A 55,438-nucleotide genomic window follows, 5' to 3' on the forward strand; every position below is an offset into this window, starting at 1 on the left:
GCCTCAACGCCAAGGCCCGCGACGCTCGACGCGCCCTGGTCGCCGCTTGACAGACCAGACAGTCGCTCCGTCGGCTTCGCCGACACCTCCCCCACGGGGGGAGGATCTGGTCAGAATCCCTTGCCGGCCGCCTCGTTGATCCCCCGGATCCGCTCCAGCGCCCCTTGCAGGATCCAGGCGGCGGCCATCTTGTCGACGACCTCGGCGCGGCGCTTGCGGTTGACGTCATGCTCGTCGATCAGCACCCGGGTCACGGCCGCCGTCGATAGGCGCTCGTCCCAGAAGGTGATCGGCAGGTGGGGCTGCAGGCGCAGCAGGTTGCGGCCCAGCGCCCGGTTGGACTGGCAGCGCACGCCCTCGGTGCCGTCCATGTTCATCGGCAGCCCGATGACGATCCCCGCCGCCTTGCGGCTGCCCATCAGCTTGAACAACACCTCGGCGTCCTCGCTGAACTTGGTCTTCTTGATCAGGGCCAGGGGGCTGGCGACGGTCAGGGTGACGTCCGAAACGGCCACGCCGATGGTCTTCTCGCCAGGATCCAGGCCGACGATCGGCAGGAAATCGGGGAGGGCGGCGGCGAATTCGGCGATGTCGAGAACGGGCATTAGTCCTCATAACACGGGGAACAGCTTGTCAAAGCGCCCCTCGCACGGCTAACCCACACGCTCGAATTTCAGGAGGCCCCCATGGCCATTGACGCCGCCACCGTGCGGAAGGTCGCGCGGCTCGCGCGGATCGCCACGCCCGAAGATCGCCTGGAGCCCCTGGCCCAGGAGCTCAACGGCATCATGATGTGGATCGAGCAGCTGGCCGAGGTCGATACCGACGGCGTCGAGCCGCTGACCAGCGTCGTGCACGCCGGCCTGCCGCTGCGCGACGATGTGGTGACCATGGGCGGCGACGCCGAGGTGGTCACCGGCAACGCCCCCAAGTCGGTGGGCGGCTTCTTCGTGGTCCCCAAGGTGGTCGAATAATGAAGGCGCTGACCTCTCTCACCCTGAAGGGCGCGCTGGACGGGCTGGCCGCCGGGGACTTCACCTCGGTGGAGCTGACGAAGGCCCATATCGAGGCCGTCGAGGCCGCCCGCGGCCTGAACGCCTTCCTGGTCGAGACGCCCGAGCGGGCCTTGTCGATGGCCGCCGCCTCGGACGCCCGCAGGGCGCTTGGCGCTGCCCGTTCGCTGGACGGCATTCCCCTGGGCATCAAGGACCTGTTCTGCACCGAAGGCGTGCCGACCACGGCCGCCTCGAAGATCCTCGAGCCGTTCGTCCCGCACTACGAGTCGACCGTCACCAGCCAGCTGTGGCGCGACGGGGCGGTGATGTTGGGCAAGCTGAACCTGGACGAGTTCGCCATGGGCTCGTCGAACGAGACCAGCGCCTATGGACCGGTGATCAATCCCTGGCGCAAGGCCGGCTCGAACCAGGCCCTGACCCCCGGCGGCAGCTCGGGCGGCAGCGCCGCGGCCGTGGCCGCCGACCTGTGCCTGGGCGCCACCGCCACCGACACCGGCGGCTCGATCCGCCAGCCGGCCGCGTTCACCGGCACCGTGGGCATCAAGCCGACCTACGGCCGCTGCTCGCGCTGGGGCACGGTGGCCTTCGCCAGCTCGCTGGACCAGGCCGGGCCGATCGCCAAGACCGTCGAGGACGCCGCGATCCTGCTGACCTCGATGTCGGGCCACGACCCCAAGGACTCCACCAGCCTGGACGTGCCGGTTCCCGAGTTCGCCGCCTTCGTCGGCAAGTCGGTCAAGGGGCTGCGGATCGGCATTCCCAAGGAATACCGGGTCGACAACATGCCCGCCGAGATCGAGAAGCTGTGGGCCGACGGGATCGCCTGGCTGAAGGAGGCCGGCTGCGAGATCGTCGAGATCAGCCTGCCGCACACCAAGTACGCCCTGCCGGCCTATTACATCGTGGCCCCGGCCGAGGCCTCGTCGAACCTGGCCCGCTACGACGGCATGCGCTACGGCCTGCGGGCCGAGGGCGGCAACCTCACCGAGGTCTACGAGAACACCCGCGCTGAAGGCTTTGGCGACGAGGTCAAGCGCCGCATCCTGATCGGCACCTATGTGCTGTCGGCGGGCTATTACGACGCCTACTACCTGAAGGCCCTGAAGGTGCGCCGCCGCATCGCCGAGGACTTCGACAGCGCCTGGGAAAAGGTCGACGCCATCCTGACCCCGACCGCGCCGTCAGCGGCGTTCGGCCTGGGCGAGAACAGCAACGACCCGATCGCCATGTACCTGAATGACGTGTTCACGGTGACGACCAACCTGGCGGGCCTGCCGGGCCTGTCCCTGCCGGCCGGCCTGGACGCCAACGGCCTGCCGCTGGGTCTGCAGATCATCGGCAAGCCGCTGGACGAGGGAACGGTGTTCTCGGTGGCCGGGGCCATCGAAAAGGCCGCCGACTTCAAGGCCAAGGCCGACCGCTGGTGGTGATCGGCCGCTAACCGACCGGACAGGATAAAGGGCGGCCCCGCGAGGAGCCGCCCTTTTTTACGCTACGCTACTGACAACTACATCGGGGTGTCCGGCGAGGCCGGGACGGTCGCCGGAGCAGGCGTCGGGGCCGGCGCGGGCGTCGGGGCCGGGGCGGCCGGAGCGGCGATCACCGGCGCCGGGGCCGGGGCTGCGACCGGGGCCGGAACCGTGGCGCTGACGTTTTCGGAGGCCGAGCCGGCGTCGGGCGCGGTTTCCGGGGCCGCGCGGCGGGCCGGAGCGGCGCGACGGGCGGGCTGGGTCACCCGCGGCGGCGGAGCCGTCTCGGCGCGGGCCATCTGGGTCGGGGCTGGGGCCGGGGCCTGGGTCGCGGCGGGCGTGGTGGCGGGAACCGGGGTCGGCATCGGGGCCGGCGGTTGGGTCGTGGGCAGGGGTTGGGCCTCGGCCACCTTGGCGGGCGGCGCCTCGCCGGTGGTCGGGGTCTGGGCCGGACGGCTCATCAGGCCCCAGGCCAACCCGCCGACCGCGATGGCCAGCACCGGCAGGCCGATCATCAGCGGCAGGTTGGACGAAGACTTTTTGGTCGGCGTGCGAGCATAGACGGGCGCGCTCGGAAAGAGAGCCGAAGAATCCGCGTTAGTCGCGGGGGCGACATAAGGTTCTCCAGCATCGAGGTTCAGAACAGCCATGATTTCCTCCGGCGAGTTATTCGCGTTCGAGGAGTCAACGGGAGGTGACGCTAGCGGTTCCGGTTGGCCAGGAATGACCTCTAGTTTGACAAGAAGCGGTCATTTTTCAAGTTGAGCGAAATCTTGGTCTCAGCGACGCTCGATAACCTTTCCCTCCCCCTTGCGGGGAGGGTGGCCCGCGTAGCGGGTCGGGTGGGGGATCAAGTCATGAGCGTGAACCGCGCAAGGACATTGCGGAAGGCGATGAGCGGGCAGGAGGTTCGCTTGTGGGTGAGGCTCCGGTCGTTGCGAGCAGACGGCTTTCACTTTCGGCGACAGGCGCCGCTGCTGGGGTATTATCCAGACTTCATCTGCCTCGGCCGAAGACTGGTTATCGAGGTGGATGGCCCCCACCACGACGAAATCGAACAGCGCGCTCACGACGCTCGTCGCGACCAAGTTTTCCTCGGTTCGGGCTTCCAAACCTTGCGCTTCACGACCCGGGCGGTGCATGAGGACATCGATGCGGTGGTGGACGTGATTTGTCGCGCCCTCGACGCCGCGAGCCCCACCCGACCCGCTACGCGGGCCACCCTCCCCACAAGGGGGAGGGAAGAGACTCTTTCTAGGCGGCCATTCCCGTGGCCAGGAATTGAGACATGACCGAAACCGCCTCTTCCAAAGTGATCCAAGGCCGCACCGGCCCCTGGGAAATCGTGCTCGGCCTCGAGGTCCACGCCCAGGTCGCCAGTGTGTCCAAGCTGTTCTCCGGCGCCGCCGTCGGTTTCGGCGCGGGGCCGAACCAGCAGGTCAGCCTGGTGGACGCGGCCATGCCCGGCATGCTGCCCGTGCTGAACCGGTTCTGCGTCGAGCAGGCGGTGAAGACGGGCCTGGGCCTGAAGGCGCAGATCAATCTGAAGAGCCGGTTCGACCGCAAGAACTACTTCTATCCCGACCTGCCGCAGGGCTATCAGATCAGCCAGTTCGACCAGCCGATCGTCGGCGAGGGCGTGGTGACCGTCGAGCGTGACGACGGCACGACCTTCGACGTGCGCATCGAGCGCCTGCACCTGGAGCAGGACGCCGGCAAGTCGCTGCACGACCAGGACCCGAACGCCACCTATGTCGACCTGAACCGCGCGGGCACGGCGCTGATGGAGATCGTCTCCCGGCCCGACATGCGCAGCTCGGAAGAGGCCGCCGCCTACGTCAAGAAGCTGCGGACGATCCTGGTCTATCTGGGCACCTGCGACGGCGACATGGAGAAGGGCAACCTGCGCGCCGACGTCAACGTCTCGGTCTGCCGTCCGGGCGACTACGAGAAGTTCCGCGAGACGGGCAGCTTCAAACACCTGGGCACGCGCTGCGAGATCAAGAACGTCAACAGTTACCGCTACATCCAGCAGGCCATCGAGTACGAGGCCCGTCGCCAGATCGAGATCCTGGAGGACGGCGGCAAGATCGACCAGGAGACCCGGCTGTTCGACCCGAACAAGCTGGAGACCCGCTCGATGCGATCGAAGGAAGAGGCGCACGACTACCGCTACTTCCCCGACCCGGACCTGCTGCCGCTGGTGCTGGATCCCGCGTGGGTGAAGGCGATCGAGGACACCCTGCCGGAACTGCCCGACGCCAAGAAGCAGCGCCTGCAGAGCCAGTACGGCCTGTCGGCCTATGACGCCGGCGTGCTGATCATCGAGGCCGACCGCGCCGACTATTTCGAGGCCGCCGCGAAGGGCCGCGACGCCAAGCTGGTGTCCAACTGGGTGACCAACGAGCTGCTGTCGAAGCTGTCGGCCGGCGGCCACGAGATCGCCGGCTCGCCCTTGCCGCCGCAAGACATCGCCCAACTGGTCGAACTGATCGAGAACGGCACGATCAGCTCCAAGATCGCCAAGGAGGTCTTCGAGCACATGTGGGCCGGCGAGGGCCGTCCAGCGCAGATCGTCGAGGCGCGCGGCCTGGTGCAGATCAACGACACCGGCGCCATCGAGGCGGCGATCGACACGCTGATCGCGGCCAATCCCGACAAGGCCGAGGCCGTGAAGGAAAAGCCCCAGGCCATCGGCTGGTTCGTCGGCCAGGTGATGAAGGAGACCGGCGGCAAGGCCAATCCGGCCACCGTCAACGAGCTTCTGCGGAGCAAGCTGGGGCTGTAGCCCCTCTCCCGCGTTGGCGAGAGTCGCCATGACAAGGGCCCGTCGCGCGAGCGGCGGGCCCTTCTTCGTGCCGCTAGAGCAAGCCGCGCGATATAGAAATCGCGCGTCTTGCTCTAGGTTTCTGTCTTCGCATCGCTTTTGCGGAAAACCGGCGTCCACTTTTCCGAGTGATGCTCTAGGCCTGGGTCTTGGGCGGTCGCCGGGTCGGCGGTTTCGGCTTGGGCGCCGGCGTCTGGGGCGGCGGCCCGCCATGCAGCGTCAGGGGCTCGAACGGACGGCCCGGACGGGTCAGCTTGCGGACCCGCAGCCGCGCCTCGTGGATGAACCGCCGGGCGTCGGCCTCCGTGCGGACCGCGCGATATTGCGGGGTCAGCTCGCGCCTGGCCTTCAGCCGGCCGGGACCGTAGGAGGTGGCCTTGCGATAGGCCACGTGCATGAAGCCCCAGAACGAGGCCGGCACCGGCCGGCCTTCGCCGATCACCGGCGGCCGGGCGCCGCCGTGAGTGAGGGGCGGATCGCCGTGATGGGTCGAGGGCGGGGCGCCGGGCGCGCCGGTCAGGGGCGAGCTGCTTTCCCCGGTCTCTGGTTCGCGGGCCTCGGGCAGGCCGTTGTCCAGCGCCCAGGTCAGGGCCGCCCGAGTGCACTCGAATCCAGAGTCCGGAACTTCGGGCAGGGTGGTGGGTGCGTCGGTGCGCGGCGCGCTGCGATTGAACAGGTGCAGGAAGTCCTTGGCCATGCCGTCGCGGCGGGTCAGGGGCGAAAACTTGAACAACAGGCCCAGGGACCGGACCAGCGAGCTGTGGTCGTAGACCGTGTGGTCGATGACCCCGCGATTGACCCATGGCGAGACGATCACCGCCGGCACCCTGACGCCCAGCTGCTTGAAGTCGAAGTTGTGGTGGTTGTTGGACGCCGCCGCCAACTTGTCGCCGGGCGCGGGGGCCGTCGGCGGCTTGACGTGGTCGAAAAAGCCGCCGTGCTCGTCGTAGGTGATGATCAGCGCGCTGCGTTCCCAGTGCGGCGAGTTGCGGATGGTCTCGTAGACCGCCTTGATCAGCCGCTCGCCCCGGGTGACGTCGTCCAGCGGGTGCTGGGACGTGCCACAGGTATAGTCGCCCGCCGTGGTCGGCAGGATGTTGCCGTAGCTGGGTTCGATGAAGATGTAGGACGGCTCGAAGTCGGCCTTGTTCACCTCCTCGGCGAACTCGTCCATGTCGGTGAAGCAACCGCCCAGCGCCGCCAGGGTCATGCCCTTGAGGGCGAAGCATTGCGGCAGCTCGTCGCCTTCGAAGACCCGCCAGTCGACGCAGTTGCTGTCCAGGGCGTCGAACACCGTGCCGTGCTGGAAGCTGAAGCCGTCGATCAGCTCGGCCGCCGCGCTTTCCAGGCCGCTGGGGCTGTCGTCCAGCCCGCCGGAACTGGCGGCGTGGACGAAGAAGCGGTTGGGCCAGGTGGGGCCGGGCAGGGAGGCGAACCAGGCGTCGCAGACGGCGAACTCCCGGGCCAGGGTGGTGATGATCGGCACGCTGGCCGGGTCGAAACAGTTCATGACGTTGGCCGGATGCGCCGATCCCGCGTCCTCGTAGTTGAAGACGAAGCCGTTGTTCTGCGGAGCCGGATAGGGATGGACGGTGTTGTTGTCCCAGGCCGTCGATCCGGTCATCTGCAGCAGGATGTCGATGAACTCGTGCGGCGGGTCCTTGTCCTCGTCGACGATCTTGAAGACGGCGGTCGGCGTGGGGCTGACGGCGACGCCGCCCCGCGTCAGGTTGACGAAGGGCGGCTGGGTCAGGTCCTTGCCGGCGAAGTCGTCGGCCCGCGTGGGCTGGCCGGCGGGGTCGATCCCGGTCAGGGCGGCGAAGCCGAGCAGGTGGTCGTAGGAGCGGTTCTCGAGCATCAGCACGAAGACCTTCTCGACCTTGCGCGGCATGGACGACTTGCCGCCGGCCTTGAAGGTGCAGACGATCCCGTTCCAGGCCCTGCACACCGTCCGTAAGATCCAGCCGACGATCGTGCACACGGCCTTGAAGATCCACAGGAAGGTCTTGCAGACCCACTTGGCCACCCAGTACCAGGCCTTGCAGACCCACTTGGCTACCCAGTACCAGGCCTTGCAGACCCACTTGGCGACCCAGTACCAGGCTTTGCAGACCCACTTGGCGACCCAGTACCAAGCCTTGCAGAACCAGCTGCACGGCCACCATGTGCAACAGTGCTTGGAGCCTTCGTCAGCCCAGGTCCCGCATTCCTTCGAGCCTTCGTCGGCCCAGGTCCCGCATTTCTTCGAGCCTTCGTCAGCCCAGGTTCCGCATTTCTTCGAGCCTTCGTCGGCCCACGACACGCAACCTGACTTGGCCTCGTCCAGAACCTCGTGACAGTCCATCACGGCGCCGTCGACGACCTGGGTGCACTTCGACATCTAAAGTCTCCCGAAGAGTGACTTTTAGGGACGCGGGCTAGAGAAGGGCGGCCGTCGTACGGCCGAGTTCGGCGATGGCGCGGACCGTGGCGCGGCGGAAGCGGGCGGCGCCCAGCGCCAGGCCGGTCAGCTTGCCCGCCACGCCCGCGGCGAGTCCGGCGGCCAGGACCAGGGCCAGCGTGCGGAGCGCCAGGCCAAGGGGCTGCACGCCGTCGCCGTGGGTCAGGCTCCAGATCGCGGCCAGGCCCATGGCCGTCAGGGCGCTGACGGCGCTGGCCGCGCAGCCGCAGACACGCTGGAAGCGCTGTTGCTCCTCGCGCCAGGCGGAGGTCGCGTGATTTTCATAAGGAAAGCGGGCGATGGCCGGCAGTCGCCGAGCTTGGCTCGGGCGATCATGCATCAGCGCGAGCAGGTCCAGCGTGGCGCGAAAAGCCGCGTCGGCGTGTGCGTCGACGGGCTCCGCGGCGAGGGCGTCGTTGATCGTCCAGTTCTGCTGCGCCGCCTGCCCCATGTCCCGACCCTCGCGCTGGGCGACGGGCCGGGCCGACCCGCCGTGTCAGGCGCATCGCCAGCATGGCGCGAACTCCGAGTGGAGTGCAACAGAAAGTATCGTGATTTGCCCTCTGCTCGTTCAGCGTGCACGAAGAAAGGCCCGCCGCGCGAGCGCGACGGGCCTGATCTGGTCTCGGAACGGGTCTTAAGGCTTGGGCGTGTCCGTGGTCGAAGCGCCGGCCGGGTCGGAGCTTTCCGCCGGCTTGTGGTGCTTCTTGGCCTTCTTCTCGGCCTTGCTGTCGGCGGCGGGGGCCGAGGCGTCGGTCGAGGTGTCGGAGGCGGTCGCCGAGCTTGGCGTGCCGCTGGCGCCGGCGTCAGCCGCCGGATCCTGGGCCGGCGTGGCCGCCGGGTCGCTGCCGTAGGACGGCGAGGTCGTGGACGAGGAGGGCGCGCTTTGGGTGGTCTGCGGGGTCGGATCGGTGGGCGCGGTTTGCTGAGCCAGGGCCGACCCGGCATAGCCGGCGAGGGTCAGTGCAGCGACGGCGGCCGTGAGGCGGAGCTTGGTCATGGAAGCGTCTCGTTACTGTCGCGTCGGAAAGTGACACGGCCGCCACGCTGACCTGGGAATGCGGTGGGAATAACTCGCCAATCGGGCGATTTCGCCGCATACGCGGCCAGGATGTGGCGAATGGCGACGCTTACCAAGAGTTTTGGAAAGCGTCGCCAGACGCTTCAGGTCGACATCGCCTAGTTGTTGATGATGTCGAAGATCAGTCCGGTGGCGATCGCCGCCAGGACGTAGTCGTTGCCGGCCCGGTACCAGTAGTAACCGCGGGGCGGCGGGCGCAGGCGATAGTATCCGTAGTCGTGGACGATATAGCCGTTGCCGCGATAATAGGGCGGCAGATAACCGCCGCGGCGCCAGGCGTTGTAGCCAGGCCGATAGCCCGGATGGCCGTAGTAATGGGGGGGCGGCGCGCCATAGCTCCAGCGGTTGTTGTAATAGTAGCCGTTGTAGCGGCGGCCGTCCCAACGGTCGCCGCGATCCCAGCCGTTGTGGCGGCCGTTGTCGTGACGGCCATCCCAACGGCCATCGCCGCGGCCGTCCCAGCGACCATCGCCGCGGCCGTCGTGACGGTCGCCGTCCCAGCGACCGCCGTCATGGCGGCCGTAATCCCGGTCACCGTGGCGATCGCCATGGCCGCGGCCGCGATCCTGGGCCGAAGCGTCGCCGGCCATGGCCATGGGGCCGGCCACGGCGGCCGCGGCGGCGATGGTGAGCAACAAGCGCTTCATGTCCGACGTCTCCTTCTTCGGTCGGCGGCTCTCCGAACCGCCTGATCCCTCGACCTTGAAGACAGTTTCCGCCGCGCTGGCTGAACCTGATCTGAACGGCGCCGTCAGGCTGCAGCATGGGCGGCCTTGGCGCGGGCGTCCGGCGAGACCATGTTGGCGGTCAAACACAACGTCTTCAGACAAAACGCTTCAGGGAGCGCGTCGATGAGCCGCCCGATCGACCTGTACTACTGGCCCACGCCCAACGGCTGGAAGATCTCCATCGCCCTGGAGGAGATGGGCCTGCCCTACACGATGATCCCGGTGAACATCGGGGCGGGCGAACAGTTCAAGCCGGACTTCCTGGCCATCAGCCCCAACAACCGCATGCCGGCCATCGTCGATCCCGACGGTCCCGACGGCCAGCCGATCTCGGTGTTCGAGTCCGGGGCCATCCTGCAGTACCTGGGCCGGAAGACCGGCCGGTTCTACGGGGCCAGCGAGCGCCAGCGGGTCGAGATCGACCAGTGGCTGATGTGGCAGATGGGCGGGCTGGGGCCCATGGCCGGCCAGACCCACCATTTCCGCCAATACGCCGCCGCCATCGTCAGCGACCAGCGCCAGATCGCCTATGGCGCCATCCGCTACACCAACGAGACGCACCGGCTGTACGGCGTGCTGAACAAGCAGCTGGACGGGAAGGATTTCATCTGCGGCCAATTGTCCATCGCCGACTTCGCGTGCTGGGGATGGGTTGCGCCATGGAAAAACCAGGGCATCGTGCTTGACGAGTTTCCGCATCTGAAGGCCTGGTTCGAGCGCATGGGCGCCCGTGACGCCGTCGACCGGGGCTTCAAGCTGGGCGCGGAACTGCGCCGCCAGGGCCTGCAAGCGCCCGGAAAGGCGCAGGAAGAGGCCCGAAAGGTGCTGTTCGGCCAGCGCGCCCGTTAACGCCTTGTAGACGGGAGTTTACATTCAGTAACACCCGTGAATGCAGCGTAATACCTATGAATGGTTTCTGTATTCATGGGCAAGATTCATGATGTCGGCGCCCTTAACTATATGTTCAGTGGCGAGGGACTTTTCTGTTCTCGAGCCAAGCGGAGCCGGAATGGCGAAGTGGGCTGGGAAGGGGACTTGAAGCCATGATGATGAGTATCGAACCGCCGGCCGCCATCCACGGGATCCCGCTGCCGACCGCCGACGCCTCGGGCGATGAGCTGTTCCGCATGGGCATGCTCTATTCGACCGGCCAGGGCGGCGCGCCGCTGGACTACGTGTCGGCCCACATGCTGTTCAACCTGGCCGCCATGCGCGGTTCGGTCGAAGCCAAGGTCTATCGCAAGGAAATCTCGCAGGAGATGGCCAGCGAGGACGTCGCCGAAGCCCAGCGCCAGGCGCGCGAATGGCTGGCCCACGGCTGAAGCCGGCATCCCTGCCATCGTGATCGCGGTTGTGCTAGATTGATGGCATGAAGTTGGAACCCGCTATCTTTGACGACCTGGATGAAGCCAGCGACGTCGCAGCGATCGTCGAGGCCCGCGCCGAGATCGCGGCGGGCCAGTTCGTGAGCAACGAGGCTGTCGAGGCCTGGCTCTTGTCATGGGGAACGCCGAACAAGCTGCCTCCTCCCGGAGCTGGCGACTAACGCCCTACGCGCCGTGATTTAGCTCTGGGCGAGGCTGAACGGATGGCCGACACGTCTGCCCTTCGCGTGATCTGGTCGCCGAGAGCTGTTCGGGATCTCGCCGGTATCGACAGCTACATCAATCAGTTCGCGCCTCTCGCGGCCCGACGCTTTACGGCTCGGCTGGTCTCGACGGTTCGCAGCCTGGCCGACCATCCAAACCGAGGTCGGCCGATAGGCGATGGCGTTCGCGAGCTGGTCGTGGTGAGGCCCTACCTGGTGGTCTATGAGGTCAAGGGCGATCGTGTCGAGATCCTACACATCAAGCACGGCGCGCAGCGGCCGGCCTGAGCGTTGATCCGCTTCAGTTTCCGCTGAAGCCGTTGATCGCGTAGCTGAAGCTGATCGGCAGCAGGTCTCGGAAATACTGCTGCATGAACAGGCCCGCCTCGGACACCCCGCTGCGCGGCACGTAGACCACGTCGAAACGGCGTAGCGGCACCAGGTCCGCCCGGCCGTTGGTCATCCCCGACAGCAGGTTGGCCGTGCGCAGCATGGCCCGGCCGTTGGGCCCGCGGCGAATGATCACCACAGACGTGCGCTTGGCCGAGGTCTTGAACCCGCCGGCCTGGATGATCGCCCGCAGCGCGTCGCTGTCGCCGGCCATGTCGAAGGCGCCCGGATTGCCGACCTCGCCCCCCACGAACACCTTCAGCGGCGCCGTCGCCTTGATCGACACCTGCACCTGCGGCCGCAGCAGCTGGCTGGAATAGGCCTGGGTGATCGAGGCTTCCAGTTCGCCGATCGTGCGGTCGGCCGCCATGACCGGCGCGATCAGCGGCAAAGCGACGCGGCCGTCCGGCTGCACCACCACGGACTTGTTCAGCTCGACCGCCGACGGCACGCTGACTTCCAGCTCGTCGCCCGGATAGAACCGGTAGTCGGGCTCCTGGTCCGACCAGTCGGCATAGCCGATATCGGAAAAAGTCGCCGTCGGACGGGCCGTGGGCGTGATCGGTTCGCGGTCCACGTGGCCGCAGCCGGCCAAGCCGAGCGAGAGCCCGGTGGCCGCGAAGGGCAGGGCGAAAGCCGCCGAGAGGATGGTGCGCCTGTGCATGCGACAAGTCTTAACAGGAATGGGTAACGACTCCTTAAGCGCGCTCCGACCAGGGTGAGGCCGAGATTGAACCCATCGGATTCGCATGTCGACGACGAGCGCCTGGACGAGTGTGCCGCATGATCCGCCGTCGCGTAGCGACTGGGCGGCGCGCGCCCGCTATGCGCCGACCGACTTCGTCACCCTGCTGTGGCGCGAACGCTGGCTGATGCTCCTGGTCTTCGTGGTGATCTTCGCTCTGGGGGCCGGTTTCGCCTTCACCCAGAAGAAGACCTACACCGCCAGTTCCAGCCTCTTCGTCCGCCTGGGCCAGGAATATGTCTACGAGCCCCGGGCCGGCGACGCCGCCCGCGGCGCGGTGCCCGACGTCGACCAGGTGACCCAGTCGGAATCCGAGATCCTGGGCAGCGGCGAGCTGCGCGAGCGGGTGATCCGCAAGGTCGGCTTTGGCCGGGTCTTTCCCGGCGGCGCCGCCAAGTACGCGGTCGCCTCGCCCGAGGGAAAGCGCAAGCTGATGGCCGAGGGGCGCGAAAGCCTGGCCCGCAATCTGAAGATCGAGACCGCTCCCGACAACTCGATCATTCGCCTGTCCTATTCCAACCAGGATCCGGAAGTCGCCGAGAAGGTGCTCAACACCCTGCTCGAGGAATATCTGATCTATCGCCGCAGCCTGCTGATCGGCGGCGACGGCAATGGGCTGGAGCGCCAGCGCGAGCTGTTCACCGAGAAGCTGGCCCAGACCGACGCGGCCTACCAGGCCTTCCTGTCGGGCAACGACATCGGCGACTTCACCGCCCAGAAGACCGCCTTGACCCAACTTCAGGCCCAGGCCGAGTCGCAGAAATACGCCACCGAGGCCCAGCTGCAGGACCGCCGGGGCCGGCTGGCCGCCGTCCAGGCCGAGCTGGCCCGCACGCCGACCGACATGGTGCTGTACCGCGACAGCGACATGTCGGCGTCCGGCAAGCTGGCCCAGTTGAAGCTGGACCGCGAAGGCCTGCTGTCCCGCTATCGCCCCGACGCCCAGCCGGTCCGCGACATCGAGGCGCAGATCGCCCAGCTGGAGCAGGGCGTCTCGTCGGGCCGCACCAACGGCGAGGGCGCGCGCCGCAGCGGCCCCAACCCGATCTGGCAGACCCTGCAGTCCACCCGCAACGACCTGACCGCCGAGGTCGCCGCGCTGCAGCAGGCGCTGAACGCCTACACCCAGCAGGTCCAGGACGTGAACCAGCGCCTGCTGCGGCTCTCCGAGCTGGAGCCGACCTTCAACCAGCTGTCGCGCGACCGCGACGTGCTGTCGTCCAGCGTCAAGGATTTCACGGTCAAGGAGCAGCAGGACCAGGCCCAGCGGCAGATGTCGGCCGAGGGCAGCGACAACATTCGCATCGTCCAGCGCGCCGTGGCCCCGTCGACAGGCAAGAGCCTGCAGAAGCCGATCATCGTGCTGGCCTTCCTGTTCGCGGCCTTCACCGCCGCCTGCGCCGGCCTGGTGCGCATGCTGCTGCGCCCCGGCCTGCAGACCCCGGCGTCCGCCTCGCGCACCCTGGGCCTGCCAGTGCTGGCCACGGCCAGCTACAAGCGCTGAGGCCCTTCACCCTGAGCGCTTTCGTCGCCTTTCGCGCGAGCGCGTTTGGGCCTTAAGGTAAACGGACTTCAACGCGCGGCGATTCGGCGAATGGTGGATTTGAACGTCGAGATGGCGGAGCTGTGGGGGTCCTTGGGCGCCCCTGCGCCCGGCCGCGCGCACGTCGTCCAGTTCGTCGCCGCCCGGCGTGGGGAGGGGACCTCGACGGCCGCCCGCGAATTCGCCCGCTTCGCCGCCAAGCGGGCCGGCCGCAAGACCTGGCTGATCGACCTGGACCTGGTCACCTCGCCGCAATACCAGGCCATCGCCGCCGATCCCGAACGCTATGGCCAACTCGGGAGCGGGGCCCCGGCCTCGCCCGACGGCTCGGCCTTCTTCACCGTCCAGCCGCCGGCCCCCAAGCCCGGCGGCGGCGTGTGGCCCGACGCCAAGTACCTGACGGCCCACAGCGTGGGCGGGCCGCGCTTCTGGGTGACGCGCTTCAACCGCGAGGCCCTGCGCGGCCGCCAGAAGGTGCACATCCTGCCCGGGGTCGAATACTGGGCGGCCCTGCGCCGCCACGCCGAGATCGTCGTCGTCGACAGCCCGTCGGCCGAGGTCTCGCAGGCCGCCCTGACCCTGGCCCAGCACATGGACCAGACGGTGCTGGTGGTCAGCGCCCAGCAGCCGGACGTGCGGCCGCCGGGCCTGCTGCGCGACGCCCTGGCCTCGGCGGGCGGACGCACGGCGGGCGTGTTCTTCAACCAGGCCTCGGTCCAGCCGCCGAAGTTCCTGAAGGCCATCCTGCCGTGAGGACTTTGCTGTGAGGGTTGGGCTGTGACCGTCGTGCGTGGCGCGGCGCCCGCCGCGCCAGCCCGGCTGATGTTCTCGCAGATCGCGCTGTTTGGCCTGGCCGTCTTCGCCTTGCTGGTGTTCAGCGGCGGCTGGGAACTGCCGGCGGTCGGCGAGAACGCCACCGAGGCCGGCTCGGCCATCCTGCGCCTGGGCTATCTGCCCGCCTACGCCGCCGGTTTCGCCCTGATCGCCCTGCGGCCGGGCTCGACCCTGCGGGTGGTGATCCGTCAGCCGTTCCTGGTCGTCCTGATGGTGGTGGCCGTCGCCTCGATGTTCTGGTCGGTGAACCCCGACCAGACGGTGCGGCGCTGTTTCGCCCTGGTCTGCACCACCCTGGGCGGCGTGGCCCTGGCGGCGCGGTTCCGCTGGCCGCAGCTGGCCGAGGTGGTGGGCGCGGCCTTCGCGGTGTTGATCGTCGCCTGTTTCGTCGTCTGCCTGGCCGTGCCGCGCATCGGGGTGATGACCGAGCTGTTCCCCGGCGCCTGGCGCGGCCTGTGGCGCGAGAAGAACGGCCTGGGCGGCCTGATGGCCTTCGGTTTCTGCATCCTGTCGGCGGCGGCCCTGCTCAACCCCCGGCGCGCCCGGCTTTGGTGGGCCTTCGCGGGGCTGGCGGTGGTGCTGGTGCTGATGTCGACCTCCAAGACCTCCCTGGTCTCGCTGGTGTTGGGCGCGGGGGCGGTCGGCTTCGTGCTGGTGGCCCGCCGCGGCCCGGCCGTCGGCACGGCGGCCACCTGGGCGGGGGTGACCGGCGTCGTCTTGCTGGTCGCCTTCTCCCTGTTCGCCGCCGACGTGTTCTTCGCCATCCTCGGCAAGGACGCCACCCTGACCGGCCGCACCAAGATCTGGAGCGCGGTGATGCGCGAGATCCAGGACCGCCCCTGGCAGGGCTATGGCTACTCCGCCGTATGGGGCGACAAGAGCGGCTGGGGCCCGTTCGCCTGGATCAGCAAGAACGCCGGCTTCCAAGCCCAGCACGCCCACAACAGCTGGCTGGAGCAGTGGCTGGGCCTGGGCCTGGTGGGCCTGATCGCCTGGGGGCTGTTCTACCTGCAGACCATGACCCTGGCGGTGATCTCGGTCTTCCGCGACCGCGGCGGCGGTCTGCTGGCCTTCCCGTTCCTGGTCGTCTACAGCCTGGTTTCCCTGACCGAGAGCATCGCGGTGGTCTACAACGATTTCCGCTGGGTGCTGTTCGTCGCCTTCGCCGCCAAGCTGGCCTTCCCGGACCGCGAGGTCCAGGCCTAAGCGTTGCTTTGAGGGGCGAACCGGGTCTCACTCCCGCCTTTGGAGGGACAACCCCATGCTGCTGGCCGCCCAGATCGTCACCGGGATCGTCGCCCTGATCCACGTCTACATCGTCCTTCTGGAGACGGTGCTGTTCGACACCCGGGGCAAGAGGGTGTTCGGCCTGACCGACCAGGCGGCGGCGATCGTCAAGCCGGCCCTGTCGAACCAGGGCTGCTACAACGGCTTCCTGGTCGCGGCCCTGGCGCTGGGGCTGTTCTGGCCCGACGAGGTGACGGCCAAGGCCTTCGCCTTCTTCGGCCTGGCCTGCGTGGCCGTGGCCGGCGTCTGGGGCGGCCTGACCGTCAAGCGCTCGATCCTGCTGATCCAGACCCTGCCGGCGGCGATAGGGCTGGCGCTATGGTGGTTGCTCTAGGGAGCTCTCGTACCTGTCGGCCAGGATAGCTTGACGCGAAGAGCCATCTCGCTAGAGGCAGTGCCCAGCTTTGACCTGGCAGGGACACGATGATCACCTTCTCCGACGACATCTTCACCGAACCGGAGGACGTGGATCCGGACACCCTGGCCAATTTGGGTCCGCTGCGGCCGCTGGCCGGCGTGTGGGAGGGGCGCAAGGGCGTCGACCTGAACCCGAAGGCCGACGGGCCCGAGCGGCGCGACTATCTCGAACGCATCGAGATCCAGCCCATCGATCCCCAGGCGAACGGCCCGCAACTGCTCTACGGGCTGCGCTATCACGTCCATATCGTCGCGTCCGACGAGGACACCACCTTCCACGACCAGGTCGGCTACTGGCTCTGGGAGCCGGCCACCGGCCTGATCATGCAGACCCTGGCCATCCCGCGCGGACAGGTGGCCCTGGCCAGCGGCCGCGCCGCACCGGACGGTTCGGGCCTGACCGTCCGGGCGGAGCGCGGCGGTCCCGGCTACGGGATCTGTTCGACCGACTTCCTGGAATGGGCGTTCCGGACGGATTCCTACGAGCTGGAGGTGCGCTTCGACGCCGATGGCGGCTGGTCGTACGTGTCCACCACCATGCTCCAGGTGCGCGGCCGCACCGCGCCGTTCCGCCATGTCGATCGCAACACCCTGACCAAGGTCGCCGAGCCTCGCCCCAACCCTTCCGCGCGGATCGCGGCGGGCCAGGCCAGCCTGGCCGAGGCGCATGGCTTCGTGACGATGGGCGGAAAGCCGGACTGAGACCGGCCTACAGCCCGATCCGACGCGCGCCTTCGGCCACGGTCACCACGTCGAAGCCCGCCGTCAGGGCGCCGTCGACCAGCCGCTCCAGGGCCGAGGTCGTGCAGCCCCACTGCGACGGCTCGGGCGCGACGTCGTGGGTGTAGAGGATCAGCCAGGCCTTGCGCTGGTGGGCCTTGTCCAGCCAGTCCAGGGCGACCTGCTCGCCGTCCGCGCCCTCGATGCCGACGGCCGGCGCCTGGTTGAGGTCGGCGCCGTCGGCGACCAGGCCATGGTGCAGGGCGCGCAGGGTCTTGAAGCGGCCGGCCAGAGCGGTCTTGGCGGGCGCGGCGACGTCGCCGTAGGGGTAGGCGAAGCTGACCGGCTGGCCCACGCCCCAGTCGACCAGATGCCGGGCGTTGAGATCGATGTCGGCCAGAGTCTCGGCTCGCGAGGCCTGGCCGCAGTCCAGGTGCGAGAAGGTGTGGCAGGCGATCTCGTGGCCGGCGGCGTGCAGGCGGGCGGCGTCCTCGCCGGTGGCGAACCGGCCCATGGGGCCGTCGCGTCCGGTCAGGCCCGCCGCGAAATAGTAGGTGCCGCGCAGGCCGCGGGCCTCCAGCACCTGGGCTCCGGCCTCGCAGGCGGTGGCCGGGGCGTCGTCGAAGCTGAACGACACCATCGGCCGCTCCAGCTTCACCCGGGCCGGACGGCGATGGGCCAGGCGGATCAGCCGGCGGCGGACCTTGCCCTTCAGGCTGCGGTCGGGCTCGTAGGCGTCGACTTTCTCGTGAGAGATCTGCATCAGACGGCGTCCGAATAGAGCGCGGCGCGGTAGAGCCGCAGGGCGAGGGCGCGGAGCGGCGTCGGGGCCGCCTCGTTGAGGGCGAAGGTCTTCAGCATCGGCCGCCAGGCCCGGCGCAGCGGCAAGGCCTTCAGCCTTCTCGCGACCTTGTAGCTGGGATAGGCGCTGACCACTTCGCGGTGCGTGGCCACCACCCGGGCGAAGTTGCCGGCCGATTGCTCGTACTTGGCGGCCAGGGTCGCGGCGGTGTCGAGGCCCAGATGGGTGGCCGAGTTGTCGATGTGCAGGATCGGATGGACCTGTGCGACGCGCATGGCCCACTCGACGTCCTCCCAGCCCCAGCCAGCGAAGCCTTCGTCGAATCCGATGGCTTCGAAAACGTCGCGGCGGACCAGCAGGTTGGAGGTGAAGACGTGCTTTTCCGGTTCCCTGGCCCGCTCCGGGGCCGGGGTGCAGTCGCTCTTCAGGGCCATGGAGCGGTGCAACTCGTGCTCGGGACGGCGCGGGGTCTGGTCCAGGGTGAAGCCGCCGAAGGCCACGGGCGTATCGTCCGCCGCGACGGCCGACCAACGCGCCAGGAAGCCGATCGGATCGGGCAGCATGTCGCTGTCGAGGAACAGCAGGTGGCGACCCCGGGCGTGGCGGGCCAGGCGGTTGCGGCCCTTGGCGCGTCCCTCGTTGGGCGACAGCGCGATCAGCCGGGCCGGCAGCTTCAGCTTCTCGATGCGGGCGGCCATGCGCCGGGTCAGGGCCTCGTCGCCGCCGCCGTCGTCCAGCAGCACGATCTCGGCGTCGGCGCCGGGCTCGTCCAGGGCCTTGAGCAGGGCGCAGGGGTCGTCGCGATAGGTCGGGATCAATACCGACAAGCGCGGCGCGGCGCCCTTCTGGTCCAAGGCGGCCCAGGCGGCGTTGTCGGTCAGGGTTTCGGTCACGGCGGTCATGCGGGCTTCAGTCGGCGTTGGAGGATGTCCTGGACCCGGCCGCGCAGGCCGCCGGCGTCCAGCGCCAGGGCCGCGACGCCATAGACCACGGCGCCGGCCGACGCCTTCAGGACCAGCTCGACCACGCCGCCGAAGGCCGGCACGACCGAGACCGCGGCGGCCATCAGGGCGCAGGCCAGACCGGACTTGGCCAGGACCGCCCAAGGCACGGGCAGGGGACAGGCCCGGCGGCCCAGGATCGTCGCGCCGACGGCGCCGACGCCGTAGCTGGCGGCGGTCGACCACAGGGCGCCGTCCAGGCCGAAGCGCGGGATCAGGGCCAGGTTCAGGATCACGTTGACGCCGGCCGGAACGGCCATGCAGGCGATCAGCATCATGGTCTTCTTGCCCAGGGTGAAGGCCTGCAGCAGGTAATAGGTGGTCATGCCCGACAGCCAGCCGGCCACGGCGATCCAGGGCACGACCCGGCCGGCGCCGGCGCTGAGATCGGCCCCCACCATCACCTGGGCCAGGGGCCGGCCGACCAGGGCCAGGCCGACGGCGGCGGGCAGGGTCAGCAGCACCATGAAGCCGGCCTGCTCGTGGGCGGCGTCCTTCAGGGCGGGATGGCCGCCGCGCTCCAGCGCCGCGACCAGGGCCGGTCCGCCGGCCATGCCCAGCCAGATGAACACCACGTCCAGGGTGCGCGAGCCCAGGGAATAGCCGGCGTGATAGACGCCGACCGCCTGCTCGTTCAGGAAGGCGGCCAGCAGGAAGCGGTCGGTGGTCGACAGCACCAGGGCCAGGATCAGCGACAGGGCCACCGGCAAGCCATAGGCGGCGTAGGCCTTGGCCATGGCCGGATCGTAGCGGCCGCCCCTGGCGCGGCCCAGGTCGGCGGGCAGGACAAACACCAGGCACAGCAGCGAGATCGCGCCCATGCCCAGCAGCGGGGCCGCGCCGCCCAGGCCGACCAGGGCCAGGACCAGGCCCAGCAGGAAGCCGCCCACGGTCTGGACGATATCCAGCAGCGCCGCGCCCGACACTTCGCCGGCCGCACGCCGACGCTCCTGCGACAGCTTGGTCAGGCTCCGGACCACCACGGCGGCGAAGGCCGCGGCGACGGCGACCTTGAGCGGGGCGGAGAGGGGGGCGAAGCGCAGCACGCCGGCGGCGGCGACCGGCACGGCCAGGGCCAGGGCGAACCACAGGCGGTAGAGGGTTGCGAAATGGTCGGGCAGGCGGCCGTCGGCGTCCTGGCGCGCATGGAAGCGGGCCATCGCCGCCTCGGTCCAGGTCAGCAGGACGGTCTGGGTCAGGCTCAGGGCCGAGAAGGCCAGGGCGTAGACGCCGTATTGCTCGGGCGTCAGGACCCGGGTGAACAGGACGATGGTGAGCAGCCCCACCACCCCCTGGGCGATGTTGACCGGCAGATATCCGAGTACGCCACGCCAGAACATGTTTCGTCCTTAGCGCACCGCCGACCGGTCCCCAAGCAGGCAGGGAATGGTCATGGCGATGATGTAGAGGTCCAGCCAGAATGACTGGCGCTCGATATATTCGATGTCCAGGGCCACGCGCTCCTGCACCTGCTCGGCGGTGTCGACCGGGCCGCGCGAGCCGTTGATCGCCGCCCAGCCGGTGACCCCAGGCTTCATGCGATGGCGATGGGCGTAGCGGGCGACCAGCGTCTCGGATTCCACGTCGCCGCTCTTCATGCCGATGGCGTGGGGGCGGGGACCGACCATCGACATTTCGCCGCGCAGCACGTTGAACAGTTGGGGCAGTTCGTCGAGGCTGGTCTTGCGGATGAACTTGCCGACCTTGGTGACGCGGTCGTCGTCGGCGGTGACCTGGCGGGCGGCCTTGGCGTCGGCGGCCTCGTGGCGCATCGAGCGGAACTTCCAGACGCGAATGGCCTCGTTGTTGAAGCCGTGGCGGCGCTGGCGGAAGAACACCGGGCCCGGCGTGTCCAGCTTGATGGCCAGGGCGACCAGCAGCATCACCGGCGCGGCGACCAGCAGGCCGGCCGAGCCGATCGCCAGGTCTTGGGCGCGCTTGACGAAGGCGCGGCGGGCGTCGGTGGTCGCGCCCGACAGGTCGACGAAGCGGGCCAGGGAGGCGTTGCGCTGAGCTTCGCGATCCAGATCGACGAACAGGCTGACCGGGTTGGGCAGGACCTCCAGGCGCTCGACCAGCTGGGCGACGCGGATCTGGGCCGTGGAGGTCACCGCGATGATCACGCGATCGACATAGGGCATGATGCGGTGGCCGATCAGGGCGTCGGTGTCGCCCAGCACCGGCACGCCCAGCACCTGCGCCGGGGCGCGGTGGGCGCGGTCGTCGAACACGCCCAGCACGTTGACGTCGCCGGTGGCCAGGGCCGCGGTGATGAAGTGCTCGGCGTTGGCGGTCGCGCCCACCACCACGACGTTCGGCGTCAGGCGGCCTTCGCGGCGACCGTGGTCGACGGCGCGCCACCAGGCCAGGTGCAGCCCGGCGGTGGCGACGGCCATGGCCGCGGCCCAGCCGGCCGTCAGGGCGGTGTCCGCCTGGCCGCGTTCGAAGATCAGGCTCGCCAGCGTCACCACCACGGCGACCGCGCCGAAGGCGGCCGACACGCGCAGCGCCTGGCGGCCCAGGGTTTCGCGACGGTCGAAGGTATAGGCCTCCAGCATGTAGAGGGCGGGCAGCAGGGCCAGGGCGCCCAGGACCAGCGGCGCGTAGACCGTGGGAGCCGGGCGGGCGATGGCGATCGCGGCGGCGGTGATCGCGGCGAAGGCCAGGCCGTCGATCACGCGGAACAGCCGCGACAGGCTGCGCACCTGCATCCGGGCCCGGGTCGGAACCAGCCGGCCCGGTCGGAACGGACCACGCCGGCCCGTGGCCTCGGCCGAGTCGCCGTCACCGGACGCCGACGGGGAGTCCGTCAGCGCGAGATCGTCGAGTTCCGGCGTATGTGCGATAGCGGACGACATGAAGCTCCGACCCCTTGTAGAACAGGGTTCAACCTAGCCTCGCGGTCTGAGCTTCGCGTTAACGCGGATTTTTCGAGACAGCGCGTTGTCATGCCGCCGCGAACAGGCTATCGAACCGCTCCCTCTCAGGAGGAGACGTGGCCGAGAGGCTGAAGGCACCGCTTTGCTAAAGCGGCATACCCCAAAAGGGTATCGAGGGTTCGAATCCCTCCGTCTCCGCCACCACCCCATCCATACGTGTCCGTCAGCGTCCATGCGGGTCCGCTAAATTCCTTGTTCTACAAGGGAAAATCGCGAAATCGTGTTTGGACGCGTCCAGTCAGATCCAGCACAGTCGACGTCAGGTGAGTGGGTAGGAGTGTGGGTAGTGGCCCGGCTTCTTGAACGTCTGAACGCCCTTCAGGTCCGGCGACTCGACGCGCCGGGACTCCATGCCGATGGCGGCGGTCTGTACCTCCAGATCATGGGGGACGGCGGGCGCTCGTGGATTTTTCGCTACAGGGTCCCGGGGCGCCAGCGGCAAATGGGCCTGGGGCCAGCCCATACCGTTTCGCTCGCCCAGGCGCGCGCCGCGGCCAGGGACGCGCGCCAGCTTCGCATCCAAGGCCTTGATCCGATCGAGGAGCGTCGCAAGGCCGAGGCCGACCAAAAGCTCGGGCAGGGCAGCGGCGTCACCTTCGACGATGCCGTGGACGCCTATATCGAGGCCAACAAGGCCGCCTGGCGAAATGAAAAGCACCTCAAGCAGTGGAAGAGCACGCTGACGACCTACGCCACGCCGCGCATCGGCAAGCTGCCAGTCGGCGAGGTGGAAACGCGCCACGTCCTGGCCGTGCTCGAGCCCATCTGGCAGTCCAAGACCGAAACGGCCAGCCGCGTGCGCGGCCGGATCGAGAATGTGCTCGATTGGGCCACGGTCTATGGCCACCGCGCAGGCGACAATCCCGCCCGCTGGAAAGGCCATCTGGACAAGATCCTGCCGGCCAAGGCCAAGGTGGCGAAGGTTCAGCACCATGCCGCCTTGCCGTATCCGGAACTCCCCGACTTCATGAAACGGCTGGCCAAGGTCCAAGGCGTGGCCGCGCGGGCGCTGGAATTTGCGATCCTGACGGTCGCGCGCACCAGCGAGGTCGTCGGCGCGGTCTGGAGCGAGATCGACCTGGTCAAGAAGGTGTGGACCATCCCCGCCGAGCGCATGAAGGCCGAACGGGATCACCGCGTTCCGCTCAGCGCGCCGGCGATCGCCATCCTCGAGGCCATGCACGTGCGGTGGCTCGAGGTCGACGCCAGGCGCTGGCGGGGCAGGGGCGCGCCGGAGCAGCCGGCCGAGCCCACCGGCCCGGTGTTCTTTGGCCTGCGGGCGGGCAAGGGCTTGAGCAACATGAGCCTGCTCAAGGTCCTCAAGGGCCTAAAGCGCAGCGACCTGACGACCCATGGCTTCCGAAGCACCTTCAGCGATTGGGCTCACGAGACCACCAACTATCCCGGCGAAATGATCGAGATGGCCCTGGCGCACAAGGTCGCCAACAAGGTCGAAGCCGCCTACCGACGCGGCGACATGTTCGCCAAGCGTCACGCCCTCATGAACGACTGGGCGAGCGCCGGCGCGCTCGCCGATTGAGCGCGTCGCCAGCCTCTTCCAGGCGATCGAGATAGGCCACCAGTTCGCTCCGGCGCACCAGCGTGCGTGATCCGTCCTTCAACACGCGGATTTCGCCGGCCGCGACCAACTCGTAGAAGCGGCTGCGGCTGATCGCCAGGCTTTCGGCGGCCTCCTTGACCCGATAGGCGAGGCGATCCGTCGCCTGATGTTGATCTTGGGCGGTGAGGTCGAGCTGTCGCATGCCGGAAGCTCCGCGTGATGCGGTGAGTTTGGGGTTTGGCTTCGCAAGGGCAAGGCGCTTACCAGAGCCATGTATCCGGCAGCGCCAAAGACAATGAAACGGCAGGATCGCAAGGGTCCGACGCCACGGGATGTTCGTGTGAGCCCACGTCGACCCGAAGCTTGGCCCGGTTCGATGCCAGGGCGGCTGCGCCGCTCGCTTGCGCTCCGCAGCTTCGCCAGAACCGGAGAGCGGCCGGCGGTCACGCTCGGTCCCGCGGCTTTCGCCGCTCCCTCGGGCGCGACGCCTGGCGGGCGACCTCAAAGATAAGCTTTGAGGTCGCCGCCGGCCGCTCGGCGCCGCTTCCCGCCACGCGCGAGCGCGGGCTCCTTGCAGTCTTCATTTTGCGAAGAAGCGCTCGGGGCGAGCGCGTGGGTCTGTTTGCCGCTGCCGCGGCCTTGGTTCTGGCCGCTGCGCGGCCAGGTGGCTTGGGGCTCCGCCCCCAGCGCACTTCGGATCGGCTTCCGCCCCGCTTCGGACCTGGGATGTGAAGTTGCCCATTCGTGTCCAGCCCAGGCCCTGCAGCCGGGTCCCCGCGAAGCCGCCCCTCCGTTTGCACCCCCGGTCTCGCCGACGGGCAGGGGTTCAGGCGCGCCTTGCGCCTGCACCCCAGCCCCAAGGAGAGGGATCAATGGACGACACCAGAAGCGCTCGGATCGCCGAGCTGAACGACGCCCTGCGGCGCACGCCGGGGCTTGGCTGGTACTTCACCAGCGGTCTGGCCAACCTTGGTCGGCTTTTCGTCGCGGAGGCTATGGCTGCGGTGATGGCCTATGACCGTTTCGACCCGGACGATGACCCCTATGGCGAGCGCGATTTTGGCTCGCTGGTCATCCAGGGCCGGCGGGTGTTCTGGAAGATCGACTATTACGACCAGAACCTGGTGGCCGGGTCGCCCGATCCTTCGGATCCGGCGGTGACCCGACGCGTGCTGACCCTGCTGCTGCCCGAAGAATATTGACCCAACCGGCGAGGCGTCCGCCCGGTGGCGGCGCCTCCCTTCCCAACAGGAGGCCGTAATGTCCGATCGCTGTTCCGCGACGATCACCCTGGGCGGCGCGCTTGATCGCGAGACCTTTGTCGAAATGGCCGGTCTCATCGCCGACGAAGGTCTGTCAACCGACTGGGATGGCCCCTGGTTCAGGGCGCAGGATCTGCTTCAGGGCCAGCCGCTGCGGCTGGTCGCCCGCGAAGTGACCGGCGGGCAATTTGACGAACTGGAAGCCTGGTGCGTCGCGCACGGCGTACCGTTCGCGCGCTGGTCGGGATCCTATCCAGGATCCTGGAGCGCCGAGCGGGTGGTGTTCACTGGCCAGGGCGAGCCGGCCTGCTTCATCGCTGACGAGGACGACCGCGTCCTCGTCGACAAGGCGACGGTCGAGGTTTTCGGTACGATGACGCGCCTGCGCGAGCACTTCGCGGCCGCCGCTTTCATCGTGCCGCCGCTGACGGTGCCAGATTGGGAAGAGGAGGTCTGAGCGCGCTTTGCGCCTCTGCCCTGGCCCGGCTGGGATTGCGGTCGGCTGGCCGGCTTGAAACCAGACGGTCTTCGACCTCGAAACCGGCGCGATCGCGCGGCGGCGCCCGCCCCGCCAGATGGCGGAGCGGGCCCTTGGCGGACTATTCGGCTTTGGTCGCCGGCTTGGCCGTCTTGTCGTCGGGACGCGGCCAGACCAGGCCGTGAACGCCGTCGATCACGACAGGGGCGGCTTTCATCTCGCGACTGATGTTGGCGCCGCCACGGATGTCCGGCAGGTATCCTGACTGTCCCTGGCGATCTTCGTTCCCGGCCGCGCCGAAGACCGCGGCGCCGGAATGGACGCGCAAGCCGAAGCCCTTGGGGCAGGCCTTGTCGACCGGGCGGGCGCACCGTCGCGAGGTTGAGGCTCAAGCTGCGAATGGCCCCCGAGAAGGTTGGGTTGGCCTTGTCCGCGAAGGGGGCCGACGACAACCAGGTCATCTCTCCGGTGATCTGAAACGAGCGCGTCGACCGCGTCCTCTTCTGGCCTGATCTGACCGGGACCCGTTCCGCCACCGCAACCGCGAGTCCAGGTTTCTTCCCCTGGGCGCGAGCGCCCATTCCTCGCGAGGCAACAAACCCGTGCTCTTTGGTCCTTCGCCAAGGCTGCGGGCTCGCCGGGCGACAGGTCTTCGGCGCGCTGCGGGGCGGGCCTGGGCCCGGTCTCAAGATCGCCATCGAGGCCGCGATCGGCGCGGCTCGGTTCAGATCGGAGAGACGACATGGCTATCATCGGCACCTTCACGGCCAACGCCAACGGGACCTTCTCGGGGTCCATCCGCAGCTTGAGCCTCAACGTTCGGACGGTGCAATTCCGCCCGGTCGACAAGACCAGCCCCAAGGGCCCCGACTTCCGGGTCTATTCGGGCGCCGCCGAGTTCGGCGCGGCCTGGAAGAAGGTCTCCAGGGACAACAAGGACTATCTGTCGGTCACCCTGGACGACCCCAGCTTCACCGAGGAGATGAACGCCGCCCTGGTCGTGATCGACGGCGTCCACAGCCTGGTCTGGTCGCGTCCCGACGACAAGAAGGCCAAGCCGGCGACCGAAACCGAATAGGCCGCCAAGCGCCCGTTCCGCCATCCGGCGGGGCGGGCGCCGCCGCGCGATCGCACTGATTTCGAGGTCGACAGGCGGTCCGGCCGCAAGGTCGCGCCTGGCAGGGCCGCCGTTTTGTTTCCACGGGTTGTCTCTGACTTCGGACCGGCCGCAGGCCATTGAGGGATCGCTTTGGGCGCCTGACAACGTCCTGGCCACCTTGGACAGACGCCCTCAACCGCCCGCCAGGCGTCCCGGCCCAAGGTCGCCGCGCCGGCCTTGCCGCTCCCCCCGGCGGCCGGCCAGCGGCGGCTCGATCCACCGGTTTCCCCCCACCGGCGATCGGGCCGCCGCCTTCGGCGCGCCCCAGCGCCGGCGGGCCGGAGACACCCCATGTCGATCCTTGGTCACTTCCGTCGCGACGGCGACGGCTTCACCGGCCGCCTGGCCAGCCTCAGCCTTGACGCCACCGTGCGCCTGGCGCCGCCGACTCGAACCTTCGCCAAAGGTCCCGACTACCTGGTCTTCGTGGGCGAGGCCGAGGTCGGCGCGGCCTGGCGCGCGGCCGACACCAGCGGCGCGCTGCTCAACGTCAAGCTCGACGACCCCGCCTGGCCCGAGCCGATCAATGCGCGGCTGATGGCCACCGAGGACGGCGTCCTGCCCTTGACCTGGATCCGCCGCGACCCGCCCGAAAAGCCGGCCTCGCCACCGCCCGCGCCACCCGAATAGACCGAAAAGCGCGGCGGCCGGGCGAGCGCCGCCAAGACGGAGGCCGGATCTCAGGACGAACCTTCGTCCTGCGGATCCGGCGCCTCGTAACTCTTGGCGATGGCGCGCGAGATATAGTCCTCGGCGCTGGCGTCCTGCCGCGCGAAGAGCTTGCGGATTTCGTCGCCCAAGGACCGAAAAGCGCTGACCAGGAGAGCCGGCGGTACGCTGCCCAGTCGCGGCCCCACCTCCTCATGCAGGTCGCGCATGACGATGAAGAAGGCCGTGGCCATCTTGTTATCGAGCAGGATCAAGGCCAGTTCCGGCCAGTTGTAGTGCAGAGCCAGCAGGATCCCCACCGCGTCGGCGCGTGTGGCCTTGGCGAACAATCGCACCTTGTTGAAATCGAACTCTCGCCGGCCCGCCTCGAAGTCCTGATAGGTGCGAAGCGCAATCCCCATCCCCTGGGCAACTTCGGCGCTCGTCAGCCGGCGCTCCTTGCGCACCAGCTTGACGATTTTGGACAGCAGGCGCGCCTGGCGCGCGAGCGGCGCCTGGGTTGAGCCGGCCATGTGACACTCCACGCGACGCAAACAACCTAAGCGCAAGTAACTCAGCAAATTCCCCATGCAGCAACCGCTTTGGAGCAGGTCAAAACCCTCCGCCCCGAGAGCGAATGCCTAAGCGCCTGGATTCCCTACCGATCGGTTCGGTTAAGCCCAATGGTTGCGTAAAAAGCCGCAACGATTGGGCAAATTGCCGGCAGCGATTGGCTGGGCCGGCGCCCACTGTTGCACGACGAGTCGCGCGTCCACAGGTTTGCTGGCCCATTGTGGTCCGGTTGCCTGCGGACCGGTCGACGCGTCGTGGAGGGGCGCGGGAGATAGCCGGCTCACGGAGCCGAAAGCCTTGGGCCGAGACCGCGAACTTTTCGAACGAACCCTGGAGGCCCTGCGTCAGCGCCTGACCGTCGACGGGCCGCTACAGGGCGCGCCTTTGGCCGTCAACGTGCTGGCGGCGCAGCTCGACGTCAGCCAGACGCCGGTCCGCGAAGCCCTGGCCTGGCTGGCGGGCGAGGGGCTCATCAGTCACACCCGGTCGGGCTATGCCGGCGTGGTCCACGACGCCGCCAGTCTGGCGGGTCTCTATGGCCTGGCCGGGATTTTGAGCCTGACCCTGGTGCGGGCCCGCGCCGGCGGCGTGAAGGCGCGTGCGACCCTTCCTGAAACGGTCCTGTGGCTGGCGGATCAGGCCGACAACCGCGCCTTGGCGCGGGAGACGTTTCGGGCTCATGCCCAGTTGGCGCCGTTCGTCTTGGCCGAGGGGCTGTGTCTGTCGCCGGAGAAGTGGCCGCCAGAGTTGGGGTGGCCGAGGGGCGAGGGGCCCGGCGACGCCAGCGCCCTGGCCGAGCCTGTGCGGCGCTACTACGCCCGACGCGTACGACGCAGCGCCGCGATCCTGTCGGCGGCGATCTCGGCCCAGATCGCGCCGAGACTATAGATTTGAATATAGGATCAAGCCCGCAGCTCCTTGGAGGGTCGCAACCTCGCGGCAGCCCTGACTTGAAGGAGACTGCAATGCCCGCTTTCCGCAAACTGATCGCCCTGGGTTCGGCCAAGACCCTGACCCTGGCCGGCGACATCCAGCTGGTGCCCGAAGACATGACCGGCAAGCTCTACTCGGGCGTCTGATCCGATCTAGGCGGCGGGGCGCACGCGCGTCCCGCCGTTGACCGCAGGTTCGATCCGCACGGCAAACCCATGACCTCGACCACGTCATTGATCGCTCTGGGACCGGCCAAGGCTGTGACCCGGCGGCCCGCTGCCGCACGCCTTCACGCCGCGCCGTTCGACCCCCCATGAGCCGCGTTCGATCGGCGAAGAACGGGCGAATATAGATTTGAATATAGGTCTCGCCGGCCGCCTCCTGATCGCCGCCGCATCTCGCGGTTGATCGAAAGGAGACCACCATGACCCAGCGTCTGATCCGCGTCGGCTCCGCCCGGCAACTGACCGAAGGCACCAGCGGGGACACCCCCGAGGTCCTTCTGCCCCGTCCGTTCGAGGGCATCTGAGCCGACCGTTGGCGGAGGTCCGCGAGGGCCTCCGTCAACACCTGCCGCCAAAGCTCCGGAAAGAAATCACGTGGAAGTCCCACTGGCCCAGCATGTCCATGCGGTGATGATCGACGATGACCTCGTCTTCCTCGATATCGACGCCGACGCCTACTTCTGCCTGCCGCTGCCGCCTGGTCTGGCCAGCCTCGACGGGCGGCGCCTGCGCACCGGCGACACCCGTCTGGCCGAAGAACTGGTGGCTGCCGGCCTGGCCCGTAATAGCGACGCGGAGACGATCGCCGGGCGCGAACAGCCGCAGCGCCCGGTCCGCACCGCGCGGCGCCTGCTGGAGCTTTCGCCGCACATTAGGCCCCGACTGCGCGCGCGCCACCTCGCCGCGCTCGGCGCGGCGATCCGGTCCGGGTTAGCTAGCAAACGACAGTCCTTCCGTCAGCTGGTCGAACCTGCGGCCAGGCCGGACACCGCGCCACCGGAACTTGCCGGCCTGCTGGCGGATCTCGCCGTATGGCGTCGCCTCGCCCCGTGGCTGCCCATGGACGGGGTCTGTCTTTTTCGCAGCGGGATGCTGGCGGCGTTCCTGCGCGCGCTGGGCCATCAGCCGACCTGGGTCTTCGGCGTGCGGACCTGGCCGTTTCAGGCCCACTGCTGGCTGCAGGCGGACGACGTCGCCCTGGACGACGAGGCCGAGCGCCTGTCAGCCTTTGCGCCGATCTTCGGGGTCTGAGGCGTGGCCTATCTGGTCCTGACCCACCCTGGCGGCCAGACCGCCGTGGCCTTCGAAGCGATGGCCGCCGACCTGCAGGCCCGGGGCTGGACGCCCGGACCCCAGGCCTACGCCCTGTCCGTGTTCGTCCGGGACAGGGCCGCGCCGCTGGTGGCGATGCTCGGCGACTGGCGTGGTCCGGTCGGGGCCGTGGTGGGCGACATCTTCGATCGCGCGGCCGCTGAAGCCGGGGAGGCCAGCCGCTTTGACCTGTCCATCCTGGGCGAGTTGGCCAACAGCGACCCGCAGGCGATAGCGGGTGTGCTGGCCGCCCACGCGTTCGGCGACTATGTCGCCGTCATTCGCCAACGCAGTGGCGGAGGGGCGGTGGTGTTCGCCGATCCGCTTGGCGGCCGGCCGGCCTTTTCCTGGACGCGCGAGGGGGTGACGATCATCGGCGACGAGCCGCCCGAAGGAATGGCCGCGCCCGCCAATGTCGCCGTCGACTGGCCGGCCCTGGCCGACCTGATGGCCGACCCACGGCGCATGGGAGCCGCGCCGCCGCTGACCGGTCTCACCTGGATCCCGCCCGGTGTTTGCCGCTTTGGCCCCGCCCTGGAGAACTCGCAGATCGTCTGGACACCGGCCGCCGCCGCCCGCAAGAGCTCGCGCCGAAGGGACGAGGCGGGGCTGCGGCGCGCGGTGGACGGCGCCTTGCGCGCCTACCTGCTCGGCCGGCAGCGAGTGCTCTGCGAGATCTCCGGCGGCCTGGATTCGGCGATCGTCGCCACCAGCCTCAAGGCGGTCGATCGCCCGGCTGACGCGGCGCTCAACTTCTATCGCGGTCAGGCCGAGGCCGATGAACGGGTCTATGCCCGGGCCGCCGCCGAGCGGGCCGCCACGCCCCTACGATGTGTCGAGCGACCTCTGCTGACCCTGACCCAGGAAGGACTCCTGGCCGGCGCCGGGTCCTTTCGGCCCAATTTCGAGATCCTCGACACCGACTATGACGATCTGGTGCTGCAGGCGATCGCCGAGAGCCAGGCGGACATCGTCTTCACCGGCCACGGCGGCGACGTGGTTTTCTACCAGCTCGCCGCCGCCGACCTCGCGGGCGATCTATTGCGTGGTGTTCCTTGCGAGGGATCGCGTATCGCCCGTCTGGTCGAGGTGGCGCTGCGTACCCGGCGCTCGGTCTGGAGCCTGGCGGCACAGGCCTTGCGCGGCCGCCCCAGCCGCGCGATCGCCGAGTTGATGACCGCGCCGGTCATCCTGGCGCCGCAAAGGCCGGAAGGAACCTGGCACCCCTGGGTGGCGGGACTGAACGGGTTGCCGCCCGCCAAACGAGCGCAGATCCGAGGCCTGGCCTTGACGCAGGGTGTCTTCGCCCACACCCGCCGAGGGGCGGCCGCGCGCCTGTGTCATCCGCTGCTGAGCCAGCCGGTCGTCGAAGCCTGTCTGGCCACGCCGGCGCCGATCCTCAGTCAGGGGGAAGGCGAGCGCAGCTTCGCCCGGCGGGTGTTCGCCGATCGGCTGCCGGAGATCATCGTCGCGCGCCGCTCGAAGGGCGACATCAGCACCTTCATGGGCCGCACCCTGGCCCGGAACGTCCCGCTGCTACGCGACTTCTTGCTCGACGGGCGGCTGGTGGCCCAAGGGGTTCTCGAGCGCGCGGACCTCGAGGCGGTGCTGAGCCCCGAGGTCCTGATCTTCCGCAACGCCTATGCCGAGATCCTGACGGCCACGGTGTTGGAAGCCTTCGCCCGCTACTGGGAAGGGCGCGCGGCCTCCGATGGCGCGGCAAGGGGAACGGTGTCGGCGACCTTGTCGGCCGAGAGCGCCGCTTGAAGAAAGGCATAGGCGCGCCGCGTCAGGTCCTTGAGATTGCCGGGTGACTGCACGACGTGACCCTCGCCCCGGTAGTAGAGCAGCTCGACGGACTTTCCCTGCCGATAAAGCGCCGAGAACATTTCCAGGGACTGGCGCCCACCAATGTCGAGATCGCCCTGGATCAGCAGCACGGGCGCGACGATCTGGTCGGCGTGCAGAAGGGGGCTGGCGTCGAGGTAGCGCTGCGGATGCTTCCAGGGCGGTCCGAGCATCCGGCCTTGGCCAGTCTCCGACCAGCCGAACATGCTGGAGGCGTGCAGCATGACTTCCGGCGCGCCGAACGCCTGGTGACCCTGCTCCCCCCACATCGAGAAGAGATCGCTGATGCCCGAAGAGGCGATCACCACCTTGAACCGCGGGGACTGGGTCGCGGCGGCCAAGGCGCCGTACCCGCCATAGCTGTGGCCCCAGACGGCCAGACGCGTGCGCGACAAACCGCTATCGGCGGCCAGGGCCGCATCGACGGCCAGCAGCATGGCCTGAGCCATCGTTTTGGCGGGCTCGGCCTCCGGCGCCATCGGCAGGCTGGGCGTCAGCACCGCATAGCCCGCCCCGACCATCGCGCGCACATTGGTGGTGTAGTTGCGCGCGTCCGGCGCCGCCGCGCCCGAGGGCGCGACATAGTCCGAGCCCGGGTAGGGGACGACGATCAGCGGGCGATCGTCTCCCGCCTTGTGGTCGGCGGGCAGGTAGAGCCAGCTCGACACCATGGCGCCCTGCGGCGTGCGGTGGGTGATCTTGCGCGGCGGCGTGATGTCGATATCCGCCAGGAAGGCGTTGAGCGTCGCCAGGACACGCGCCGGGCGGCCCGGCTCGGACAGCATCAGGGTTGCGACGCCATGGTCGGTCTTGGCCAGACCAAGGGTCGCGCCGGTCGCCGCCGCCACGGCCAGAAGGCTGGCGCCGGCCGGCGGCTGCGCGGCGACCCGGTCGGCCCCCCGGCTCGTCAGCACGCGGACCTCGCCGCCTCGGTCGACCAGGATCGCGCCTGGCAGTTCGCCGGCCTGGGCCGGGGCCGGCAGAACCTTGTCCGACGCCGAGGCAAGCGGCGTCACGCCCGTTGGGCTGAGCGTTTTGACGCCTTCGGAGGTCCTGACCAGAAAGCCGTCCTCGATTAGGGCCAGACGGCGGCCGCCATCAGGCGACAGGTCTGAAAGCAGGGCCTTGGGACCGTCGGGGTCGATGCGCCACCAGGCCACGGCGCTGTCGCCTGGCCGGCGGCCCAGGACGGCGGGCGCGCCGCCGACCCAGCCCATGTCCGGCCGCAGGCTCGCATTGGTCCCGCCGATCGTCTGGACGGTCCCGGGCTCAACATCGCCGGCCAGCAGCGAGGCCTCGCCGCTGGCGGTGATTTTCCAGTAGCGCACCTCGCGCCAATCGCCCGCCTTGGCCGCATCCGGCCGGGCGCTGATCAGGAGGCCCCGGCCGTCGGGCGCCCAGGTCATGTCCGCGGAGACCATGTCGCAATGCGGACACGGCCGGAGCGTCCGGCCCGAAGGCAGATCGATCAGGGTCAGCCGGCGACGGCGGTCGAAGGCGTCGTTGCGGGCGATGCTGTCTCCATCGATCGTCACCGGCTCCATCGCGGTGGTCAGCGCGGCGATCGCACCATCGGGCGACAGCGACAGGGCGATGAACGGTCCGCGCGCCAAGGGACGAACCGCGCCGCTCTCGACGTCGAGCGCGATCAGATCGGCGTCGCGCCAGGGCGGATTGCTCGCGGCGCCGGGCCCGCCGCGCAGCACGCTCACCGCCACTTGCCCGGCCTCGGCGGCCTCCCAGCCCGCGATCGTCCGCGCCTGGGTCTGCCAGCCGCGATTGAGCGCGAAGGAGGGCGTGTCCGGCGTGGTGCTCAGGACCACGACCTCATGGTCGCTTCGCCAGCGCGCCAGGCTGAACCAGGCTTCCAGGTCGACACAGCGACCAGACCAGCGGACCTTGTGGCTGGCCAGGTCGACGACACCAAGCTCGTTGGTGTGGCCCTTCAGGCGGTAGACGATCGCGCGCCGCCCGTCAGGCGACAGGGCGCCCAGGCTCTCTCCCGTCCCGGGCGCGGGGCCCAGCAGCGGCTGAGGCGGCCCGCCGGCGGCGACATCGACGACCCAGAGCCGGCCGGTTCGCTGGATGGAGAAAAACTCCAAGTCGAACCGGCCGGCGGACGTCAACGGCCCTTGCGTCTCGTAGACCAGGGTCCGCCCGTCCCCGGAGAACGCCGCCCGCCCCACGCTTTGCAGGGAAAGCATGTCGTCGATGGTGTAGGGCCGCGGAGGCGGTCCCGCGGCCGAAGCTGCGGGGATGGCCAGGGCGCAGGCAAGCGCCAGCCATGCGAGAACACGCATTGCTTGAAACTCCGGATGAGGTGGGGGCTAGAGGCCTACCAGGCCTTGGTCAGCTGCAGCGCCACGACGCGGCCGTTGGGGTCGTAGTTGGTCGCGTCATAGCCGACGATCTGCGGCGCATCGTAGAACGGCGGGTCCTTGTCGAAGAGGTTCTGGACGGTCAGGGCCACGGCCAGACCCCGCCAAGGACCGGACCGCGCCGACGGCGCCCAGCGCGCCTGGAGGTCGGCCGTGGTCAGCGGCTTCATCCGACGACCCGTGTCGGTGTGCAGATCGCCAAGGTGATTGAGGGTCAGGGTCGTGGCCACATCGCCGTGGGTCCAGGTCGCCGACCCCCGAACCCGCAGATCGGCCGGAAAGCCGGCCATGCCAGTGAGTTCGACCGATTTGGAGGTGGCGGTCACCTTGCGCTTGTAGTGCATCATCCACGACAGGTTGCCGGCGAAGTCGAGCGTGTCGGCGCCCACCGACATGCGGTAGCTGCCAACCAGGTCCACGCCCTCGACCGTGAAGGCGCCGGCGTTGACGTAGCGCGCATCGCCGATCGCCCCGTAGGCCTCGGCCGGATAGAGGGCCTGGGCCGCCGCCGAGGCCTTGGCCAGGTAGGATCTGACCAGGGCCAGATCGGCGGGATTGGTGGTCGGCGCGATCGTGGTCCGGAACGGCGCCAGGTCGGCCGCGGTCAGGATGGTCGAGAGATAGGCGATCGCCGGCCGGCCGATGCGGCCTTCGAACTGCGTGCGAAAGTAGGTCCCCGACAGCTTCAGTTCGGGATGGCTGAGCGGCGCATACTCAAACCCCGTGGTCCAGGACTTGGCGGTCTCGGGCGCGAGGTTCGGATTGCCGCCGGTCAGGATCAGGGTGAGCACGCTGGCCGAGCCATTGCTCAGCCGCACTGGCGTGGCGCCTTGCAGATCGGTGAGTTCGCCGATCGAGGGCGCACGAAACGACTCCCCGTAGGTGGCGCGCAGCGTCAGATCGTCTACCGGAGCCCAGGCAAGACCAAACTTTGGCGTGGTCGCGCCCATGCCGCCGTCGTAGTCCTCGCGCCGGACGGCGGCCGATAGCTCCAGCTTGGCCAACCCCGGCCTCTGAAACGCGCCGCCAAACAGCGGGACCCGCGCTTCGGCGAAGAGCGCCCGCACCGTCCGCTCGCCGCGTCGCGCCAGAGTCGGTATCGGCGTCAGGGACGAGGACGTGCTCACGCCGCTGGTCTTCAGCGCCTCGGTGCGCGCCTGAGCGCCGATGGCCAGGCGCACCGCGCCAGCCGGCAAGCTGAACAGCGCGCCATCGGCCGTGGCGCTGGCGATGTCCAGCTTGCCGATCGTGCGACGCCTGTCCCAGCCCGAGGTCACGAAATCCAGAACCGCCTGGTTGTTGGCGCCTTGCCCGACATAGGGGTTGAAGTAGCCGTCCCGGGGCGCGCTGTAGGCCGACACCGGGTTGTCGGCCGTATTGCCCAGGGCCTCGTTCAACGCCGCCGAACTGACCAAACCGTCGTTGCGGCCGAGACTCAGCTCCTCGCCGTGCGCGGCGTAGGCGTCCAGACGCCAACCGGCGAAGAGATCGACCTTGGCCCCGAAGGCCAGGTTGCTGGTGCGCACCGAGCCGGTGTTGCGCGACGCGCCGGTCTCGTTCTGGAAGGAGTAGGCGATGGTGTTGGACGCCGCGCCATTGGGCGAGACGAAGAACGGGTTGGCGCGGCTGATGGTCAAGCCCGCGATCGGCGCCAGGTTGGAGATCGCGTAGCGGCGATCGCTATAGCGAACCTCGGCGTTGAGGTTGACGCGCGACCCGACCTCCTGGGTCGCCGAAGCGTAGAGGCCAAAGCGCTCTTGGGTGGGCATGATGTCGGCCACCGCGTTCTGGTTTTGGTAGTTGACCTGGCCGGCGAGGAACGAGGCTGGCGTCAGGTTCAAGCCGTTCTGACCAGATGGGATGGCGTAGATCGGCGCGCCGCTGGCGCTCAGCACATTGCCAGGCTGGCTGTAGTAGAGGCGATGGTCCGCGCCGCCCAAGGACCGCATGTCGGCGTCGGCGGTGTAGACGCGATCACGGCCGTGAATGGCGTTGGAGCGCTGATATTCGGCGCTTAGGAGCAGCGAGCCGCCGCTCCACGCCTGGCCATAGGTCTGAGCAAGCTGGCTTTGACCCAGGCCGCCTTGGGTCGCGCCGCCGATACGGGCGCGCGTCTCCATCCCCTCCCAGCGATCGCGCATCACGACATTGATGACGCCGCCGACGGCGTCGGACCCATAGAGCGCCGAGGCGCCGTCGAGCAGCACATCGACGCGCTCGACGGCCGATAGCGGCAGGCTGGAGATGTCGGCGAAGTCGGCCATGATCCCGGCGCCGGCCATGCGTCGTCCGTTGACCAGCACCAGCGTGGCGTCAGCGCCCAGGCCGCGCAGGTTGATGCCGGTGGCCCGGCCAGCGTTTGTGCCGGTCGCATCGGCGCCCACCGCCCCGGCCTTGTCGCTGGCGGTGCCCGTAAAGGTCTGGGGCAGGGCGGCCATGGCGGCGCCGAGCGTCGCATAGCCGCCGCGATCGATCGTTTCGCGTCCCAGGATGATGACGGAAGACGCCTTGTCGCGAGCGCCGCGAATGTGCGTGCCCACGACGACCTCTTCGACCATCGTCGGCTCCTGCGCGAGCGGAACAGTGGCGGGGGGCTCGACCCCCGCGGCGCCGCTCGTCGGCTCGGCGGCCTCGGGCCGCAGGCTGATCGCGACGCGCGCCGGACGCAGGACCAGCACGCCGGGGCGGACTTGCTCGACGCTGATGCGGCTGCCGGCTAGCAGACGATCCAGCGCCTGGCGCGCGGTCAACCGCCCTTGAACGGGCGGCGCCTGCAGGCCTGCGACCAGTTCGGTCTCGAAGAGAATGTTAATGCCGGCCTGATCGGCCAGAGCCATCAGCGAGGCGCGCAGCGGCGCGGCCGGCAGGCTAACGGTCACCACCGGTTCGGCGGCCACGGCCGCGGCCGGCGCGGCGGCGACCGCCAGGATCGAAAGACAAGCGCCGCCAAATAGCCCCGAGAACAAACGCGTCATCTCATAACTCCCCCGCCACCGGCGGGCGCGATCATGATGACGCGCTGCTGATCCGCCGATGGACCGCAGGGGAGACGTCCGCGGTGACGTCCTCGGGCGGTGGCTGCGTGAAAAAATTATGACGTCAAGCCGACGGCCTCGCGACAGGCCGAAGCTCCAGGTCGCCGTTGAAGCGACGAACGGTGTCGAGCCGATAGAGCGATGAGACCGCGGCGATGAAGTCGCTGTGGTCGCCGGAAGAGAAGACGCCGCTTATGCGATGATCGGTCGGCACGCCGTCAGCAAACGTGATCTTGTCTTTGCTGTAGCGATTGAGCTCGTTGACAGCCTCGGCGAGGGTCACGTTATCGAACCGCAGCTTGCCGGTCGTCCAACTGGTCGCCGTCGCGATGTCGACGGCCTTGGGCGCGACGTTGGCAGGCGCTGTGGGCGTAACGGCCAGGGCTTGGCCGGGGGAGAGCCGCCAAGGCGTGGTTCGCACCTTGGGGTCGCGGATCTCGACGCTGCCCTGGGCCAGGGTGACACGCACCTCCTGGCCGATCTTGCGGACATCGAAGCGCGTGCCCAGCGCGCGCACCTGCGCGCTCGCCGCCTCGACGACAAAGGGACGCTCGGCGTTGTGAGCGACGTCGAAGAAGGCTTGGCCGCGCATCAATTCGATCCGCCGTTCGCCGCGGGTGTAGCGTACGCGCAGCCGGGTGTCGGTGTTGAGCTGGACCCGCGAGCCGTCCTCGAGGCGCGCGCTCAGCGTTTGGCCAACGCCCGTCACGTAGTCGGCGCGCGTGACGAAGGACCAGCCGAGGACCGCGCCAACGACGCAAGCCGCGGCCAGGGCGGCGGCCAGGATGCGCGCCCGCCGAGCGCCGCCTTGGCGACGGGCCGGCTTGCGCTCCGGGCCGCGCGCCAGTGCCTGCGCGGCGGCCGCGCGCAGGTCCGGGTCGTCCTGCAACGCCACCATCGACTTGTTGATCTCGTCCAGGTGGTCGTAGGCGGCGCGGTTTTGCGGATCGGCCTTCGTCCAGGCGGAGAAGGCCTCGAGCTCTTCGGTCTCGATGGTCCCGAGGTTCAGGCGTACGAACCAGTCGGCCGCCTCACGGGTAGAGCGGGTGATCTTGTCTCGGTCTTTGATCATGACGAGCGCAGCCTTAGTCCCGCATGGCCGCTGACGTCCTGGCCAGGGCCCGGCGCATCCGATCCTTCACGGTTCGCTCGGGAATGTCCCGAAGTCGCGCGATCTCGCGATAGGTCAGGCCCTGGATATGGGTCAGCACGAAAACATCGCGCAACTCTTCCGGGAGTGCCAGCACGATCTGCTTCAGCGCCAGAGCATGCTCTTGCGAGGGCGCCGTGGACTGCGCCGTGAAGGGCTCGCTGTGCGTGGCGTGATCGCTCTCGCGCTGGACCTTGCGCAGGCGGTCGCGCGCAAGGTTGTCGGCGACCCTGAGCAAGAACGCCTTGTGGTGGCGCACTTCGCCGGCCGCTTCGAGCGGAGCGGTGCGCAGATAGGCCTCGTGCGCCAGGTCGTCGGCCATGTCGCCATAGCGCTTGCGCAGCACGCCGCGCAGCCAGTCGTCGTACCGCCGAAAGAGGATTTCGACGGCATGGGCCAGGTCCTGGCGGGTCGGGGCGGGCGGAGTAAAACCATCCATCGGACAATCACCTGAGATTGCCCCACAGAATCTCGCATCTAATTTAACATTGAAAGGCAAAAGTCGATTTTGAATAACATTTGGCGATATGTGCGTTGCCGCGCCGTTCGCCCACCATCGTCCGTCGGATGTCGACGGGGTGCAGTGGGCGTATGGCCACGTTACAAGAACAGGTCGGCGCGCTTATTCGGCACCACCGTGTCCGCTTGGGCCTGTCGCAGCAGGAAGTGGCCGATCGTATTGGACGGACTAACGTTCAGCTAAGCCGCATCGAGAATGGCAAGTCCGCGCCCGAGTTTGACAGCCTGTCTCTCGTTGCCGACGCGCTTGGAGTTGAGGTCCGCGACCTGTTCGAACTCGGTGATTATGCAGCACGCGATGGGCGGCAGGATCCGTTAGTCGACATCATTGGTTTGCTTTCGCCGCTTAGCGAGGATGAGCTCAGCCGGGTCAAAGAGCTTTTGACTGCGGCATTCAATCTGCGTTCGTGACCTCTGCGGCAGAGCCGGCAACGAACATCAGGTGCGTATGAAACCATCGGAGTTTTGCCCTCCGAACGTTGCCGGGTGTCAGCTCGATCGTATCTGAAACTCATTGTTTGCGGCGTTCGCATTGAAAATGAGATGCGCCGCAAATTTCCCGCTGGCGCCGTTTCGAGATGGCCGCGCCGCTCGCCAACTCGAGCACAGAACGGCCGCCAAGCGATGGCGCTGGCGGCGGCTGGCGCGCACATCTCAAGCTGACGGTGCCGGCATTCTGCTGGGAGTTTCTTCGGCGAAATCCAGCCTACGCCGAGAACTACCGCCACGCCGTGGTCGGTCACCGGCCGCTGGACCGACGCTGGGGCCTAACGATGCCAGCCGATCCGGCGCTTCCGGCCGATGACGCGGGGGTGCTCTGGCGGGCGGACGTCGCGCCGGGGGTAGTGGTCCCATTGGAGCCTGCGTCGTTCGGGAGGCCGCGCAGCCTTCCTCGCGCGGAGGCGGCGGTGCGCACGAGCGATGAAGAGGCGCACATCCGATTGCCGAGTGGTCTTCAGCTTCTCGCGCGCGGTCAGCCGACGCCGGGACCGTGGGTGGTAGTGCTCTCGTATGACGCCGACTTCAGCCTGCGTGTGCGCGCTTGCGAGGCGCTGCGGCGCGCGGAGATCACCGACGCGCCACCGCGATCGCGCCTGAGCCTGGCGCAACGCGAGCGCCTGGCCCGCGCGCTTTATGCGCTCGACGCTTCGCTTCGCCGCGCCAGCTATCGCCAGATCGCGGCGGACATTTTCGGGCTCCCGGACGACGAAATGGACTTCAAGACCTCCTCGGTCCGGGACGTGACCATCCGCCTGGTCCGCCGGGGGCGGGCGCTGATGTCGGGCGGCTACCTCAAGCTTCTGCGCGGCGGGTTCTAGGGGTGGCGAAAATGGCCAAGGGGCGGTCTTCACCATCCCTGGGCCCGCCAATCCGGCGCCAGGCTTTTCCTCGCAGGCCGCTCTTGGGACGGACGTTCCCGGGCGGCGATCGAGGACCAAGTCATGGATCAACCCGATAAGACCGCGCCTGAACGCCTTTTGCTGGCGCCTGAAGCGGCCAAGCACCTTCGTCTTTCCGAGCGGACCCTGGCCAAGCACCGGTGCTATGGCACGGGCCCCGTCTATCGAAAGAACGGTGGCCGGATCGTCTACACACTGGCGGACCTTGAGGCCTGGTCTCGCCGGGGCGAGCGCCGCTCGACCAGCGACGAGGCGGCCGTTGTGACGCCACCGGCCAAGCAGCACGCCGCGACCGCGCCGGCCTATGTGCGGCGGCAAGGCGATGCCTGAGCAACCCGTCACCAGCCTCACGCGCGTCGAACTGCTGTTTTTGAAAGAGCGCATCGAGCGTTGGATCCGCTTTGGTCGGCCGGTCGCCGAGCAAGTGCATGACCGCCGGCGGCGCACGGTCATGTTCGCGCCGGGCGCGGTCTTCGCCTTCATTCGCTGGCGCGCCGAAGACTACGGCACTGTGGACTCCCGCATCGCTGTCCTTAGGGCGGTCGCGCCAGGCGCGCCGTTCACCACCTATCCGGAGGTCGCGCCCGGCGCCGAGGTCCTGCTCGACGTTTCTGGATGGGCGAGGGTTCAGGCCGTTCTTGAGGCGATCGACGGGGTGGAACGGGTTGGTGTGCGACCGGAGTTGGCCGCGCCCGACTATTGGCTTCACGTCGGCGCTCGAGTCGGCGTTGGCTTGCCGGCCAGGCCTTATTCCACTCGCCGCCATCGCGCCTGGCTTCTGCGCAAGGCGATCTTCTCGTGAGCCGGGCCCGCAAAGTTGGCCTGGCTCTTCTCGCGGCGGGCGGATGCTTGCTGATCGGTTTGGCTAGCGGCCACCGCGCGCCCCTGCTGCTCTTCAACACCACCCGGAGCGCGCCGCTTGGCTTCTATTGGCTGACACCTGGTCGGTTCTCCCGGGGCCAGCTCGTGGCGGTCGCCCCGCCCGTCGAATTGGCGCGTTGGATGGCGACGCGCCACTACCTGCCGATCAATGTTCCGCTCTTGAAAGAGATCGTGGCGACCGAGGGTCAGATCGTCTGTGGGCGGGGCGACGGTCTGTCCATTGACGGCGTCGTCGTTGCACACATTCGATCCCATGACCGATGGGGCAGGGCGCTTCCGGCCTTCCGAGGGTGTCGCCGGCTCTCGGCCGGTCAGGTCTTCCTCCTCAACAGGCGCGCGCCCAACAGTCTTGATGGGCGATATTTTGGTCCTCTGCCCATCGAGCGCGTGATCGGCGGGGCCCATCCGCTTTGGACATGGGAGCGCGCGTCGTGAGCGTTCTCCATTTCCTTTCCTTGTTCGGTCGTCTGACCGGTCCTTTCCCCGTCCCGGTCAAGACCGCGTCGGCGGTCGCGCGCAGTCGCCGTCAAGGGCGGCCGAACGGCCGGCGCGTTTCGCGCCTTGCCCTTGACGGCGACGAGCACGGCCGCACGCTCATCGCGACCGAGATGAACAGAGAGACTTCGCGCGCCTCGCGCGCGGCCGGTTTCCTCTTCCTTCCCTTCCTGGCTGTGCTGGTGTGGATGCCGTCGACCGCGGACGCCCAGCTTTCAGAAAACCGAGAGCAGGTCATTGCCTCGGCCGTAGACGAGGCGGCGGCGCGCTTTGGCGTTCCTGAAGCCTGGATTTACGCGGTGATGCAACGCGAGAGCCGCGGCCACATCGGCGCCGTCTCGCCCAAGGGCGCTGTCGGTCTGATGCAGCTGATGCCACTGACCTGGCGCGATTTGACCGCTGAGTTCGGGCTTGGCGATGATCCGTTTGAGCCTCGCGCGAATGTCCTGGCGGGGACCGCCTATATGCGCCGCATGTACGATCGGTTCGGCGCGCCGGGCTTTCTTGCCGCGTACAACGCCGGGCCTGAACGATATGCGCGATCGCTAGCCAACGGGTCGAGCCTGCCGTTGGAAACGCGCGATTACGTCCGCAATCTGGCTCCTATCATTACGAGTTCGAGCCTGGTTGATCCTCGGGAAAGGCCGACCACGGACTGGCGAGCGGCCGCCATCTTCATAGAGCATCCCATAGTCGCGCCAGACCTGGACGAACGGGAAAAGCCTGTCGTTCAGGCTCGGAAGGTGTGGCCGTGACCTCCGGCGTCGTTTGTAGGGTGATGGGTTGTGCGAACGGGGAGGAGTGGGCGCGGGAAGGCGCAGCTCTAGGGCAAGATAAAAGGACAGGGACCTTACGGTCCCATGTCATTGATGGTGTTGAAGAATTTCAGGAACCTGCAGCAACTCGCGGGTTCCTCGGTTCGCCAATTTCCCAGTCTTATCAGCGACTTGACCGGGACCTTTCGACGGATCGGCTTTCGTGAGCCGCGAGAACGAGTTTCGCCTCAAGCTTGGTCGACCGCGCGATCGAGGGGCGGGGACGGCCGCCAAGGCGCGCGGGTTTGTCGGAGAGGTCCTAGGCGCGAGCAAGCGTTCCGGTCTCGGGACGCTTGATCTAGGCGGCAGAGGGAAAGGCGGCCGGTATGGTCGCGGTGGCGGACGCGGCATCGGCGGGCGGTTGGCGTCCCGGCGCGTGATCATCAAGGCTCGGATCATCCAGCACCAGGGCTCGCGCTACCGCGCCGCGCCGATGAAGATGCATCTGAGCTACTTGCGTCGGCAGGGCGCTACGCGAGACGGCGAGCGCGCAGAGATGTTCGATCGCGACGGCGCCGCCGACCACGACGCCTTCGCCAAGCGCTGCGAGCATGATCGTCACCACTTCCGCTTCATGGTCTCGCCTGAGGACGCGGAGCAACTGAAGGACCTGCGCGCCACGACCCAGGCGCTCATGGAGCGGGCCGAGCGAGAATTAGGAACGCGGCTGGATTGGGTCGCGGTCGATCACTGGAACACCGACAATCCGCATGTGCATATCCTCGTTCGTGGCGTAGCCGAGGACGGTCGCGACCTGGTGATCCACCCAGACTTCCTGAAGCATGGGTTCAGGGAGATCGCCGAAGCGCTGGTGTCACTGGAACTGGGGCCTCGTTCGCAGGCTGAGATTGCTGCGTTCTTGGACCGCGAGATGACAGCGGACCGGTGGACGCACCTGGATCGACGCTTGCGAGATCGCGCCGACAACTCAGGCGCCGTCGACCTGCGCCCCGCTGGCGATCATGCTGCTTCAGTCGACGTACGTCTGGTGGGACGGGCGCAATATCTCGAGAGGCTCGGTCTGGCGCAGTCAGACGCATCTGGCCAGTGGCGGTTGGTCGAAGACCTCGAACCCAAGCTGCGAGCGCTCGCCGAGCGGGGCGACATCATCAAGGCCCTTCACAGAGCTCTGCGGGGACAGGATCGAGATCCAAGCGCGCTGGTCATCCAGGGTCAGGCGCTGGAGGCGCCGGTGTTCGGCCGGCTGGTTGATCGTGGCCTTCACGACGAACTGAACGGACAGGCCTACGTCATCGTGGATGGGGTCGATGGCCGGCTGCATCACCTGCGGTTCAGCAGTCTCGGGCAGACCGGCGACACGCCGATCGGCGGCTTGGTCGAAGTTCGTTCGCGCAGCCTGGATGATGGGGCGAGCCGCTTGGAGCTGGTGCACCGCTCCGACCTGAGCCTGGATGCGCAGATCAAGGCGTCGGGCGCGACCTGGCTCGATCGCCAAATGGTCTCACGCGAGCCGCTGGCCTTGTCGCGGGCGGGTTTTGGCCTCGAAGCGCGAGAGGCGCTTGAAAGGCGCCGGGAACAGCTGGAGCGCATGGGCCTCGCCAGCCGCCAAGGAGGCGCGTTGACGCCGGCCCGCAATCTCCTTTCCACCTTGCGTAACCAGGAGCTTTCCCGGGTCGCCGCCAACATCGCAGCCGAGGCCGGTGCGGCGCATATCGAGGTCAAACCTGGCGCAGCGGTCGCTGGCATCTACAGCCGTCGGGTCGACCTGGCCTCGGGGCGGTTCGCGATGATCGAAGACGGTCTCGGCTTTCAGTTGGTGCCGTGGACGCGCTCTCTCGATGCGCATCTGGGCAAGGAGATCAGGGGAGCCATGACGTCCAGTGGCGGCGTGGAATGGTCGTTGGGGACGAAGCGCGGGCTTGGACTCTAGAGGTGCAAGCAATGAACGGTACGAAGATCCTGTGGGGCCAGATCCTGCTGATCGGCTTTCTGGCCCTGGCTGGCGTCTGGGCCGCGACCCAGTGGACGGCTTGGCAATTGGCCTATCAGCCAGGCCTTGGACCGCCTTGGGCTCGACTGGGCGGGTGGCCGATCTACCCGCCGCCGGCGTTTTTCGTGTGGTGGTTCATCTACGACGCATACGCGCCGTCAGTCTTTGCGCGCGGCGCTTTCATCGCCGTCTCGGGCGCGTTGAGCGGCGTCGCGGTCGCCATTCTGATGTCGATCCTGCGCGCGCGCGAAGTCAAGAAGGTGACGACCTACGGTTCGGCGCGCTGGGCCGAGGCGGCCGACCTCAAGGCTGCGGGTCTGCTCGGCGACGACGGTGTGATGCTGGGCAGGGTCGGCGATCACTACCTTCGCCACGACGGGCCCGAGCATGTGTTGTGCTTTGCGCCGACCCGCAGCGGCAAGGGCGTGGGACTGGTCGTCCCCAGCCTGCTCGTCTGGCCCGGCTCGGCGGTCATTCACGACATCAAGGGTGAGAACTGGCAACTGACCGCCGGCGCCCGCGCCAGGTTTGGCCACGTGCTGCGGTTCGACCCGACCGATGCGGAGAGCAGCGCCTACAATCCTCTTCTCGAGGTTCGGCGGGGCCCAACGGAAGTTCGGGACGTGCAGAATATCGCGGACATCCTGGTCGATCCGGAAGGCGCACTTGAACGCCGCAACCACTGGGAAAAGACCTCGCACAGCTTGCTGGTCGGCGTGATCCTCCACGTGCTCTACGCTGAGGCCGACAAGACCTTGGCCGGCGTCGCCAACTTCCTGGCCGATCCCTCTCGCCCGATCGAAACCACGCTGCGCGCGATGATGACGACCCGGCATCTTGGAAGCGCGGTACACCCCGTCGTCGCCAGCGCGGCGCGTGAACTTTTGAACAAGAGCGACAACGAACGAAGCGGCGTGCTTTCCACGGCGATGAGCTTCCTGGGCCTCTACCGGGACCCTGTCGTCGCCGCGGTGACCTCGCGCTGCGACTGGCGCATCGCCGACCTAGTGGACGCCGACAAGCCGGTCAGCCTCTATCTGGTCGTGCCGCCGTCCGACATCAGCCGCACCAAGCCGCTGATCCGTCTGGTGCTCAATCAAATCGGTCGGCGGCTGACCGAGGGTTTGGAGGCGTCTCGAACGCGCCGACCGCTCTTGTTGATGCTCGACGAGTTCCCGGCCTTGGGCAGGCTCGATTTCTTCGAGGCCGCGCTGGCGTTCATGGCCGGATACCGGATCAAGGCTTTCTTGATCGCTCAGAGCCTGAACCAGATCGAACGGGCCTACGGGCCTAATCACTCGATCCTCGACAACTGCCATGTGCGTGTCGCGTTCGCGACCAACGACGAGCGCACGGCGCGCCGGATCAGCGACACCCTTGGCACCGCCACGGAGATGAGGTCGATGGCCAACTATGCGGGCCATCGACTGTCTCCGTGGCTTGGTCACTTGATGGTCTCGCGTCAGGAAACGGCGCGGCCTTTGCTGACACCGGGCGAGGTGATGCAGCTTCCGCCGCACGAAGCCGTCGTCCTGGTCGCCGGCGCGCCGCCGATCCGGGCAACGAAAATCCGCTACTACGCCGATCCGCGCCTGGCTGGCCGGGTGCGGCCGCTCGAGCGCCCTGCGGGCGTTCCGTCTTCGTCGACAGCGCCCGAATGGGAGACGGTGGCGATGACGCCGGCGACCACGGGCGGAGGAGGCAGTGTCGAGGAGGCCGAGGGCGGGCTGAAGCGCGAGCCGGAGCTTGACGGCCCCGACGAGGCGCCATTGGCGCCGTTCGATGACGTGCTGGAATTGGACACAGAGCAGGAGGGCGACGAGGCCCAGCAGGGCACTGAGCTGCAGCGGCGATTTACCGGCGTTGCGCGCCAGGCCGCCATGGACCGCGACGACGGCATCCCGCTTGGAGACGACGCATGAAGATCCCCACCAAGGTCTTCCTGACCAGCGACACGATCCGGGTCCTGGACGAGCGCGCGCGGCGCACCCGGCGACAGAAGTCCGAAATCGTCCGCGCCGCAATCGAGGCTTACTTATCGCCCGATAGCGCAGAGGTCGGGGAGGCGGCGCTGTTTCGCCGGCTGGACCGGATGTCGCGGCAACTCGATCGGCTCGAACGAGACGTGACGATCGCCAATGAGGCGATCGGGCTCTACGTGAAGACTTGGCTGAAGGTGACGCCGGCTATGTCTGGGGTCGAGGACCGGGCGGCTGCGGCCAAGGGCCAGGAGAGGTATGCCGCGTTCATTGACCTGCTGGCCCGGAGGATTTCGGAAGGGAGGTTGCTCCGGGGCGAGGTACTAGAAGATGTTGGCATAGACCGAGGCTGACTCTTCGCTGAAGTTCGAAACGTCCGGTTCTGCCCGATTTTTCACGACAACGGCGAACCTCTGTCTCAAGGGCGGCTTGTCCGCCATCACCTGCGCGCAAGGCACCTCTGGAAACCTCCACGACCTGGTTTGAACATGCATGTCCTATGGCCGCCAGGTCCGAACCCAGACTTCGCCCGCCACGGTCATCGCATCGATGTCGCCGACGGCTGGATTGGGCAGGGGACGGCCGGATGCCTGCAGCTTCTCCACCCGCTCGAACATTGCATCAGCCAAGGTCTGGGCGTCTCTGGGTGACCACCACTCAGCCAGCGCCTGGCCGAGGCTCGGCCATCCGTCGCCCGCCGTTGGCTGGAGGAAGAGCGTGCCGGCAATCCGCACTAGGCTCAGGTCCCCGCTGGCGAAGACATAACGGCGACGTTCGGCCTCGGCGCGCGAGACTCGCAGGACGAAATCGCTCAGATGCGTCATGTCCCAGGCGGCGTTCTTTACGCCGGCGATGGCCTCCTCTCGCGCCTCGGGTGCGCGCAGGCGCTTGAAGAGTCCTCGCTTGGCGGCCTTGGGCCCGAAATACATCGTCGCGAAGGCTGCGGCGGGACCGGCAAAGATGAAGTCATCGTACATCCAGTCGAGCAGGGCGATGGCCCGCTCGAGCGAGGAGCCAGCCTCCTCCAGTTCCAACCGGGCGATCTTCAGGGCGACGATGTAGTTGCGCCGCCAGCGGTGCAGGGGAAGGGCGAGGTCGTGGGTCAAAAGCGGCGCGGGAGCGCCCAGGTCCACCCGGTCCCGCCGTCCAGCTGCCACGGCAATCCAGTCGCGCGCTGCGGCCTTGTTGGCGGCCCGAAACCACGACAGTTCCTCGTGCGCGACCGCGTTTCCAGACTCCGCTCCCAACTCGTGAAAGGCCACGGATGGCTCGAAGTCGAGCCCCATGGCTTGGCTGTAAGCCATCAGGATCAGGGCTGTGCGGCTGGTTTTGTCCTGAAGGTCGGCGTGTCCGTTGCGGGCCACCCGCGCCATCCGCGAGACCAGATTACGGTCTGGCAAAAAGACGGTGTCATAGCCCTGCTGGTCCTTGGCGTAGACGATGGCTTCGAGGGCGAGCAGGCCCGCCGCGGGCGGAATAAACCCTGGGGCCAGCACGCCTCCGTCCATGAGCTCCCTACCGAGCGCCTCGACGTCGCCCCGCGGAAAGTCCGGCTCGAAGCGGACAATGTAACGCGTATCCATTCGACCTAGTCCGCTCGATCTTCTCGCCGAGCTGTCCACCGCCAGGGTGCGTCGCGAAGCGCAGCTGGAAGATCGGAGAGTACAACGGCCTTGCCGCCCTTAGCTGCGGCCGTGGCGTTCAGGTGACGCAAATAACCCTCGAAACCAGACACATCGAGATCGACGATCAGCCAGTCCAGGAGCGAAGGGCACGGCAGGCGTTCAGGGTGTGTCATGTGGTGCAGGGCAAGCATCTTGGCCCGATGGGCCATCCCCTCCGACTCCTTGAACAATCCCCCGAGCGAGACTGCGGCCGCCAACACCTTTTCGCGCCCTTTAGCGTCGAGACCCAAGGTGGATCCCAATGGCGTGGTCGCCTCTATGACGGCCAGCATCTTGATGAGAAAGTCGTCGAAGCCAACCGCGCCCTGACTTGCAGCATCATGAAGAAGCTCAGGATGCTGCAGCGGGTCGAGAAGCTTGGACCCGGCTTGCGTTGGATCGACCCAGAAGACTCTTCGATCCCGGAACGCGGAACCGGACCAGGTTCCGGGAACCGTCGAGCTCGACTGGCGCTCGACAATCGGAATATGAGCCACAAGGCGCATCGGCGCGCCAAGCGCTTGCGAGCGCGGCTTGTCCTCAACCGTGCGGTCCGGCCGGATGTCAGCAATGATCAGCGCATTTTCCCGCCGACCAAGAGCACCGCGGTGTTCGCCATTGCTGAGGATACCCGGGGTCGCGCCGTGATAGGGGTTCGGGACCGCAGGTCCCACGCCCTGAGTCTCCCAACCGCCCTGACCGACGAAGCAGCTGCCTCCAGTGATTCCCGGGCTCGAGCCATTGCAAAAGGCGGTGACCACGCCGCTCGCCAGGTAAGCGCTCTGGGCGAAGTAGTGGTAGTCGGCATCTCTGCTCGTCGCGCAGGTGACGAACAACAGACTACGGCGCGGGCGGTGGCCGGGCGCTCCGCTGAACATCCGCGCCGCCTGCCGCGCGTCCTCGACTATTACCTCCATCCACTGCTCGACGGAGTAGTCGTCCTGGTAGCGCGTCGAACTGGCCGCTAGGTGCTCGGCGAAGCCGCGCCAGTTGAGCGGCCCGTTGAAGACAAAGAGTTCGCTGCAGACCAGTTCGCTGACGAACGACTCGATCCGACGGAGCGAACGACTTTTAGCCATCAACGGCTCAAGCGGGGCCCGGGACGGTTTGAACTCCTCGCCCATGCCGATCGAGGGGTACTTTTTCTGCCGGTGGCGCACGCCCTCGGCCAAGGTCTGGCCGAAAATGGGCGCTTCGTTAGTGATGTGACCCGAGCGGAAGTTGATCGGCTCCCTGGCCTGGGACTCCCGGAAAACCACGCTGAGATGGGTTTCCATCGGCCGCGCCACCGTGACCGAGAAGTTCTCTGCCACGGGTTCATAGCGCCCGTCCGACAGCGCCAGCGCGAAACCGGGCCGCTGGCGGAACGTGCCGGCCCAGACCGAGACGGCGTAGTTTCGATCCCTGCAATGCTGTTCGATCCAGCTTACCGTCTCGGGGTGCGCGGAATATTCCGGCAGCACGAGCGCTTCGACACCCAACCGGGCGCAGCAGCCCAGCACTGCGGTCAAGACCTGGCGTCGACGGTGTTCCTCGAAACTGAGGCGATAGTCGACGACGGCCGCGTCGACGCGGAGATCCGGATCGAGCGTCTTGCCGTCGACCGAGTATTTCGGCTCCGGCTCCAGAAAGTAGCTGTCAACAAAATCGTATTGCAGGATCGCCACGCGACCGTAGCCGGTCGAGGCCAAGCCCGCCGCCTCGCCGCGCAGCGACCAGGACCGCGCCTGGTGTTCGCGCCAGGCCGACAACGCCCCTGAGCCGTCTGGCGACGGCGGGCGGGGCGCTTCTGGTGGCGGTTGGGGTGGAGGCGGAGCCGCATCTGCTGGCCCGTTACCCGGACCAGGTGCGGGCACCGCCTCGTCGGCTAGCGGCGGGTCAGGCTCTGGAGCAGCATCGGGATCGGGTTCAGCAGCCGCCTCCGGCGCCGCTGGAGGCTCTTCAGCCGATGCCTTGGCAAAGGGCTCGTCCTGGTCCGCGGTCCGGGAGCCCCCCTGAAGATCCGTCACCTTGGCGAGGCACTCTGACACCACCTGCAGCAGCAAGACGCTCCTACCGTCGGTCAACATTGAGCAGGGGTGAAAGCGGCGATCGCCCTGCGGCAGGGTCTCGGTGCGATCGATCCGCTCGTTGGCCGCTGCCGTCAGGCTGCAGCGCCACCAGGCAATCTCGTAATGATCGCCCTCCGCCGTGTAGAATTCGGCCTTCTGCTCGCCAGGGATCAGGGAGCGCAGGGGCCGGGGATCCAACACCGCCACCACGCCCGCGGAGGTGCCGACGGCGTCGAGCGCTGTTCGCCCGGCGGCGATCGCAGCCCGCAGGCCGCTTTCATCGAGCGAAGGCGCTAGCTCCCATGGCCACAGCACCGTGTCGGCCGGCTCGGCGCCAGGTGCTATAGCGAGAAGCCGAGCCGCCAGGCTCTTGAGCGGCAGCGCGGCCGAAGGATCCTTGACTGGAAAGAAGGCCGGCCTGAGCGAGGTCTCGCTCTCACCGACCAAGGACTCCATGTCGAAGTCCATCACACCGGACAGCACCGAAAGCACCGTCAACCATCCCGCTGCAGAGACGCGTTCCAGGGCCGCGCGGCCCTGAAGCGCGCGCAGGTTCAACGCTTCGCTAAGCGTGACAAACAGCTCGCGCGCCTGCCACTCGGCCTCAACGCCCCAGAGGTCGTCGTCATCGCTCTGGCCTCGGCGGCCCCCACTCTGCCCATGCCCGAAGCGGGGCTCCACGAGAAGCATCGGACCAAGGCCGCCGAAGGCGGCTAAGTCCGGGCGGACACGGCCCAGCCGTTCCAGGCCCTGGGGGGTCATCCGTGCCAGGATGGCCAGGGTCAAATCGCGCAGGTCGGATCGAAGGGCTGCGATCTCGAAGCCGAGTGCCGTGGCCTCGAGCGCTTGGCGACACCGTTGGTCGTCTGTCCGGTGCGCCCATAGTGTCACGGTGTCCCCAGCACGCGCCAAAGCGCCGGCCGGCCGGGACAACCCGTCGCGAAGCTCGGCGGCCGCGAAGAGGCCGTCGTCATCCCCGGTTCGCAGGCCCCGGGCCCCTACGGTTTCAAGAAAACGCGCCCAGCCGCCCGGCACCTCGATTCCACTCCCTAGCCGCATGCGAGCGCGCATGGCCCGACCTGAGAGCAAAAACTCCAGCGCTAAGGGGCCAACGCCGTCATCGTCGCCGGAGGTCTCCCTTAGCGCTTTCAGAATTCGGTCGAGCGCATGGGGCAGCGTTTCGGTCGCCAAGGCGGCCGTTACCTGGGCGTCCTGGATCCAGCGCCCACGCAGGCGGCTGAAAGCAGTGCGTTTCAGCCGAGCCTGGAGCAGGCGGCGGTCGCCCACCACGCCCACCACGCCCGCGGCGTCCTCATCGTCATCGGTCTCATGCGGGATCGAGAACAGGTCGGAAACGGACTGACCGATCCTCCAGAGCTCGGCGCCGGCGTGCGGCGATCGCTGCAACGCTAAGCCGTCGCCGCGGCGTTCGAAGATCAGCCGCTCGGCCTCATGACGGGGCACGCGCCAGGACAGCGAGAAATAGCCCTCGGGCGGAGTCCCGGCCGGCCGCGCAACAGGACCGATGAGCGAGAAGACATGGATTAGCGGGGCTGTGGTGGTTCCTCGGGGGCCGTGGCGTCGATAGAGACCCTCAAAGACGTCGGCGATCGTTGCAAGATCATCGTCCACGCGACGGCGATGGCTGGCAGGGTCGAGCAGGAAGGCTAGATCCCGAGGGAGGTCGGCGACGTAGTGCGGCAGGCCGCCAACGTGCTCGTCCTCGAGCCAAGCCAGATCGCGGGGCAGCGCCTTGATCTTGTCGTCGAGATTGGTCGTGAACACGGCGTGGATGCGCCGCGTCACCGCGTCGTAGCCGAACAAGCCGGGCTGGTCAGGCAGTGGGGGCACCGGAAGGACGATCGCCCCCGGGACGGCCGCCTGGAAGAGATAGGGCCGTCGGCCGAGTGCCTCGGTTCGGCCTGGCCCTGCCGCCAAGGCCAGCAGGGCCGGGAGAGCTTCGGCGAATGGCGCAGACTCCTCGCCAGCCACGCCAGCCAACGCGCGGAAGGTCGCGGCGATGTGGGCACCCGTGTCGCCAGGCATACCCGGAAGGGCACTCAAGGCGCCCTCCGCGAAGGTTGCAATGGCCCGGGAGAAGCTGGCGATCGGGAGTGTCTCCAGCCGCGCGGCGGGCCTCAACCCCTCTACCTGAGCGCTGGCGGCGATCAGATGGAGCGTCAGATCGACGTCCCCCGCGACGTCCGCGCAAGATGACTCCAAGGCGTCGGGACAGAAGGATCTGAGCCAGCCGAGCTGGACCATTGCCGCGCCAGGCGACTTCGGTCCGTCGGCGCGGTCGCGGGCCGCGATGGTGATCGATCGGCCGCCGGTCTCGGAGCGGATCATCCTCGCGGCGCGCTCCTCGAGTGTCGCGCGCTGAATCTGCAGCTGCGCGCTCAATTGCTCCGCTACGGCCGCCCGGTCGGGCGGCGGCACCAGAAGCTCCTCGAGCACGGCCAAGAGGCGGCGCTCGAGCATCCAGCTAAGAATTCTGTCCTTGGCCAGCCCTATGGACCTGCGCACCTCCAGCGAGAAGGTCGGGTTGCTCTCGGGGGCGCCGGTGATCAGACGCTCAAGCCCCGCCAGAACGGCCGTATACTGACGCGCGGCGGCCAGGGCGCCGGCAACAGCGCGATCTTCGGCGCGAAGTCGTCCGAGAGCCGCAGGCGCCACGGTGCGCAACGGCGCTATCAGGGCCTCGAATTGGCGCAGAAACTTGGCCAGCTCGTCGCGCTCGTCATCGGCCATGGCGGCGTCGGGGGCGTCTAGGGCGGCCCGAAGCAGGACGCGTCGGGCGATGTGGGCCATGTCCGGAGGGCGCAAGGCGTCGGCCTTGGCCACCTTGGCGATGAGCGCCTCGAACTCCTCACGCGGAGTTTGCTCAGGATCGTCGAGCGCGCTCCAATGCAGCACGCTTAAGGCGGTACGGCGGTCGAGGGAAGGGATGTCAGCCCAGCTAGTCCGAAGGTCCGTTGCCGGTGCCGGTTGATCATCGACATCGCCATAGGCGACAAAGCCCGCGCCCCGGCGCTCGACAACCCAATCTCGAGCGTCTTCGGCGGTCATCGGGGCGAGATGCTCCGACTTCTCGTTGAGTTCGAGACCCAGGGCTTCGAGCTTGGCTTCAATCGCGCTACGCAGAACCCGTAGATCATCGGGCGAGCGCGCAGCGATGACGATATCGTCGACATATCGCGCGTAGAGCCCGCCACAGGCGCGCGAGCCGTCTTCGGCCGCAGCCTGCGCGTCGAGATCGCGGACCCGGGCGTCCAGCGCCGCATCAAGATCGAAGAGCACGATGTTGGCCAGGTACGAGCTTAGCACCGGACCCTGAGGCAATCCCTTGGCGCCGCCGCCGGCGCGATAGGTCGTCTCGCCGGTCGCGGGGTCGACATAGGCATAGCCGCGAGCGTCGCCGCCAAAGCTGTGATCAAGCAGCCAGCGGATCAGGAGGGCGCGCCGGTCTTGATCCGGATTGCCCAGCTGCGCCGCGATGCCCAACGTCTTCAGCGTCTCGTCGTTGGGCAAGGCCCGGTCGAGTACTCGCGCCACCGCGTGACGCGGCACATGGTCGTAGAACGACTTGATGTCCAGGCGTGCGACATAGATCAGCTCGCATCGCATACGCTCGATGCGCCCGCCCACGTGACGAATGAAACTGTTCCAGCAATCGATGAACGGGCGGAACATGTCTCGGCGCCGGGTCCGGTCGGGACGCTCCTCGAGGGCCCTCATATCGACTTGGTAGGCGAAGCTGACTGCTGAGCTGGGCGCCGCTTCGCCCGTGACGACCAGGCTGGGCTGATCTGCCCAGTACCGTACCGCCGGGATTTGCTCGGCCACCTCTCGGTTCTCTGGCCGAATCCGAAGGAGTTCACTCAGTACATACTGCTGCTGGATTGCCTCCTCGGGACAGGGCCCGCACTTGAGGCGAGGCGCTCCAGAATCCTTGGCCTCAAAATGTGCCAGATAAGGTCGCCGAGGGGCGGCGGCTTCTAGCAAGCGGGCCGACAGGACCGGCAGGAAAGCCGTCGCGGCTTCGTCGATCCGGTCCCAGCTCGCCACGTCGACGGGATATTCGCGAGTATCGGCGGATTCCCGCGCAAGCACCAAGGCATGCAGTAGGTTGGCGTTGGCGCTGCGCGTCGCTGCCTCGAATGGTTCGGGCAAGGCGCGCGCGGCGTCGCTCTCGCCTCGGCGGGTCAGGTCCTCAGCCAGACGCGCATAGGCCCGCGCGAGAACCGCCGACTCCGACCCCGCGCCCAGCGTGCTGCGATGCGGCTCGGCCTTACGCCAGACCTTTGGCCAGTCGAGCTTCTGCAGGCGTCGCGCGAGGCGGTTCTGCAGCATGATCGAGCCCGCTGCGTCGAGGTTGGTGATCACCTCGGGCGCCTTGGCATAGTCGATCCCGAGGCTGATCGCCGCGAGGGCGTCGAGCGCTGGCGAGAGATGCGCGCGCACGAAGGTGACCGCGTCCTCCGGCGTCATTGTCTTCAGCAGAACATCGGGGTCGGCCTTCTCCTCTTCGGGCCGATCGACCGTCACGGCGTCGACGAGGAACTCCGCCTCACTAGCGCGGCGCAACAGGCGGGGCAGCGCATCGGCAAGCCCAGTTCGTCCGCCCTTGTCGGCGTCGAGAAAGAGGTGAAGCCGGAGCACTCGCCCTTTCTCCAGTGCGTGTTCGGCCAACTCGACGATCTGGTCGGCCTGCACATCGCTCAAAGCAGCGCCGAGGATGGCCACCGCCGGGAGCTTGAGCGCTTCTAGCCGGAGCGCGTCGAACACGCCCTCAACTAGGAACAAATCGAACCTGTCCTTGGCGCCATCCAGGGCTGCGGCGGACTTGCCGGCATCGATCTGCCGGCGCACCTGGTCACTTCGGTATAGGACGTCGGACTTTCGGAAATTTGCCGTGAAGCGATATTTCGGCCCGGCGCCGCCGAGCGTCCGGGACATGACGCCAGTAACCTTGCCTCGCAGGTTGGCCAGGGGGATGAACAGCGCCTCGCCCTGCACAAAAGGCGAGAGCTGTGATGACCGCAGGCCGGCGGGGAGATCATCGCCGGCAGGATGGGCTAGCCCAGCTTCGACGGCGTCCTCGGCCGCCGAACGATCGGCGCTGATGCTACGGAGGAACGAATCCATTGAGCCGGCGGTGATACCCGCCGCCTTCAGAAACGCCGGAGTAAATCCCCGACCTTGCGAGAAGACGACCAGGCTTTGCCCGTCGTCGCGTTCCCGCAGGAAGGTAAGAGCGCGTTGGCGGATATCGCCACCTGCCGCACGGCGCGCTCCTGGCGCTGGGCCAAGACCAAGGCGATAGATCGAATCTAGCCAGGCTAGAGCTTCGGCGAAGTCGATCGAGCGCTTCTGCTTGACCAGCTCCACGGTGTCGCCATGCGCGTGACAAGCAAAGCAGTGATAGTGCGGATCGTCGTCTTGGTAGAGATGGAGCGAGGGCGCGGAATCGTCATGGAAAGGGCAGATCGCCACGCGGGGCGAACGGCGGCC

50 protein-coding genes and 1 tRNA gene (1 of these 51 cut by a window edge) are annotated in these 55,438 nt (G+C 67.9%); 31 read left to right on the forward strand and 20 right to left on the reverse strand.

What is annotated here, in order from left to right; translation table 11 throughout:
* Positions 1-110 precede the first annotated feature (110 nt).
* Complete coding sequence (ruvX, locus tag J2X41_RS16270) at positions 111-605, reverse strand: Holliday junction resolvase RuvX (protein ID WP_310083079.1); 495 nt, start codon at positions 603-605, stop codon at positions 111-113.
* Positions 606-686: 81 nt separating this feature from the next.
* Here ruvX and gatC point away from each other — a divergent pair, with 81 nt between their 5' ends.
* The gene (gene gatC / locus J2X41_RS16275) at positions 687-974 is read left to right on the forward strand and encodes an Asp-tRNA(Asn)/Glu-tRNA(Gln) amidotransferase subunit GatC (protein WP_310083080.1); all 288 of its coding nucleotides are present in this window, start codon (positions 687-689) and stop codon (positions 972-974) included.
* Positions 974-2,446 carry an Asp-tRNA(Asn)/Glu-tRNA(Gln) amidotransferase subunit GatA gene (gene gatA / locus J2X41_RS16280; protein ID WP_310083081.1) on the forward strand — a complete coding sequence of 491 codons (1,473 nt, stop codon included), beginning with the start codon at positions 974-976 and terminating at the stop codon, positions 2,444-2,446. Before gatC ends, gatA begins: the two co-directional genes overlap by 1 nt.
* A 77-nt stretch (positions 2,447-2,523) precedes the next feature.
* Here gatA and J2X41_RS16285 read toward each other — a convergent pair whose 3' ends face one another.
* Positions 2,524-3,135: a hypothetical protein gene (locus J2X41_RS16285; RefSeq protein WP_310083082.1), complete on the reverse strand. Its 612-nt coding sequence runs from the start codon at positions 3,133-3,135 to the stop codon at positions 2,524-2,526.
* A 243-nt stretch (positions 3,136-3,378) separates the two neighbouring features.
* On the opposite strand from J2X41_RS16285, the gene J2X41_RS25330 reads away from it, so the two are divergent.
* Both J2X41_RS25330 and gatB read left to right on the forward strand, forming a co-directional pair.
* On the forward strand, positions 3,379-3,777 hold the full coding sequence (locus tag J2X41_RS25330; protein ID WP_404979946.1) for an endonuclease domain-containing protein: 399 nt from the start codon (positions 3,379-3,381) through the stop codon (positions 3,775-3,777).
* Positions 3,774-5,273, forward strand: coding sequence for an Asp-tRNA(Asn)/Glu-tRNA(Gln) amidotransferase subunit GatB (gene gatB, locus J2X41_RS16290; RefSeq protein ID WP_310083083.1), 1,500 nt, complete (start codon positions 3,774-3,776; stop codon positions 5,271-5,273). The genes J2X41_RS25330 and gatB overlap by 4 nt, the downstream gene beginning before the upstream one ends.
* Positions 5,274-5,448: 175 nt before the next feature.
* Here gatB and J2X41_RS16295 read toward each other — a convergent pair whose 3' ends face one another.
* The 4 genes from J2X41_RS16295 to J2X41_RS16310 form a co-directional block, all read right to left on the reverse strand.
* Positions 5,449-7,692 carry an alkaline phosphatase family protein gene (locus tag J2X41_RS16295; protein ID WP_310083084.1) on the reverse strand — a complete coding sequence of 748 codons (2,244 nt, stop codon included), beginning with the start codon at positions 7,690-7,692 and terminating at the stop codon, positions 5,449-5,451.
* 37 nt (positions 7,693-7,729) lie between these two features.
* A complete protein-coding gene (locus J2X41_RS16300; protein ID WP_310083086.1) occupies positions 7,730-8,203 on the reverse strand; it encodes a hypothetical protein in 474 nt (157 codons plus the stop codon).
* A 186-nt stretch (positions 8,204-8,389) separates the two neighbouring features.
* A complete protein-coding gene (locus J2X41_RS16305) occupies positions 8,390-8,752 on the reverse strand; it encodes a proteophosphoglycan 5 (RefSeq protein WP_310083087.1) in 363 nt (120 codons plus the stop codon).
* 179 nt (positions 8,753-8,931) lie between these two features.
* A complete protein-coding gene (locus J2X41_RS16310; RefSeq protein WP_310083088.1) occupies positions 8,932-9,480 on the reverse strand; it encodes an RcnB family protein in 549 nt (182 codons plus the stop codon).
* A 204-nt stretch (positions 9,481-9,684) separates the two neighbouring features.
* Here J2X41_RS16310 and J2X41_RS16315 point away from each other — a divergent pair, with 204 nt between their 5' ends.
* The 4 genes from J2X41_RS16315 to J2X41_RS16330 all read left to right on the forward strand — a co-directional run bounded on the left by J2X41_RS16315 (position 9,685) and on the right by J2X41_RS16330 (position 11,437).
* The gene (locus tag J2X41_RS16315; protein WP_310083090.1) at positions 9,685-10,410 is read left to right on the forward strand and encodes a glutathione S-transferase N-terminal domain-containing protein; all 726 of its coding nucleotides are present in this window, start codon (positions 9,685-9,687) and stop codon (positions 10,408-10,410) included.
* A gap of 194 nt (positions 10,411-10,604) precedes the next feature.
* Positions 10,605-10,883: a sel1 repeat family protein gene (locus J2X41_RS16320; protein WP_035081619.1), complete on the forward strand. Its 279-nt coding sequence runs from the start codon at positions 10,605-10,607 to the stop codon at positions 10,881-10,883.
* 47 nt (positions 10,884-10,930) lie between these two features.
* Positions 10,931-11,107, forward strand: coding sequence for a CopG family transcriptional regulator (locus J2X41_RS16325; RefSeq protein WP_310083092.1), 177 nt, complete (start codon positions 10,931-10,933; stop codon positions 11,105-11,107).
* Positions 11,108-11,149: 42 nt separating this feature from the next.
* Entirely contained in the window at positions 11,150-11,437 is a 288-nt protein-coding gene (locus tag J2X41_RS16330) for a type II toxin-antitoxin system RelE/ParE family toxin (RefSeq protein ID WP_310083094.1), read from the forward strand.
* Between the two features lie 13 nt (positions 11,438-11,450).
* Here J2X41_RS16330 and J2X41_RS16335 read toward each other — a convergent pair whose 3' ends face one another.
* Positions 11,451-12,203 carry a polysaccharide biosynthesis/export family protein gene (locus J2X41_RS16335; protein ID WP_310083096.1) on the reverse strand — a complete coding sequence of 251 codons (753 nt, stop codon included), beginning with the start codon at positions 12,201-12,203 and terminating at the stop codon, positions 11,451-11,453.
* Positions 12,204-12,288: 85 nt separating this feature from the next.
* Between J2X41_RS16335 and J2X41_RS16340 the strand changes: the two genes are divergently transcribed.
* From J2X41_RS16340 to J2X41_RS16360, 5 genes are all read left to right on the forward strand, one after another.
* Positions 12,289-13,788, forward strand: coding sequence for a GumC family protein (locus J2X41_RS16340; RefSeq protein ID WP_310083098.1), 1,500 nt, complete (start codon positions 12,289-12,291; stop codon positions 13,786-13,788).
* A gap of 90 nt (positions 13,789-13,878) precedes the next feature.
* The gene (locus J2X41_RS16345) at positions 13,879-14,580 is read left to right on the forward strand and encodes a sugar kinase (protein ID WP_310083101.1); all 702 of its coding nucleotides are present in this window, start codon (positions 13,879-13,881) and stop codon (positions 14,578-14,580) included.
* Positions 14,581-14,649: 69 nt separating this feature from the next.
* Positions 14,650-15,867: an O-antigen ligase gene (locus J2X41_RS16350; protein ID WP_310083428.1), complete on the forward strand. Its 1,218-nt coding sequence runs from the start codon at positions 14,650-14,652 to the stop codon at positions 15,865-15,867.
* Between the two features lie 55 nt (positions 15,868-15,922).
* Complete coding sequence (locus J2X41_RS16355; RefSeq protein WP_310083103.1) at positions 15,923-16,282, forward strand: DUF1304 domain-containing protein; 360 nt, start codon at positions 15,923-15,925, stop codon at positions 16,280-16,282.
* A gap of 89 nt (positions 16,283-16,371) precedes the next feature.
* A complete protein-coding gene (locus tag J2X41_RS16360) occupies positions 16,372-17,067 on the forward strand; it encodes a heme-binding beta-barrel domain-containing protein (RefSeq protein ID WP_310083105.1) in 696 nt (231 codons plus the stop codon).
* 7 nt (positions 17,068-17,074) lie between these two features.
* On the opposite strand, the gene J2X41_RS16365 is transcribed toward J2X41_RS16360, so the two are convergent.
* The 4 genes from J2X41_RS16365 to J2X41_RS16380 are packed head-to-tail and all read right to left on the reverse strand — an operon-like array spanning position 17,075 to position 21,746.
* Complete coding sequence (locus tag J2X41_RS16365; RefSeq protein ID WP_310083107.1) at positions 17,075-17,848, reverse strand: polysaccharide deacetylase family protein; 774 nt, start codon at positions 17,846-17,848, stop codon at positions 17,075-17,077.
* Positions 17,848-18,789 (reverse strand): glycosyltransferase family A protein, encoded by a 942-nt coding sequence (locus J2X41_RS16370; protein WP_310083109.1) that lies wholly within the window; start codon positions 18,787-18,789, stop codon positions 17,848-17,850. The genes J2X41_RS16365 and J2X41_RS16370 overlap by 1 nt, the downstream gene beginning before the upstream one ends.
* Complete coding sequence (locus J2X41_RS16375; RefSeq protein ID WP_310083111.1) at positions 18,786-20,228, reverse strand: lipopolysaccharide biosynthesis protein; 1,443 nt, start codon at positions 20,226-20,228, stop codon at positions 18,786-18,788. Before J2X41_RS16375 ends, J2X41_RS16370 begins: the two co-directional genes overlap by 4 nt.
* Before the next feature lie 9 nt (positions 20,229-20,237).
* Positions 20,238-21,746, reverse strand: a complete 1,509-nt coding sequence (locus J2X41_RS16380) for an exopolysaccharide biosynthesis polyprenyl glycosylphosphotransferase (protein ID WP_310083113.1) — start codon at positions 21,744-21,746, stop codon at positions 20,238-20,240.
* Between the two features lie 131 nt (positions 21,747-21,877).
* Between J2X41_RS16380 and J2X41_RS16385 the strand changes: the two genes are divergently transcribed.
* A tRNA-Ser gene (locus J2X41_RS16385) sits at positions 21,878-21,968 on the forward strand.
* Positions 21,969-22,047: 79 nt separating this feature from the next.
* Positions 22,048-23,367, forward strand: coding sequence for a phage integrase central domain-containing protein (locus tag J2X41_RS16390; protein WP_310083115.1), 1,320 nt, complete (start codon positions 22,048-22,050; stop codon positions 23,365-23,367).
* Here J2X41_RS16390 and J2X41_RS16395 read toward each other — a convergent pair.
* Entirely contained in the window at positions 23,327-23,590 is a 264-nt protein-coding gene (locus J2X41_RS16395) for a helix-turn-helix domain-containing protein (protein WP_056760396.1), read from the reverse strand. The genes J2X41_RS16390 and J2X41_RS16395 overlap by 41 nt on opposite strands.
* A 670-nt stretch (positions 23,591-24,260) precedes the next feature.
* On the opposite strand from J2X41_RS16395, the gene J2X41_RS16400 reads away from it, so the two are divergent.
* Positions 24,261-24,590, forward strand: a complete 330-nt coding sequence (locus tag J2X41_RS16400) for a DUF3768 domain-containing protein (RefSeq protein WP_056760393.1) — start codon at positions 24,261-24,263, stop codon at positions 24,588-24,590.
* A gap of 58 nt (positions 24,591-24,648) precedes the next feature.
* Positions 24,649-25,107, forward strand: coding sequence for a hypothetical protein (locus J2X41_RS16405; RefSeq protein ID WP_310083117.1), 459 nt, complete (start codon positions 24,649-24,651; stop codon positions 25,105-25,107).
* Positions 25,108-25,249: 142 nt separating this feature from the next.
* On the opposite strand, the gene J2X41_RS16410 is transcribed toward J2X41_RS16405, so the two are convergent.
* Positions 25,250-25,456: a hypothetical protein gene (locus J2X41_RS16410; protein ID WP_310083119.1), complete on the reverse strand. Its 207-nt coding sequence runs from the start codon at positions 25,454-25,456 to the stop codon at positions 25,250-25,252.
* A gap of 414 nt (positions 25,457-25,870) precedes the next feature.
* Here J2X41_RS16410 and J2X41_RS16415 point away from each other — a divergent pair, with 414 nt between their 5' ends.
* The gene (locus tag J2X41_RS16415) at positions 25,871-26,206 is read left to right on the forward strand and encodes a DUF736 domain-containing protein (protein WP_310083120.1); all 336 of its coding nucleotides are present in this window, start codon (positions 25,871-25,873) and stop codon (positions 26,204-26,206) included.
* Positions 26,207-26,578: 372 nt separating this feature from the next.
* Positions 26,579-26,917 carry a DUF736 domain-containing protein gene (locus J2X41_RS16420; protein WP_310083122.1) on the forward strand — a complete coding sequence of 113 codons (339 nt, stop codon included), beginning with the start codon at positions 26,579-26,581 and terminating at the stop codon, positions 26,915-26,917.
* 50 nt (positions 26,918-26,967) lie between these two features.
* On the opposite strand, the gene J2X41_RS16425 is transcribed toward J2X41_RS16420, so the two are convergent.
* Positions 26,968-27,468, reverse strand: coding sequence for a helix-turn-helix transcriptional regulator (locus J2X41_RS16425; RefSeq protein ID WP_310083123.1), 501 nt, complete (start codon positions 27,466-27,468; stop codon positions 26,968-26,970).
* Positions 27,469-27,805: 337 nt separating this feature from the next.
* Between J2X41_RS16425 and J2X41_RS16430 the strand changes: the two genes are divergently transcribed.
* The 3 genes from J2X41_RS16430 (at position 27,806) to J2X41_RS16440 (ending at position 31,524) form a co-directional block, all read left to right on the forward strand.
* On the forward strand, positions 27,806-28,396 hold the full coding sequence (locus J2X41_RS16430) for a GntR family transcriptional regulator (RefSeq protein WP_310083125.1): 591 nt from the start codon (positions 27,806-27,808) through the stop codon (positions 28,394-28,396).
* A gap of 644 nt (positions 28,397-29,040) precedes the next feature.
* The gene (locus tag J2X41_RS16435) at positions 29,041-29,697 is read left to right on the forward strand and encodes a lasso peptide biosynthesis B2 protein (RefSeq protein WP_310083127.1); all 657 of its coding nucleotides are present in this window, start codon (positions 29,041-29,043) and stop codon (positions 29,695-29,697) included.
* Between the two features lie 3 nt (positions 29,698-29,700).
* The gene (locus J2X41_RS16440; RefSeq protein ID WP_310083129.1) at positions 29,701-31,524 is read left to right on the forward strand and encodes an asparagine synthase-related protein; all 1,824 of its coding nucleotides are present in this window, start codon (positions 29,701-29,703) and stop codon (positions 31,522-31,524) included.
* Here the strand turns inward: J2X41_RS16440 and J2X41_RS16445 are convergent.
* The 4 genes from J2X41_RS16445 to J2X41_RS16460 all read right to left on the reverse strand — a co-directional run bounded on the left by J2X41_RS16445 (position 31,443) and on the right by J2X41_RS16460 (position 38,607).
* Positions 31,443-33,905 (reverse strand): prolyl oligopeptidase family serine peptidase, encoded by a 2,463-nt coding sequence (locus J2X41_RS16445; RefSeq protein WP_310083132.1) that lies wholly within the window; start codon positions 33,903-33,905, stop codon positions 31,443-31,445. The genes J2X41_RS16440 and J2X41_RS16445 overlap by 82 nt on opposite strands.
* Before the next feature lie 35 nt (positions 33,906-33,940).
* Positions 33,941-36,958, reverse strand: a complete 3,018-nt coding sequence (locus J2X41_RS16450; protein WP_310083134.1) for a TonB-dependent receptor — start codon at positions 36,956-36,958, stop codon at positions 33,941-33,943.
* Between the two features lie 124 nt (positions 36,959-37,082).
* Positions 37,083-38,090 carry a FecR family protein gene (locus tag J2X41_RS16455; RefSeq protein WP_310083136.1) on the reverse strand — a complete coding sequence of 336 codons (1,008 nt, stop codon included), beginning with the start codon at positions 38,088-38,090 and terminating at the stop codon, positions 37,083-37,085.
* Positions 38,091-38,103: 13 nt separating this feature from the next.
* On the reverse strand, positions 38,104-38,607 hold the full coding sequence (locus tag J2X41_RS16460) for an RNA polymerase sigma factor (protein ID WP_310083137.1): 504 nt from the start codon (positions 38,605-38,607) through the stop codon (positions 38,104-38,106).
* A gap of 152 nt (positions 38,608-38,759) precedes the next feature.
* On the opposite strand from J2X41_RS16460, the gene J2X41_RS16465 reads away from it, so the two are divergent.
* The 9 genes from J2X41_RS16465 (at position 38,760) to J2X41_RS16505 (ending at position 46,562) form a co-directional block, all read left to right on the forward strand.
* Positions 38,760-39,098 (forward strand): helix-turn-helix transcriptional regulator, encoded by a 339-nt coding sequence (locus J2X41_RS16465; protein ID WP_310083139.1) that lies wholly within the window; start codon positions 38,760-38,762, stop codon positions 39,096-39,098.
* 167 nt (positions 39,099-39,265) lie between these two features.
* Entirely contained in the window at positions 39,266-40,006 is a 741-nt protein-coding gene (locus tag J2X41_RS16470) for a DNA -binding domain-containing protein (protein WP_310083141.1), read from the forward strand.
* 123 nt (positions 40,007-40,129) lie between these two features.
* Positions 40,130-40,417, forward strand: coding sequence for a helix-turn-helix domain-containing protein (locus tag J2X41_RS16475; RefSeq protein WP_310083142.1), 288 nt, complete (start codon positions 40,130-40,132; stop codon positions 40,415-40,417).
* Positions 40,410-40,889, forward strand: a complete 480-nt coding sequence (locus J2X41_RS16480; protein ID WP_310083144.1) for a DUF2840 domain-containing protein — start codon at positions 40,410-40,412, stop codon at positions 40,887-40,889. The genes J2X41_RS16475 and J2X41_RS16480 overlap by 8 nt, the downstream gene beginning before the upstream one ends.
* Positions 40,886-41,404: a S26 family signal peptidase gene (locus J2X41_RS16485; RefSeq protein WP_310083145.1), complete on the forward strand. Its 519-nt coding sequence runs from the start codon at positions 40,886-40,888 to the stop codon at positions 41,402-41,404. The genes J2X41_RS16480 and J2X41_RS16485 overlap by 4 nt, the downstream gene beginning before the upstream one ends.
* Positions 41,401-42,219, forward strand: coding sequence for a lytic transglycosylase domain-containing protein (locus J2X41_RS16490; RefSeq protein WP_310083147.1), 819 nt, complete (start codon positions 41,401-41,403; stop codon positions 42,217-42,219). The genes J2X41_RS16485 and J2X41_RS16490 overlap by 4 nt, the downstream gene beginning before the upstream one ends.
* 436 nt (positions 42,220-42,655) lie before the next feature.
* A complete protein-coding gene (locus J2X41_RS16495) occupies positions 42,656-44,170 on the forward strand; it encodes a DUF3363 domain-containing protein (protein ID WP_310083149.1) in 1,515 nt (504 codons plus the stop codon).
* 11 nt (positions 44,171-44,181) lie between these two features.
* Positions 44,182-46,152 (forward strand): conjugal transfer protein TraG, encoded by a 1,971-nt coding sequence (locus J2X41_RS16500; RefSeq protein ID WP_310083151.1) that lies wholly within the window; start codon positions 44,182-44,184, stop codon positions 46,150-46,152.
* On the forward strand, positions 46,149-46,562 hold the full coding sequence (locus J2X41_RS16505; RefSeq protein WP_310083153.1) for a ribbon-helix-helix protein, CopG family: 414 nt from the start codon (positions 46,149-46,151) through the stop codon (positions 46,560-46,562). Before J2X41_RS16500 ends, J2X41_RS16505 begins: the two co-directional genes overlap by 4 nt.
* Before the next feature lie 144 nt (positions 46,563-46,706).
* Here the strand turns inward: J2X41_RS16505 and J2X41_RS16510 are convergent, their stop codons facing one another.
* Positions 46,707-47,792 (reverse strand): hypothetical protein, encoded by a 1,086-nt coding sequence (locus J2X41_RS16510; protein ID WP_310083155.1) that lies wholly within the window; start codon positions 47,790-47,792, stop codon positions 46,707-46,709.
* 5 nt (positions 47,793-47,797) lie between these two features.
* On the reverse strand, positions 47,798-55,438 hold the 3' portion of the coding sequence (locus J2X41_RS16515; protein WP_310083156.1) for a CHC2 zinc finger domain-containing protein. 78 nt of this gene lie beyond the right edge of the window; 7,641 of the gene's 7,719 nt are visible here — the last part of the coding sequence; its start codon lies off the right edge, out of view; its stop codon occupies positions 47,798-47,800.

Source organism: Caulobacter sp. BE254, assembly GCF_031457295.1.
GTDB lineage: Bacteria > Pseudomonadota > Alphaproteobacteria > Caulobacterales > Caulobacteraceae > Caulobacter.

Coding starts and splice junctions, on each gene's coding strand:
- J2X41_RS16395 (WP_056760396.1), bottom strand. CDS start 23,590: ATGCGACAGCTCGACCTCACCGCCCAAGATCAACATCAGGCGACGGAT.
- J2X41_RS16300 (WP_310083086.1), bottom strand. CDS start 8,203: ATGGGGCAGGCGGCGCAGCAGAACTGGACGATCAACGACGCCCTCGCC.
- J2X41_RS16450 (WP_310083134.1), bottom strand. CDS start 36,958: ATGACGCGTTTGTTCTCGGGGCTATTTGGCGGCGCTTGTCTTTCGATC.
- J2X41_RS16310 (WP_310083088.1), bottom strand. CDS start 9,480: ATGAAGCGCTTGTTGCTCACCATCGCCGCCGCGGCCGCCGTGGCCGGC.
- J2X41_RS16470 (WP_310083141.1), top strand. CDS start 39,266: ATGGCCGCGCCGCTCGCCAACTCGAGCACAGAACGGCCGCCAAGCGAT.
- J2X41_RS16305 (WP_310083087.1), bottom strand. CDS start 8,752: ATGACCAAGCTCCGCCTCACGGCCGCCGTCGCTGCACTGACCCTCGCC.
- gatA (WP_310083081.1), top strand. CDS start 974: ATGAAGGCGCTGACCTCTCTCACCCTGAAGGGCGCGCTGGACGGGCTG.
- J2X41_RS16455 (WP_310083136.1), bottom strand. CDS start 38,090: ATGATCAAAGACCGAGACAAGATCACCCGCTCTACCCGTGAGGCGGCC.
- J2X41_RS16445 (WP_310083132.1), bottom strand. CDS start 33,905: ATGCGTGTTCTCGCATGGCTGGCGCTTGCCTGCGCCCTGGCCATCCCC.
- J2X41_RS16510 (WP_310083155.1), bottom strand. CDS start 47,792: ATGGATACGCGTTACATTGTCCGCTTCGAGCCGGACTTTCCGCGGGGC.
- J2X41_RS16480 (WP_310083144.1), top strand. CDS start 40,410: ATGCCTGAGCAACCCGTCACCAGCCTCACGCGCGTCGAACTGCTGTTT.
- J2X41_RS16345 (WP_310083101.1), top strand. CDS start 13,879: ATGGTGGATTTGAACGTCGAGATGGCGGAGCTGTGGGGGTCCTTGGGC.
- J2X41_RS16415 (WP_310083120.1), top strand. CDS start 25,871: ATGGCTATCATCGGCACCTTCACGGCCAACGCCAACGGGACCTTCTCG.
- J2X41_RS16315 (WP_310083090.1), top strand. CDS start 9,685: ATGAGCCGCCCGATCGACCTGTACTACTGGCCCACGCCCAACGGCTGG.
- J2X41_RS16425 (WP_310083123.1), bottom strand. CDS start 27,468: ATGGCCGGCTCAACCCAGGCGCCGCTCGCGCGCCAGGCGCGCCTGCTG.
- J2X41_RS16335 (WP_310083096.1), bottom strand. CDS start 12,203: ATGCACAGGCGCACCATCCTCTCGGCGGCTTTCGCCCTGCCCTTCGCG.
- J2X41_RS16465 (WP_310083139.1), top strand. CDS start 38,760: ATGGCCACGTTACAAGAACAGGTCGGCGCGCTTATTCGGCACCACCGT.
- J2X41_RS16460 (WP_310083137.1), bottom strand. CDS start 38,607: ATGGATGGTTTTACTCCGCCCGCCCCGACCCGCCAGGACCTGGCCCAT.
- J2X41_RS16360 (WP_310083105.1), top strand. CDS start 16,372: ATGATCACCTTCTCCGACGACATCTTCACCGAACCGGAGGACGTGGAT.
- J2X41_RS16365 (WP_310083107.1), bottom strand. CDS start 17,848: ATGCAGATCTCTCACGAGAAAGTCGACGCCTACGAGCCCGACCGCAGC.
- J2X41_RS16420 (WP_310083122.1), top strand. CDS start 26,579: ATGTCGATCCTTGGTCACTTCCGTCGCGACGGCGACGGCTTCACCGGC.
- J2X41_RS16380 (WP_310083113.1), bottom strand. CDS start 21,746: ATGTCGTCCGCTATCGCACATACGCCGGAACTCGACGATCTCGCGCTG.
- J2X41_RS16295 (WP_310083084.1), bottom strand. CDS start 7,692: ATGTCGAAGTGCACCCAGGTCGTCGACGGCGCCGTGATGGACTGTCAC.
- J2X41_RS16350 (WP_310083428.1), top strand. CDS start 14,650: ATGTTCTCGCAGATCGCGCTGTTTGGCCTGGCCGTCTTCGCCTTGCTG.
- J2X41_RS16285 (WP_310083082.1), bottom strand. CDS start 3,135: ATGGCTGTTCTGAACCTCGATGCTGGAGAACCTTATGTCGCCCCCGCG.
- J2X41_RS16405 (WP_310083117.1), top strand. CDS start 24,649: ATGTCCGATCGCTGTTCCGCGACGATCACCCTGGGCGGCGCGCTTGAT.
- J2X41_RS16320 (WP_035081619.1), top strand. CDS start 10,605: ATGATGATGAGTATCGAACCGCCGGCCGCCATCCACGGGATCCCGCTG.
- J2X41_RS25330 (WP_404979946.1), top strand. CDS start 3,379: ATGAGCGGGCAGGAGGTTCGCTTGTGGGTGAGGCTCCGGTCGTTGCGA.
- J2X41_RS16370 (WP_310083109.1), bottom strand. CDS start 18,789: ATGACCGCCGTGACCGAAACCCTGACCGACAACGCCGCCTGGGCCGCC.
- gatC (WP_310083080.1), top strand. CDS start 687: ATGGCCATTGACGCCGCCACCGTGCGGAAGGTCGCGCGGCTCGCGCGG.
- J2X41_RS16355 (WP_310083103.1), top strand. CDS start 15,923: ATGCTGCTGGCCGCCCAGATCGTCACCGGGATCGTCGCCCTGATCCAC.
- gatB (WP_310083083.1), top strand. CDS start 3,774: ATGACCGAAACCGCCTCTTCCAAAGTGATCCAAGGCCGCACCGGCCCC.
- J2X41_RS16505 (WP_310083153.1), top strand. CDS start 46,149: ATGAAGATCCCCACCAAGGTCTTCCTGACCAGCGACACGATCCGGGTC.
- J2X41_RS16500 (WP_310083151.1), top strand. CDS start 44,182: ATGAACGGTACGAAGATCCTGTGGGGCCAGATCCTGCTGATCGGCTTT.
- J2X41_RS16475 (WP_310083142.1), top strand. CDS start 40,130: ATGGATCAACCCGATAAGACCGCGCCTGAACGCCTTTTGCTGGCGCCT.
- J2X41_RS16375 (WP_310083111.1), bottom strand. CDS start 20,228: ATGTTCTGGCGTGGCGTACTCGGATATCTGCCGGTCAACATCGCCCAG.
- J2X41_RS16400 (WP_056760393.1), top strand. CDS start 24,261: ATGGACGACACCAGAAGCGCTCGGATCGCCGAGCTGAACGACGCCCTG.
- ruvX (WP_310083079.1), bottom strand. CDS start 605: ATGCCCGTTCTCGACATCGCCGAATTCGCCGCCGCCCTCCCCGATTTC.
- J2X41_RS16340 (WP_310083098.1), top strand. CDS start 12,289: ATGTCGACGACGAGCGCCTGGACGAGTGTGCCGCATGATCCGCCGTCG.
- J2X41_RS16330 (WP_310083094.1), top strand. CDS start 11,150: ATGGCCGACACGTCTGCCCTTCGCGTGATCTGGTCGCCGAGAGCTGTT.
- J2X41_RS16325 (WP_310083092.1), top strand. CDS start 10,931: ATGAAGTTGGAACCCGCTATCTTTGACGACCTGGATGAAGCCAGCGAC.